The sequence below is a fragment of the Mangrovimonas sp. CR14 genome (assembly GCF_011764015.1).
In the GTDB taxonomy this organism is placed as follows: Bacteria; Bacteroidota; Bacteroidia; order Flavobacteriales; family Flavobacteriaceae; genus Mangrovimonas; species Mangrovimonas futianensis.
The window spans coordinates 57,672-115,342 of the sequence record NZ_JAAFZY010000004.1 but is presented as its reverse complement, the minus strand read 5'-3'; the positions used below and the strand labels follow the sequence as shown (position 1 = coordinate 115,342).

48 protein-coding genes, 2 tRNA genes and 1 other RNA gene (2 of these 51 cut by a window edge) are annotated in these 57,671 nt (G+C 36.8%); 18 read left to right on the top strand and 33 right to left on the bottom strand.

Annotated features, from left to right (window positions below; all coding sequences use genetic code 11):
* Together GZ212_RS09245 and GZ212_RS09240 are read left to right on the top strand one after the other, a co-directional pair.
* Window positions 1-519: the 3' portion of a DUF1361 domain-containing protein gene (locus GZ212_RS09245; RefSeq protein WP_166959275.1), read on the top strand. 141 nt of this gene lie to the left of the window's left edge; 519 of the gene's 660 nt are visible here — the last part of the coding sequence; its start codon lies off the left edge, out of view; its stop codon occupies window positions 517-519.
* Between the two features lie 83 nt (window positions 520-602).
* Window positions 603-2,495, top strand: a complete 1,893-nt coding sequence (locus tag GZ212_RS09240; protein WP_166959273.1) for a TlpA disulfide reductase family protein — start codon at window positions 603-605, stop codon at window positions 2,493-2,495.
* Between the two features lie 56 nt (window positions 2,496-2,551).
* Here the strand turns inward: GZ212_RS09240 and GZ212_RS09235 are convergent, their stop codons facing one another.
* Complete coding sequence (locus GZ212_RS09235; RefSeq protein ID WP_166959271.1) at window positions 2,552-3,754, bottom strand: NAD(P)-dependent oxidoreductase; 1,203 nt, start codon at window positions 3,752-3,754, stop codon at window positions 2,552-2,554.
* 134 nt (window positions 3,755-3,888) lie between these two features.
* Here GZ212_RS09235 and ssrA point away from each other — a divergent pair.
* Window positions 3,889-4,286: a transfer-messenger RNA gene (gene ssrA, locus GZ212_RS09230) on the top strand.
* A 67-nt stretch (window positions 4,287-4,353) separates the two neighbouring features.
* On the opposite strand, the gene GZ212_RS09225 is transcribed toward ssrA, so the two are convergent.
* The 5 genes from GZ212_RS09225 to GZ212_RS09205 all read right to left on the bottom strand — a co-directional run bounded on the left by GZ212_RS09225 (window position 4,354) and on the right by GZ212_RS09205 (window position 9,143).
* On the bottom strand, window positions 4,354-5,385 hold the full coding sequence (locus tag GZ212_RS09225; RefSeq protein WP_166959269.1) for an AI-2E family transporter: 1,032 nt from the start codon (window positions 5,383-5,385) through the stop codon (window positions 4,354-4,356).
* 22 nt (window positions 5,386-5,407) lie between these two features.
* Window positions 5,408-6,778 (bottom strand): efflux transporter outer membrane subunit, encoded by a 1,371-nt coding sequence (locus tag GZ212_RS09220; protein ID WP_166959267.1) that lies wholly within the window; start codon window positions 6,776-6,778, stop codon window positions 5,408-5,410.
* A complete protein-coding gene (locus GZ212_RS09215) occupies window positions 6,765-7,652 on the bottom strand; it encodes a hypothetical protein (protein ID WP_240923792.1) in 888 nt (295 codons plus the stop codon). Before GZ212_RS09215 ends, GZ212_RS09220 begins: the two co-directional genes overlap by 14 nt.
* 133 nt (window positions 7,653-7,785) lie before the next feature.
* Window positions 7,786-8,868 carry an HlyD family secretion protein gene (locus GZ212_RS09210; protein ID WP_166959263.1) on the bottom strand — a complete coding sequence of 361 codons (1,083 nt, stop codon included), beginning with the start codon at window positions 8,866-8,868 and terminating at the stop codon, window positions 7,786-7,788.
* Entirely contained in the window at window positions 8,865-9,143 is a 279-nt protein-coding gene (locus tag GZ212_RS09205; RefSeq protein WP_166959261.1) for a potassium channel family protein, read from the bottom strand. The genes GZ212_RS09210 and GZ212_RS09205 overlap by 4 nt, the downstream gene beginning before the upstream one ends.
* Before the next feature lie 588 nt (window positions 9,144-9,731).
* On the opposite strand from GZ212_RS09205, the gene GZ212_RS09200 reads away from it, so the two are divergent.
* Window positions 9,732-10,820 (top strand): two-component regulator propeller domain-containing protein, encoded by a 1,089-nt coding sequence (locus tag GZ212_RS09200; protein WP_166959259.1) that lies wholly within the window; start codon window positions 9,732-9,734, stop codon window positions 10,818-10,820.
* 115 nt (window positions 10,821-10,935) lie between these two features.
* On the opposite strand, the gene GZ212_RS09195 is transcribed toward GZ212_RS09200, so the two are convergent.
* The 6 genes from GZ212_RS09195 to GZ212_RS09170 form a co-directional block, all read right to left on the bottom strand.
* Window positions 10,936-11,274 carry a hypothetical protein gene (locus GZ212_RS09195; RefSeq protein ID WP_166959257.1) on the bottom strand — a complete coding sequence of 113 codons (339 nt, stop codon included), beginning with the start codon at window positions 11,272-11,274 and terminating at the stop codon, window positions 10,936-10,938.
* Between the two features lie 258 nt (window positions 11,275-11,532).
* Complete coding sequence (locus GZ212_RS09190; RefSeq protein WP_166959255.1) at window positions 11,533-13,782, bottom strand: transglycosylase domain-containing protein; 2,250 nt, start codon at window positions 13,780-13,782, stop codon at window positions 11,533-11,535.
* A 173-nt stretch (window positions 13,783-13,955) separates the two neighbouring features.
* On the bottom strand, window positions 13,956-14,354 hold the full coding sequence (locus tag GZ212_RS09185; RefSeq protein ID WP_166959252.1) for a rhodanese-like domain-containing protein: 399 nt from the start codon (window positions 14,352-14,354) through the stop codon (window positions 13,956-13,958).
* Window positions 14,355-14,360: 6 nt separating this feature from the next.
* The gene (locus tag GZ212_RS09180) at window positions 14,361-14,678 is read right to left on the bottom strand and encodes a rhodanese-like domain-containing protein (RefSeq protein ID WP_166959250.1); all 318 of its coding nucleotides are present in this window, start codon (window positions 14,676-14,678) and stop codon (window positions 14,361-14,363) included.
* A 116-nt stretch (window positions 14,679-14,794) separates the two neighbouring features.
* Entirely contained in the window at window positions 14,795-15,406 is a 612-nt protein-coding gene (locus GZ212_RS09175; RefSeq protein ID WP_166959248.1) for a thioredoxin family protein, read from the bottom strand.
* Window positions 15,407-15,413: 7 nt separating this feature from the next.
* Window positions 15,414-15,962 (bottom strand): TlpA disulfide reductase family protein, encoded by a 549-nt coding sequence (locus GZ212_RS09170; protein WP_166959246.1) that lies wholly within the window; start codon window positions 15,960-15,962, stop codon window positions 15,414-15,416.
* A gap of 310 nt (window positions 15,963-16,272) precedes the next feature.
* On the opposite strand from GZ212_RS09170, the gene GZ212_RS09165 reads away from it, so the two are divergent.
* The 9 genes from GZ212_RS09165 (at window position 16,273) to GZ212_RS09125 (ending at window position 23,814) form a co-directional block, all read left to right on the top strand.
* On the top strand, window positions 16,273-17,676 hold the full coding sequence (locus GZ212_RS09165) for an anthranilate synthase component I family protein (protein ID WP_166959244.1): 1,404 nt from the start codon (window positions 16,273-16,275) through the stop codon (window positions 17,674-17,676).
* 1 nt (window position 17,677) lies between these two features.
* Window positions 17,678-18,244 carry an aminodeoxychorismate/anthranilate synthase component II gene (locus GZ212_RS09160; protein ID WP_166959242.1) on the top strand — a complete coding sequence of 189 codons (567 nt, stop codon included), beginning with the start codon at window positions 17,678-17,680 and terminating at the stop codon, window positions 18,242-18,244.
* Window position 18,245: 1 nt separating this feature from the next.
* A complete protein-coding gene (trpD, locus tag GZ212_RS09155; protein WP_166959240.1) occupies window positions 18,246-19,238 on the top strand; it encodes an anthranilate phosphoribosyltransferase in 993 nt (330 codons plus the stop codon).
* On the top strand, window positions 19,235-20,020 hold the full coding sequence (gene trpC / locus GZ212_RS09150; protein ID WP_166959238.1) for an indole-3-glycerol phosphate synthase TrpC: 786 nt from the start codon (window positions 19,235-19,237) through the stop codon (window positions 20,018-20,020). The genes trpD and trpC overlap by 4 nt, the downstream gene beginning before the upstream one ends.
* The gene (locus GZ212_RS09145; protein WP_166959236.1) at window positions 20,017-20,637 is read left to right on the top strand and encodes a phosphoribosylanthranilate isomerase; all 621 of its coding nucleotides are present in this window, start codon (window positions 20,017-20,019) and stop codon (window positions 20,635-20,637) included. Before trpC ends, GZ212_RS09145 begins: the two co-directional genes overlap by 4 nt.
* The gene (gene trpB / locus GZ212_RS09140) at window positions 20,634-21,815 is read left to right on the top strand and encodes a tryptophan synthase subunit beta (protein ID WP_166959234.1); all 1,182 of its coding nucleotides are present in this window, start codon (window positions 20,634-20,636) and stop codon (window positions 21,813-21,815) included. The genes GZ212_RS09145 and trpB overlap by 4 nt, the downstream gene beginning before the upstream one ends.
* 1 nt (window position 21,816) lies before the next feature.
* Window positions 21,817-22,584 (top strand): tryptophan synthase subunit alpha, encoded by a 768-nt coding sequence (trpA, locus tag GZ212_RS09135; protein ID WP_166959232.1) that lies wholly within the window; start codon window positions 21,817-21,819, stop codon window positions 22,582-22,584.
* Window positions 22,585-22,726: 142 nt separating this feature from the next.
* A complete protein-coding gene (locus GZ212_RS09130) occupies window positions 22,727-23,266 on the top strand; it encodes a DUF6252 family protein (protein ID WP_166959230.1) in 540 nt (179 codons plus the stop codon).
* An 11-nt stretch (window positions 23,267-23,277) separates the two neighbouring features.
* On the top strand, window positions 23,278-23,814 hold the full coding sequence (locus tag GZ212_RS09125) for a hypothetical protein (protein WP_166959228.1): 537 nt from the start codon (window positions 23,278-23,280) through the stop codon (window positions 23,812-23,814).
* 61 nt (window positions 23,815-23,875) lie between these two features.
* Here the strand turns inward: GZ212_RS09125 and argS are convergent, their stop codons facing one another.
* Window positions 23,876-25,657, bottom strand: a complete 1,782-nt coding sequence (argS, locus tag GZ212_RS09120; RefSeq protein WP_166959226.1) for an arginine--tRNA ligase — start codon at window positions 25,655-25,657, stop codon at window positions 23,876-23,878.
* A 418-nt stretch (window positions 25,658-26,075) separates the two neighbouring features.
* Here argS and GZ212_RS09115 point away from each other — a divergent pair, with 418 nt between their 5' ends.
* Window positions 26,076-28,148, top strand: coding sequence for a tetratricopeptide repeat protein (locus GZ212_RS09115; RefSeq protein ID WP_166959224.1), 2,073 nt, complete (start codon window positions 26,076-26,078; stop codon window positions 28,146-28,148).
* Here GZ212_RS09115 and ctlX read toward each other — a convergent pair.
* The 9 genes from ctlX to porU form a co-directional block, all read right to left on the bottom strand.
* Window positions 28,145-29,080, bottom strand: a complete 936-nt coding sequence (gene ctlX / locus GZ212_RS09110) for a citrulline utilization hydrolase CtlX (RefSeq protein WP_166959222.1) — start codon at window positions 29,078-29,080, stop codon at window positions 28,145-28,147. The two genes, GZ212_RS09115 and ctlX, sit on opposite strands and share 4 nt — an antisense overlap.
* Before the next feature lie 72 nt (window positions 29,081-29,152).
* Entirely contained in the window at window positions 29,153-29,764 is a 612-nt protein-coding gene (locus GZ212_RS09105; protein ID WP_166959220.1) for a DUF6134 family protein, read from the bottom strand.
* Between the two features lie 5 nt (window positions 29,765-29,769).
* Entirely contained in the window at window positions 29,770-30,453 is a 684-nt protein-coding gene (locus tag GZ212_RS09100) for an SDR family oxidoreductase (RefSeq protein WP_166959218.1), read from the bottom strand.
* Window positions 30,454-30,582: 129 nt separating this feature from the next.
* On the bottom strand, window positions 30,583-34,608 hold the full coding sequence (locus GZ212_RS09095) for an FG-GAP-like repeat-containing protein (protein WP_166959216.1): 4,026 nt from the start codon (window positions 34,606-34,608) through the stop codon (window positions 30,583-30,585).
* Window positions 34,609-34,797: 189 nt separating this feature from the next.
* Window positions 34,798-36,444: a pyruvate dehydrogenase complex dihydrolipoamide acetyltransferase gene (locus GZ212_RS09090; RefSeq protein ID WP_166959214.1), complete on the bottom strand. Its 1,647-nt coding sequence runs from the start codon at window positions 36,442-36,444 to the stop codon at window positions 34,798-34,800.
* 2 nt (window positions 36,445-36,446) lie between these two features.
* Complete coding sequence (gene pdhA, locus GZ212_RS09085; RefSeq protein ID WP_166959212.1) at window positions 36,447-37,445, bottom strand: pyruvate dehydrogenase (acetyl-transferring) E1 component subunit alpha; 999 nt, start codon at window positions 37,443-37,445, stop codon at window positions 36,447-36,449.
* Window positions 37,446-37,536: 91 nt separating this feature from the next.
* Window positions 37,537-38,019: a cytidine deaminase gene (gene cdd, locus GZ212_RS09080; RefSeq protein ID WP_053972281.1), complete on the bottom strand. Its 483-nt coding sequence runs from the start codon at window positions 38,017-38,019 to the stop codon at window positions 37,537-37,539.
* Between the two features lie 89 nt (window positions 38,020-38,108).
* Window positions 38,109-39,353, bottom strand: coding sequence for a type IX secretion system outer membrane channel protein PorV (porV, locus tag GZ212_RS09075; protein WP_166959210.1), 1,245 nt, complete (start codon window positions 39,351-39,353; stop codon window positions 38,109-38,111).
* A gap of 34 nt (window positions 39,354-39,387) precedes the next feature.
* A complete protein-coding gene (gene porU, locus GZ212_RS09070; RefSeq protein WP_166959208.1) occupies window positions 39,388-43,263 on the bottom strand; it encodes a type IX secretion system sortase PorU in 3,876 nt (1,291 codons plus the stop codon).
* Window positions 43,264-43,528: 265 nt separating this feature from the next.
* On the opposite strand from porU, the gene gldJ reads away from it, so the two are divergent.
* Window positions 43,529-45,214, top strand: coding sequence for a gliding motility lipoprotein GldJ (gldJ, locus tag GZ212_RS09065; RefSeq protein WP_206080420.1), 1,686 nt, complete (start codon window positions 43,529-43,531; stop codon window positions 45,212-45,214).
* 67 nt (window positions 45,215-45,281) lie between these two features.
* The gene (gene murF, locus GZ212_RS09060) at window positions 45,282-46,568 is read left to right on the top strand and encodes a UDP-N-acetylmuramoyl-tripeptide--D-alanyl-D-alanine ligase (protein WP_166959204.1); all 1,287 of its coding nucleotides are present in this window, start codon (window positions 45,282-45,284) and stop codon (window positions 46,566-46,568) included.
* Window positions 46,569-46,693: 125 nt separating this feature from the next.
* Here the strand turns inward: murF and GZ212_RS09055 are convergent, their stop codons facing one another.
* The 10 genes from GZ212_RS09055 to GZ212_RS09010 form a co-directional block, all read right to left on the bottom strand.
* A complete protein-coding gene (locus GZ212_RS09055) occupies window positions 46,694-47,464 on the bottom strand; it encodes a response regulator transcription factor (protein ID WP_166959202.1) in 771 nt (256 codons plus the stop codon).
* A 58-nt stretch (window positions 47,465-47,522) separates the two neighbouring features.
* Window positions 47,523-47,597: transfer RNA gene (locus GZ212_RS09050), tRNA-Val, on the bottom strand.
* Window positions 47,598-47,657: 60 nt separating this feature from the next.
* Window positions 47,658-47,732: transfer RNA gene (locus tag GZ212_RS09045), tRNA-Val, on the bottom strand.
* A gap of 63 nt (window positions 47,733-47,795) precedes the next feature.
* Window positions 47,796-48,986, bottom strand: a complete 1,191-nt coding sequence (locus GZ212_RS09040; protein ID WP_240923791.1) for a folylpolyglutamate synthase/dihydrofolate synthase family protein — start codon at window positions 48,984-48,986, stop codon at window positions 47,796-47,798.
* Between the two features lie 31 nt (window positions 48,987-49,017).
* On the bottom strand, window positions 49,018-49,911 hold the full coding sequence (locus tag GZ212_RS09035; RefSeq protein WP_166959198.1) for an energy transducer TonB: 894 nt from the start codon (window positions 49,909-49,911) through the stop codon (window positions 49,018-49,020).
* Between the two features lies 1 nt (window position 49,912).
* Window positions 49,913-50,305 carry a biopolymer transporter ExbD gene (locus GZ212_RS09030; RefSeq protein WP_166959196.1) on the bottom strand — a complete coding sequence of 131 codons (393 nt, stop codon included), beginning with the start codon at window positions 50,303-50,305 and terminating at the stop codon, window positions 49,913-49,915.
* A gap of 1 nt (window position 50,306) precedes the next feature.
* Window positions 50,307-51,008, bottom strand: coding sequence for a MotA/TolQ/ExbB proton channel family protein (locus GZ212_RS09025; RefSeq protein WP_053972273.1), 702 nt, complete (start codon window positions 51,006-51,008; stop codon window positions 50,307-50,309).
* Window positions 51,009-51,058: 50 nt separating this feature from the next.
* Window positions 51,059-52,450, bottom strand: a complete 1,392-nt coding sequence (gene nhaD / locus GZ212_RS09020) for a sodium:proton antiporter NhaD (protein ID WP_166959194.1) — start codon at window positions 52,448-52,450, stop codon at window positions 51,059-51,061.
* A gap of 11 nt (window positions 52,451-52,461) precedes the next feature.
* Window positions 52,462-53,688: a Glu/Leu/Phe/Val dehydrogenase dimerization domain-containing protein gene (locus GZ212_RS09015; RefSeq protein WP_166959192.1), complete on the bottom strand. Its 1,227-nt coding sequence runs from the start codon at window positions 53,686-53,688 to the stop codon at window positions 52,462-52,464.
* A gap of 70 nt (window positions 53,689-53,758) precedes the next feature.
* On the bottom strand, window positions 53,759-54,820 hold the full coding sequence (locus tag GZ212_RS09010) for an anhydro-N-acetylmuramic acid kinase (protein ID WP_370520469.1): 1,062 nt from the start codon (window positions 54,818-54,820) through the stop codon (window positions 53,759-53,761).
* A 101-nt stretch (window positions 54,821-54,921) separates the two neighbouring features.
* Between GZ212_RS09010 and GZ212_RS09005 the strand changes: the two genes are divergently transcribed.
* Window positions 54,922-56,064, top strand: a complete 1,143-nt coding sequence (locus tag GZ212_RS09005; protein ID WP_053972269.1) for an acyl-CoA dehydrogenase — start codon at window positions 54,922-54,924, stop codon at window positions 56,062-56,064.
* Window positions 56,065-56,118: 54 nt separating this feature from the next.
* On the opposite strand, the gene GZ212_RS09000 is transcribed toward GZ212_RS09005, so the two are convergent.
* The gene (locus GZ212_RS09000; RefSeq protein ID WP_166959188.1) at window positions 56,119-56,259 is read right to left on the bottom strand and encodes a hypothetical protein; all 141 of its coding nucleotides are present in this window, start codon (window positions 56,257-56,259) and stop codon (window positions 56,119-56,121) included.
* Between the two features lie 300 nt (window positions 56,260-56,559).
* Here GZ212_RS09000 and GZ212_RS08995 point away from each other — a divergent pair, with 300 nt between their 5' ends.
* A protein-coding gene (locus GZ212_RS08995; RefSeq protein ID WP_166959186.1) for a GEVED domain-containing protein crosses the window boundary here: on the top strand, window positions 56,560-57,671 show its 5' portion. 646 nt of this gene lie beyond the right edge of the window; the window shows 1,112 of its 1,758 coding nt (coding positions 1-1,112); its start codon is at window positions 56,560-56,562; its stop codon lies beyond the right edge, outside the window.

The following is a 57,671-nucleotide window of genomic DNA, read 5'->3' as shown; positions in this document are numbered from 1 at the left end:
GCAATCATTCCTTATGCCATTTCCAGCTACCTACTTAGCAAAAAACAACCATCAAAATTAACCGTACTAACAGGATTGACTTTGTGGTTGCTGTTTTTACCCAATGCCCCCTACATGATTACTGATTTATTACATTTAAAACACAATGCCACTTCCCTAATTTGGTTAGATATTTTGGTAATTACATCTTTTGCCTTAAACGGACTCGCTCTCTTCTTTCTATCAATTTTTGATGTCAAAAAACTTCTTTCTTCCATTCTAAAACCTGTTTGGGTAAAGATATTAAGTATTACCATTTTAATTGCTACAGCTTTCGGCATTTATTTGGGAAGATTTTTAAGATACAACTCATGGGAAATACTCCATAAACCTGGAGAACTGTTACTTGACATCGGAAATATTCTTTTATTCCCCAAACAGCATACAACCGCCTGGTTGTTTACCTTTTGTTTCTCCACTTTTCTTTGGTTTGGGTATAAATTTGCTGGACATTTTCTTATAATTAACAGAAAATACTGACAAAAATAAATGATAGTTTTCTATATTTGACTGAATGTGAACCATTAGCACTTTTAATGTTTTAATCAAATCTCAATCTTTCCATGAAAAATCCAATTATTTATTTAGCCATTTTATGTACCATATTATCTTGTAAAAAGGACGAAAAAGAGGTGGTACTTAAAAAGCAAACATTAGGTCATTTCACCCTATCTAAGGACAAAATACAACCGGGTGACACCCTACAAATATCCTATAACGGCGAAGACCCAGACATGTCTGCCATCTACTATTATATGGTTAATAATACTTATTTCCCTGAAGATATCGAGTTTAAAGAAAAGGAATCTCAAATTATAGTTCCTGATTCGGCTACGGGATTGGCATTCAATTTTAAGGAAAATGGACAATATGATTCCAATAACAAGAAAGGTTATTTACTTCCATTATATACTGAAGATGGATCAATACTCCCAGCTAGTCAACCATCTTTATATTATTACACTTTAAACGAAGGGAAAAACTATGACATTGAATTTGAGAAGGAAAGCATCTTAGATTCCTTAAATAAAGCTGTTTCAACCAATTCTGAGTTAAAAGAATTGTGGGGAGATAACTACGTATACTTTATTTATAGACAGGACAAAGAAGTTGGTAAAACGCTTATGGAAGATGAAGTAGTAGCATTAAATGCTAACGAGGACCTCACCGAAGATGATGCCATTAAACTCTATGGTTTTAAGAATGCCTTAGGAGAAAAAGAATATGCAGATTCTCTAAAAACTGTGATTTTAGAAAAGTATCCCAATGGAAGTTTTGCCAACAGGCAAATCGTCATGGAGTTTAGTCGGGAAAAAGATTTCAACAAGAAATTAGAACTCTACAATTCATACCAAAGCCCAATTGAAGGAGAGGATAATATGAAAAATTACATGTTAAACCAAATTGCCCATTACTATGCTGGTCAAGGAGATTTTGAAAATTTTAAAAAATATGCTCAGCAAATGGATAACAATTCTTCTAAAGCCTCATTATTTAACAATATTGCTTGGGACAATGCTGAAAAGGACCAATATCTAGAAGAGATGTCAGTGATTTCAAAGCAATCCTTAGATCTAATTAAAGAATTGGAAAACGACCCAGACAACAAACCAAACTACCTTACCACATCTCAGCACAAAAAAATTCTTGAAAGAAACTATGGTCTATATGCAGACACTTATGCCTATATTCTCCATAAAACAGGCAACTTACAAGAAGCTCTTGAATACCAAAAAGTTGCTTATGAACAATACGAGGATGTGGAAATCGCCGAGAGATATCTAGAATACCTTGTAGAAGATAAGCAATATGAAAAAACGGAAAAAGAAGCTTCAAACATGATTGAAAATAGTATTTCTTCAGATAAGATTATCAATCTATATGAAACAGCTTACAAGGAGACCAAACCTAACGATACTAATTTTAGTGAAACCCTATCCAAACTTGAAAAAATAGCATTTGATAAAGAAACTGAAGACATCCGAAATAAGATGGTAGACAAATCTGCTTATGACTTTACACTTAAGGATATGTCGGGCAAAGAGGTTTCTTTAGCAAGTTTGAAAGGCAAAACTGTGGTTTTGGATTTCTGGGCCACTTGGTGCGGTCCCTGTAAAGCATCGTTCCCAGGAATGCAACAAGTCGTTGACAAGTATAAAGATGATGAAAACATAGAAATATTGTTTATTGATACTTTTGAAAATGGACCCAAGCGCGAACAGCAAGTAGCTGAGTTTATTAAAAACAATAAATATACCTTCCATGTTCTTTTTGATCAATCTGGGGAAAAATCAAATGGTTTTGAAGTAGCTGAAGCTTATGGGGTCAATAGCATTCCTACTAAAATTATCATAGGCCCTGATGGCAAAATAAAATATGAACAGGTTGGTTTCTCGGGAACTGAAAAGTTGGTTCAAGAATTGGAAATCCTTTTTGAAATCTTGAAGAATTCTTAGTTAGAAGATAAAATAAATAAGAAAGCCAAAGAAAATTCTTTGGCTTTTTTTATCGGTTATTTACCATCCACATAATCTTGTAAATATTTAAATCTAGGGGTCAAATGTCCGTTTTCGGTGATTTTGGCCCTTTCTAAAACACCATCCTGATCACCGTTAAAAAAGGCCGGAATGACATGCTCCAAAAACATTTCCCCAAAACCTTCACTGGCATCTTTAGGCAACTCACAAGGTAAATTATCTACAGCCATGACTACAATGGCTTTTTCATCCATAAAATCAATTTCGCTTTCAGTTTGTGGATCATATCCATAAACGGGTTCCGCAATAGTAGATGGTCTGATAGTAGAAGCTACTGGCCCATCTATATCGCAACTGATATCAGCCACCAGTTTAATATTAAAATCGTCTGACTTGGCATCTTCCCTAGTAAATAAATAGGGTGAGCCATCACCATAAAAATGGCCTGCTATAAACATATCAGACACTTTGGCAAAACGCATAAAGTTTGATTCATAAGCCTCTGGATGCTCATAAAAATCCTGATTATCCAAACTTCTTCCATCTTTCCTTTGGTTGTAATCCAACACATCAATCAAACAATATACAGGCTCATTGAAAGATTCCCTTAAATAAGCGTCAACAGAAACCTGTCTCATGTTCATGGCATCCAACATTTCTTTGGCCCCAAAGGCTACCTTTCCGCTTCCAGTTAATAGTACTTTAATTGGTGGCACTTCACATTGTATTAATTCTTTAATCAATGCTTGTTGATCCGCCAATGTTTCCGCCTTTGGTAATTCCCAAGATTGGTATTTTAAACCCCAAGCCCGGAAACCATTATAAGCACCTACAATACCAGCGTACCTTCCAAAACCAATCAATCGAGCGCCGTTTGCCTTAACAATGGTTTCATGATCATATAGCTCAATGTTCTTCTCTAAAATGGTTTTTAGCAATTCCCGATTATAGGGCTGTTTTTTAATAGTATGCGAAAAGAAAAAATATTTTTTATTCGGAATGAGTGCCTCTTTAGGCACCTCTTTCACTCCCAACATGACATCACATGAACTTACATCAACTGAAACATGAAACCCTTTTTCCTGATAACTAGCATCAGAAAACACTCTAATATCAGATGATTCCACCTCAAATTCAGCATCAGGAAATTGCTCCCTAGCTTTCACTAATTCGTCTGGAGAAAATACCACACGTCTATCAGGTGGATTCTTACGTTCTTTAATGATGGCAAACTTCATGTAAATATCATTTTTATTGAAACCTGACACCGCCAGGTTGGTATGGAATTTGCACGAAAATACATAGAATTGGAAGGTTGCACAACATTTTTTAGTAACTTCGCCATCCATTTAAAAATGGTCTTTGAATTATTGGGGTCGACTGGTTTTGACAGCGAGACTTATTGAACTGTAAGCATGCCGTGTAATGAAATTGAAACACGTTAAAGGCTATTTCAACAGTTAAACGGCGAGAATAACTACGCTTTAGCTGCTTAATAACTGAATTATAGTAAGTTATAGCCTTTGTCCCGCGAGGCGGGAAAGCTAAATGTTCCTGAAAAGCCTTGGTTAGCGGCGTTTCGTCAAGGAGCATCGTAAAAGTTAACATAGAACGGCTCTTGTTTCGATAACCGTTTGAAATTTAAGAAACTAAGCTGTAGGTGGGTTGTTTTTTGCCAGCCTATAGCCGACAATTAAGTTAAAACTAAGCATGTAGAAAGCACTTTGACGGCTTGTTTGGACGAGGGTTCGAACCCCTCCGACTCCACACGAAAAAACCTTGTAAACAAAAAGTTTACAAGGTTTTTTATTTAGAATGGAACTTTCAAATTTAATTCCTACACATCGTCTGAAGAATTTACCCAGCTTGTATAAATTTGGTGCATTATTGCCAAGACTACGGTCCCTACAAACAATCCAATAATACCATGAAGCATAACTCCTCCTATGGCTCCCAAAAATATTATAACCGTAGGCGTTTTTAAACCTTTAGACAACATAATAGGTTTTAAGAAGTTATCCAATAAAGAAACCATTACGATATAGATGGTGAAAATAATAGCATGTGTGGTATTCTCCATAAGAGAAAAAGCCAAGGCTATTGGAGGAATAACGGCCAAAGTTACAGGAACCTGAATAATAGCACAGAAAAGAACTAACAAAGTGAATAATCCAGCCAATGGAATACCAGCTATTTTAAGGCCAATAAAACTCAACAGGGCCTGTATAATGGCCACCAACAAAATACCTTTTACAACACTACGAATGGTATTCCTCGAAATTATAACAAAATCCTCGCCATCTTTACCAATGACTTTTTTTGCAAATTTTAGAGCCGTTCCATAAGAGGAATCAGCATTAGACATAAAAACAACGGCTATAATGAATGACACGATAAATAAGAGAAGGGTTCCCATAAGCCCTAGCAAGCTTCCAAAAATATTTTTCCCTTTTTCAAGTAGATATTGTCTATGGTCTACGGCATAATCTTTTGTGTCCTCCGAAAATTTAAACCATTCCTTATATAGATTGTTTCCAATCAATGGGAGTGATTTAACTTTTTCTGAAGGAGGAGCTATTTCAAAAGTCCCTGCTTTTAAGTCCTTTAAAACTTCGGTAGTACTTTCAATAGCAGAACTAAAAACCATATACGACGGCACAGCCATAATAGCTATTACCACAATTGAAAAAATGAAACTTTTCAACTTAGACCCTTCAATCCTTTTTTTATAAAAAGGATAAATCGAAACGGCTAAAATAACAGCCCAAGCAAGTACCCCAATGAATGGCGACAACAATTTAAAGGTCCAAATCAGCAATAGAGAAACAAGGGCAATCCTGATAAAAATGGTTAATGTAGACTTATTCATAAGATTACTTTTTAATTGATTATTATGATTGATTCAAACTCCAACCACCTCCTAAAGCCAGATATAACTTAACAATAGAATGTAATTGCAGTTTATAGCTTTCCGATGCATTTAACTGCGCTTCAAATAGCGAATTTTGAAGGTTTAAAAATTCTAAAAAAGACGAAACTCCTTCGTTATACCTTACCCAAGATAGATTTAAGGCTTCTTCAGACAGCAACAATTGTTCATTACGAATGTCCACCTCCATTTTATAGGTATTGATAGCAATTAAGGCATCCTCTATTTCTTGAAGAGCGACTAAATAGGCCTGTTTATATTCATTCTCCAATTGTTTATAAACTTCTTCCTGCAAAGCAATGGCATTTTTGATTTTATGGCTGTTAAAAATAGGGCCTACTAATTCACCAATTATTGAGGAAAAAAACATGGAAGGGTTTGTTAATTGACCTCCCAAATCAAATGAAAGGGTAATATTTGGATATTGTAACGCCTCCGTGGCTCCTACCGTTGCCAGTTGTGATTTCAATCGATGTTCTAATACCATTATGGAAGGGCGACGTTGTAATAATTGAGATGAGACACCAACCGGTAATTCTGAAGGAAAAACTTGTTCTTGCAACAACAATCCTCTTGGGATAGATTTTGGTTCACTACCCAAAGCAATGCTTATAGCGTTCTCTAATTGCTTTCTAGCCCGTAAAAGAGTTTGCAGTGCAATTTCAACATCCTTTATTTCAATGGTAATTTGATTTACATCTACCTTAGAAATAAACCCGCCATCATAACGAGCATCTATAATGTTTTTATAGTCATTCATGGAACTCACCATATTCTCTGCAACTATAATTTTGTTATCCACATCACGCAACGAAAAATAAAGCGTAGCAATTTGGGTTACTAAAGTTGCTTGCACCTGATAATATGCCATTTCAGTAGTAAGATAGGCTTCAAAAGCAGCAAGGTTTTCATTTTTTATCCTACCCCAAAGATCTATAGTATAGGAAACATTGGCGGCTATTAATGCTTGGTCATTGATGTCGGAGGTTATTGAATTGGTAGAAGCTTGGTAGGAGGCACCATAATTAATGGCTGGAAATAAATCGGCACGCGCGATGTTATATTGCAGCTGTGATTGCTTAAGAGCAATAATGGTATTTTGTAGCGATAGGTTATTTTCTAAGCCTTCTTCAATAAGTTCGGTTAATGTTGGGTCATTGAATATGTTCCACCATTTTGTATCTGCAAAACTGGTTGAATCAGTAGTTTTATCACCTATGACATACGAATCTGCCACTTCAGGTGATACATAGCTTTTTTGAACGGAACACGACATGAATGTTGTCATCCAACTAAAAACACCCAACAAATATGTAGCCCTAAGCAGTTTCATTTTCAAGAAAAGGATTATTTAATGTGTTAACTGTTTTGAAAGCCACTATGAGATATAAGATAGCAAGCCCCAACTGTAATAACCTGTCGGAAATAGTACTGGCTGCCGATGTATCTGAAACAGAAACAGAACCCATAACCACAAAAAAAGTTTTAAAGGCGAGGTCATAAATAGCAGCTGCTTGCTGGCCAGAAAATATTTTTTGCACAAAATAACCTCCTATGGAAATGATTAATAAAATATAAATCAAATAATTAGGTGCAATAACCAATATATTGTAGGCCAAAAGCCCTAAAGCTCCACCAAGCACATTACCTATAAGCATAACTTTTCCTTTGTTAGAGCGGTACATAAAAGGATCAAATCCCAATATAACTATAAATACCAGGGTTATTGGGAGAATGTTAAGGTTATAAATTAAGAAAATAGCCACTACAGGTAGCATGACCAACATACCATTGAGAGCAAGTTTGTCTAAATTAAGTTTTGGCTTTTCTAATGGCTTTTTCTGTTTTTCAGTTTGGATTGGAGTCGATACGGGAAAAAGCAGGAATGAAAACTGAATGACAGCCAACGCAATTGCTAAGTGCAGCAATAAAAGTTTCACAACAAATGTCCCTAAAAAATTTCCTTGAACATTTACAAATGTCAATAAAACAGCAAGCATTAAAAATAATAACCTAACGGCTGCAGGTATTTTGTTTAGGCGATAGCTCCAAAAAATAATAAGTCCAAGAATAGGAAGAACAACTAATGGCATATCAATTAGATACTTACCAATGGAATTGCCAATGATTCCTAGTAGACCAAACGCAATCAAAATTAAGATTGATTTCTTAATTGTTGGTCTTTCCCCTTCCTTTCCCAAAAACATGAGAGTTAGAATAGGAGTTATGTGGGGTGTGAATAAATTAATGGAAGTCGTCAAAATGAGGGATAAACTGACGCCGAATAGACACCTTAGTAATGCATTGTCCGTTTTTATTTGGAGTCTTATGTAATTTATCCTATCTAACATAAGAGAGTTTTGAAAGAAGCCATATTCTAAAGGCAGCTAAACCGTTAAGTACAAAGTTATTCCCAGTGTAAACAACAACCTCAGCTTGACTTCCTTGTCTTAGTTCTTTAATGATTTCACTATTTTCTATTTGAATAATTACTGGAAATCGCTGTGGATCTCGCAACCAACCCTGAGACGAGTTTACAGTCGGCAAATCACTGGAATTCGTTCTATCTGTACTGACACCATAAGCTACGCTACTAACAGCACCCTTGTATACCTTTCCAGGTCGTATATCAAATACAATTGAAACTTCATCCCCAATTTCTATATTCCCAAGATTATTCTCTTTGAGATTAGCTTGGATCCAAATATCCTGATTTGATACCAGAGTTACTAGTGAATTTCCAGCTCTTGCAAAATATCCCTTCTCTATATTAAAGCTTTCAATAATCCCATCAGATGGAGCAACTATGGCAGTATTGGATAAATCCCATTGTGCTTTCTCAATTTGATTCAAAACCGCTTTAATGTTTGGATTGTTTTCATCAGTTGGCCCCAAAGCAGCACGTTGTTGGTCCAAAGCTGCTTGAGCCGAAACCACTTGTTCTACAGCATTTAAATAAGAAGCTTCAGAACGATCTTTGTCTGCCTCAGACAAGGCACCAACATGTTTTGTAATCACTCGCTGGGTGCGTTCCCAGTTCTTGGATGCTCTATCTAAATTAACCTTAGCTCGATTTAAACGAGCCACAGCGGACTTGATTGCAGAGGTTCCCGCATCTACAGATTGGGTTGCGTTTTCTAAGTTACTTTCAGCAATCCTGAGGGCAATTTCAAAAGGTTCTTTATCTATAAGGAAAAGAGTATCTCCTTGCTTTACCTCACTGTGAAGCCCAACATTTACTTGGGTAACATAGCCGCTCACCATGGGCGCCATAGGTAAAATTAAACCTTTTACTCGAGCCTGATCTGTACTAGGAGTAAGTCTATCTGAGAATATATTCCAAATGAATATCAAAACCGTAAACAACAAAGTATAACGGGTAATAGCCTTGGTGGCACTTCCTTTTTTGGGAGATTTTGTCATCTTTCGGAGTATTTTTTTGTGAATTTTTGTAATAATGAATACATCATTGCTGTTGTCCAACCAATCAGCATAATACCATTAATAGCCTCAAAACCTGACAACAACCGCCAATTACTATTTAAAGTAATATCTCCATAACCTAAGGTTGTAAAAGTGACCATAGAAAAATAAAGTGCCTCAAAATAATCATTAAAACTGGAGGTCGTTAATGGATTATAGTAATAACCCAACGCCCAAATAGCCGTTTGAACAAAGTGCAAAAGAGAAAAAACCAAAAAAGAAAGAATTAAAAGTTTTAAAACCTTATGCGTATTTAATCTCCTTTCATTTAAATACTTAGAAACTTTTTTTAGCCAAAAAAGGGTACAATAAGCTTGTAACAAAACACTTATAGCGACCAGAATACATCCAATTAACAGCAGACTAATCATTTAAATTATGTTATTCATAGCAGAATTAAACTTACTTAAAATCGAAGATCGGAAGAAACGCATACAACAGTCTAAACTTCAATTCTATAACTAATGTAAGAAATAAAATACTTAATTCGCCTCTACTTAATAAAAGTTGTTCATTCCATAAGAATATCATAGTCTATAACCATTTAAATTTTTTCGTAATGGGGTCTTTCTTCCGAGCACAACTAAACTTATTTTTCAGGCAAAAGATTAAATTAACGGAATACATAGGATAAAAAACGAAAGCCATCGCCACTCTAATTATAATAAACCATTAAATCGCAAAATCTAAAGAAATGGAATTGATGCTCTTTTTGTTATCTTCAATCAATAATTCTTTAAAACACTTAAATGTTCACAACAGAAGTAAAAAATAATAAATCGTCTTCAACAAAATTTTTTTACTTGAAACTTCAAATTTTAGGGGTTGCTTTTTCACTCATTTTTACTACTTCTTGCAATCAAAAAGGATACAACAAAATCCCTCAAAAGTCCTCTGAAACTTCTCCCCAAGAAAACAACCAAGAATTCGCTCCCTTCCCAGACTATACAGAGAAAACAAAAAAGCATGCGACTTTCAATGGTAAAGTAAGTGAGTTTATTTGGCAAATTTACCAAGACAAAAACGCACATTATTGGTTTGGGACAAACCATGATGGCATCTTATCCTATGATAACAACTCACTAAAACACTACACGTCAAAAGATGGCATAGGTGGAAATGCCGTAAGAGCTATTTTAGAAGATCAAGAAGGCAACCTATGGTTTGGAACCTCTAATGGCCTGACCAATTACAACGGTAATATCTTTAAAAATTATACTGTAGCAGACGGCTTGATAGATAATGAAATTTGGTCCTTATCAATTGATAGAAATGGTTTGATTTGGATTGGAACAGTTGGCGGTGTCAGCACCTTTAATGGTAAAACCTTTAAAACATTTGAGGTGCCAAAGCCTCAAATATACAATGCAGAACCCATGCTATCACAAAATAGAGTTAGTGATATTTTAATTGATAAAGACAATGAGATATGGTTCGTAAATGATGGTTATGGGGTGACCAAATACGATGGGCATACTTTTGAATTTTACAGCAAAGAAAATGGACTAACAGACAATAGTGTAGCTGACCTATTTGAAGACAGTAATGGTACCATTTGGATTGGCACATATTATGGAGGGGTTAGCACTTATGACGGCAATGACTTTACCAACTTCACTGAAAAAGGTGTCATTAAAGGAATCGAAACCTATAATTTTTTTGAAGACAAAAAAGGCAACATTTGGTTTTCAGCTGAAAATCAAGGAGTCTATCGTTACAATGGTAAGGAATTCAAACTATATACCATGGCAGACGGATTGGCAACTAATGGCATACAAAGCATCTTCCAGGATCATAAGGGGCAAGTGTGGTTTAGCACCTGGGATGGTTTAAGCCTATTTGATGGCACCCAAATTGTTAATGCTTCTGAAAGAGAGCCTTGGACAGATTAATAAATCATTTGTTTTTGATTTTTCTATCAGAAGTGTGAAAGCATTTTAATAGTATCTACAAAAAACCCTGCAACATAGTTACAGGGTTTGAGTATCATAATTCCTTTCAGTTTTATTAATCATCATCAGTCATATATGTAACAGCTCCTTTGGGTTCCAAGATTCCGTCCACAACTAGCCAATATATAATCATTCTTCTTCCAACCATAATGCTTAAGGCATGTCTACCTATAGGCATTTTATCTATTGGTATATCAATTTTATTGGCATTGACTTGTACCTCATAATTAAATTCGTCACTAAAAATTTCTACATCCTTGATTTTGGAAAGACTTGTAATTTTCAAGGTATCGTTCATAACATCAGTCGTTATCCCCTTACCGTTTACATTCGGCATGACATAACTTTGTCCGCATACCCAAAAGGGTATTAACAAAAATAGTAGGTTCTTCATTTGGTAGTAGATTTGGGTTAATCTTCATTAAAAACGTCTCATTCTGGAATTTATTCTATTCCAGATTTTTTATCATCTAATAAACGTACTTTTCAATTCGGATTAACTTCTGGGTAAGGATAAATATAGGTTAAAATTTTTAATATGGAGCATTTTCAATTAATTTAACGACAAAACGATTATCTAAAAAATAAATATTATCATTTAAAAATCAATTATTTACAGCCGATATTTTGTCGCCACCTTTTTGAAATCGTTCTATTTTCCAAACTCTTTTTCTTTTTTCTTTTTCCCAAAAAGGCGTTTAAAAAACCCATCTCGTTTTTCGGGATTGCAGTCCAAAGATTCCAAGACTTCTTTTGAAGGAGCGTTAAATTGAGCTGAAGTATAAGTTCGATAATCTCGGTCGTTATTCAACTCAACTAAAAAATTAGCAACAATAGGCAAAGCCGAGTTGGCACCTTGTCCTATAGCTGTTGTTTTAAAACCTATTTGATGGTGGTCATTTCCTACCCAAGAAGCCATAATTAAATGGGGCGTAATCCCTACAAACCAACCATCCTTATTATCCTGTGTAGTTCCCGTTTTACCTGCGATATCATTCTTTAAACCATAGGTTGAGCGAAGACGTCTCGCGGTCCCTTCATTTACAGTAGACTTCATAAACTCTATCATGGTTTCTCTGGTTCTGTCTGAATAAGCCGGTTGCAATGAGGCATCAGGCCTATACTCATATAAAACAGTTCCTGATCTATCTTCTATTTTATTAATGAAATAAGGTTTCACAGAAACATTGGCATTGGCAAAGCCCGTATAGGCGGTTGACAGCTCAAGCAATGAAAGTTCTGCTGTTCCTAAGGCCAAGGAAGGGACTTCTGGCAATTTGGAGGTTATTCCCATATTTTCTGCAAGCTGCACTACGGGAAGTATGCCCACCTCATCCAAAACTTTAACGGCAATCGTATTAACCGAGTGACTTAAGGCCTTTTCTAAAGAATAATTCATATGAGGATCATTCTCATCTTTAGAGGCATTTGAAGGAGTCCATCCTTCTTGATCCGTATATGTTACTTCCTTAATAGAGAAATAAGTGCACGGATCCATTCCATTTTCTATGGCTGCCGTATAGACAATTGGTTTAAATGTAGAACCCACTTGTCGCTTTCCCATACTCACATGATCATATTTAAAATGCTCAAAGTTGATACCCCCCACATATGCCCTTACTGCTCCCGTATGTGGATCTAAGGCCACAAAACCAGCATTTAAAAACTTGAGGTAGTGCTTTAAACTATCAATGGTTGACACCTCCATAATGGTGTCCCCCTCAAGGGTGAAAAGAGATTTCTTTTCTTTTCTTTTAAGAGAATCTAAAATATGGGATTCAGACAATCCTTTTTTCTCAAGTTCCTTATACTTGGGAAGATTTTTCACCAATTGATTTAATAGCTTTTCATCCGTAATCCAAGGTGCTGCATTACCATAAGACGCTTCAAACTGTTGTTGCAATTTTCCCATGTGCTTTTCTGTAGCCCTTTCTGCATAGGATTGCATGCCATTATCCAAAGTGGTAGTAATTTTCAAACCATCGGTGTACAAATTGTAAGATGACCCATTTTCGTTTTTGATGGAATCCAAAATAGCTTCCGCTTCAAGCCTTACATGCTCTCTAAAATAAGAGCCTAAGCCTTCATTATATGAAAATTTATGATAATCAATTTCCAGCGGTTGGTTACTAACTTCCTGTCTTTTGATTTTATCGATGTAACCGTATTTTTCCATTTGTTGAAGAACAACATCCCTTCTCAGCTGACTTCTTTCTGGAAACAATCTAGGGTTGTAGCTGTGATTAGCTTTTAAAGTACCCACTAATGTAGCTGCCTCTGATAAGCTAAGGTTTTGGGTGTTGGTATTAAAAAATTTTTGGGAAGCACTCTCTATACCAAAGGTATTCTCACTAAATGGAACGGTATTCAGATAGAGTTCAATAATTTCTTCTTTACTGTAAACCTCTTCAATGCGAGAGGCAGTAATCATCTCCTTTATTTTATTAACTGGCATTGAAAATGGCCCATAGCTCTTGCGTCCAAATAAATTTTTTGCTAATTGCTGTGTGATGGTACTACCACCACCACTCGATGCATCTTGCATCAAAATACTTTTGAAGGCCACCCTAAAAAAACTGGTATAGTCAATACCATGATGATCGTAGAATCTAGCGTCCTCGGTCGCTACCAATCCATCCACTAGATATTTTGGCAAGTCCTCATATTTGACAATCTGCCTATCAAAAACAAAATATTTCCCAAGGATTTTTTGATTGTGATCAAATACAATACTAGCCTCTGCTTGTTTGAAATTCTTTAAATCCTTCTTTGAGGGTAAGCTACCCCATAATCCAATATAAATACTTAGAAAAAAAAGTAATGAAAACAGTGCCAAGGCACCAATTATCTTAAGAAGTTTGGAAAGCCATTTTTTTTTGTTAGCTCTAGTTTTTTTATTCACAAAATAGGATTTGAAATCTTTAGTTCCTGTTAACTAATAAGTTTATACGTCTAAAAGGTAAAAATAGATTTCAAAATAGGCATTAGAATTAAGAGTTTCTTATGAAATGTAGAATCCAAAAAACACATGTATGATTTACAAACTATTTTCCATTCTATAAATCAGGGAAAAAATTATTCTGGTAAAATGACTTTTAAGCCTTCGTGCTCCCATGCCGAAATACCGCCGTCCAAATCATAGACCTTTACAAATCCAGCTTCTATCATCTTTTTGGCGCATCTAGCGCTTCTGCCTCCGGTGCGGCAATAAAGAATTACAGGTTTTGTTTTGTCTAGTTTTTGAATATCCTCATTAAAGGTTTCCGATTCAAAATCAATATTTTGGGCACCAGCAATAAAGCCTTCGTCAAACTCCTCGGGTGTTCTGACATCCAATAGTTGTACATCATCCATTTCCAGTAAAGTTTGCATTTCTTCCGTGCTAATTTCCTCTATTCCATCATAATTTTCATTTACACAGCTTGACACTGCCAACAAAATTGACATCAGGAAAAGGAATACCCATTTTTTCATAACCAATTACTTTGTTACTACATCACCTTCCCATTCTATAAAACCACCCAAAAGGTTGTAGGCTTTATCAATACCTATTTGGTTTAAAATGGAACAAGCTTGCCCGCTTCTAACCCCAGAACGGCAATAGATATAGTAAGATTTATTTTTATCAAATTTTTGAATTTCATCCATGAATTCCTGTGACTCGTAAATATCCAAATGTAGAGCATTAGGAATCATACCCAACTCCTCTAATTCTTCTTCGGTTCTTACATCTAAGATCACTGCATTTTCATCATGCGATAATTGCTCCATCCACGCTTCTTGTGATAGATCTGCCATATGTTTGTTTAAAAAGGTTTGGAACAAAATTAATGTTTCTTCCGAAATATTAACGAAAAAATCCGAAGAGTTGGTACCCCTCGGATTTTTTAAAGCTCACTAAACATTCACTTTAGCTACACCTTAATGGTACAACCAATAGCTCTTGTGGTCTTTTCTTTAATTTCTTTTCCAGCTAAAAGAGCATCAACTGCATCTTCAACATACTTTTGGTTCACAGCGTTCGCATCTTGGAAATTATCATCGATAGCTCCAATATATTTAACTTCATTTCCTTTTGAAGTTTTTTGTAACACATAAACATGAGGTGTTTTGGTAGCGCCGTATTGTGGATAAATTTTTTGTCCTTTATCCATTAAGTAAGGAAAGGTATAGCCTTTGGCTTTGGCTCTTGCTTTCATTTCTTCCATACTATCTCCTGGTTTCACATCAGTATTGTTGGGCATAATAGCAATAACAGGATACCCTTTTGATGCATATTTCTTGTCTAAAGCGATAATTCGATCTTCATAAGCGATGGCATATGGGCAGGTATTACAAGTAAAAACAACAATAAATCCTTTGGCGTCTTTGTAATCAGATAAAGAGACCATAGTCCCATCAATATTCTCTAGTTCAAAATCGGTCGCCATATCGCCAATTTTATAACCATCGCTATCACTCTTTATAGTGAAAGCAGATAAGATGACGAAAGCCACCATTACTAATAAAGTTTGTAAAGTTTTCATAGGTATTTTAGTTTAAAAAAGGTTTTAGTTCATTCTCCAATTCTTCAAGCGTAAATGATTTCTCAAAGAATTTTCTGGCGTCCTTGTTATAGATAACAGTTGCAGGAATAGCACCAGACCAACTTTCATCTACTTTAGGAATCCAGGTGTTCATATCAGGGTCGTTCAAAGCAACCACTTGAGAGGTCAGCTTTTTCTCTTGGATAAACGGCTTCAATTTACTATCATATTGGTTTGGAAAATCCAAGCTCACCAAAAGCACCTCCACATTCTGACCTTTATATTTTTGATTTAATTCCTCGAAATGAGGAAGCTCTTTGACACAAGGCACACACCAAGTCGCCCAAAAATTTACCACATATGTCTTTTCATCCTTTTTATTCAAAAGACTCTCGAGACCATCAAAATCGTAGATTTCCAAAGCCACTTCTGGACTTTCAACTTTAGTTTCTTCAACCGCCGGAACCTCATCGACAGAAGATTCAGGATGAGACGATTGGTTCTCCTTGCAACTGAAGGCAAGCACCAACCCAATCAATAAGATCATTTTATTCATAAGTTAAAGTTAACAAGGGTATTTAAGGAGGCTTTGGTTTTTAACAAAAGATTATAAAATACGCATAATATATGAATTGTAAGATTCCATAACAAGTATTCCCCCCATCATAAAAAAATCAAAACTATTTGAAAATCAATTTAGGATTTCTATCTTTGAGCTCTATTTCAAACAGAATGAAACATTTATTAAATAACAATTGGTGGTGGAGCTTCCGAAAATCAAACTTCGTGAAGTAGATCTCCTATTGTATATTTATCTAAAAATATAAAGGCTTGTCTTCACGACAAGCCTTTTTTAATTGAAAAAAATGAAGAAATTCAGCCTTTACACCCATTACAAAAAAATCCTCGCAGACACCATTACCCCTGTGAGCATTTACTTAAAGCTTAGGGATAAATATCCTAAAAGCATTTTATTGGAAAGTAGTGATTACCATACCAATGACAACAGTTTCTCATACATCTGTTGCAACCCAATCGCCACCTTTAAAATTCAGAATCACGAAATCACAGAAACCTTCCCAGATGGTAGTCAAATGTCTTCTAAAATTGACAAAGAAACCCAAGTTTCTGAGAAGATCCACAAATTCACTAGACGTTTTCGAGTCAACTCTGATGCCCATTTTAAATTTATTAATAATGGCATTTTCGGATATATGGCTTATGATGCCGTCACTTATTTTGAAGACGTTGATATTTCAAAAAAAGAAGGGACGTTAGGTATTCCTGATGTTTTTTATGCTGTTTACCAAAATATCATTGCAATCAATCACTTTAAGAATGAGGCCTATATTTTTGCTCATTGTTTTAATTCAGAAAACAACATTGACGAAATCCATCATGCCATACAATCTAAAAACTTCACCTCTTTTTCATTCCAACCAGACGGTGAAACCCAATCCAATTTAACCGATGACGAATATAAAGGTCATGTGGAACTAGCAAAAAAACATTGTGCTCGAGGTGACGTCTTTCAGCTTGTGCTATCCAAAAAGTTCACTCAAAGGTTCAAAGGTGATGAATTCAATGTGTATCGGGCTTTAAGAAGTATCAATCCTTCCCCCTATCTCTTTTATTTTGACTATGGTGACTTTAAGATCTTTGGAAGTTCGCCAGAGGCGCAACTTATCGTCAAGGAAGGAAAAGCAGAAATTCATCCCATTGCGGGCACCTTTAGAAGAACCGGAAATGATGAACAAGATGCCGAGTTAGCCAAAAAACTTTCAGAAGACCAAAAAGAAAATAGCGAACACGTGATGTTGGTAGATTTGGCTAGAAATGACCTTAGCCGACATGGTCGTCAAGTGCAAGTTGAAACCTATCGGGAAGTTCAATTTTTCTCCCATGTGATTCATTTAGTAAGTAAAGTAACTAGCATGAAAGATACAGAATCAACCACGATGGAGGTAGTTGCCGATACTTTTCCTGCAGGCACCCTTAGTGGTGCTCCTAAACACCGCGCTATGCAATTAATAGAACAATATGAAAAAACAAGTAGGGAGTTTTATGGTGGTGCCATTGGTTTTATGGACTTCCAGGGTAATTTCAACCACGCCATCATGATCCGGACCTTTTTAAGCAAAAACCATGAATTACATTGGCAAGCTGGTGCTGGCCTGGTATCAAAATCCAATCCAGACCAAGAATTACAGGAAGTGTATAACAAACTAGGTGCTTTAACAAAAGCCATCGAACTAGCAGAAACCTTATAAAATGAACAAGATTTTAGTCATAGATAATTACGATAGTTTCACTTATAACTTGGTGCACTATTTAGAGGATTTGGATTGTGATGTGACAGTCAAAAGAAATGACCAATTAACATTAGAAGAAGTAGAACCCTTTGAAAAAATCCTATTATCCCCTGGCCCAGGTATTCCAGATGAAGCAGGCCTATTAAAGGATATTATAAAGACTTATGCCAACTCCAAAAGTATTTTCGGGGTTTGTTTGGGACAGCAAGCCATAGGCGAGGTTTTTGGTGGAAGTTTACAAAATTTGGACACCGTTTATCATGGTGTCGCTACGACTATTGATGTTTGTGTAGATGACGAACCTATGTTCAAGAATCTACCAAAGCAAATGGAAGTTGGCCGTTATCATTCGTGGGTGGTCATCAATGAGCTTCCAGATGAATTGGAAGCTACTTCATTTGACGAAAACGGACAAATCATGTCTCTTAGACACAAAACGCTAGATGTTAAAGGGGTCCAATTTCACCCCGAATCCGTATTAACACCAAACGGTAAAGACATGTTGAAAAACTGGATAAATAGTTAAGATGAAAAACATTTTAAATAGATTGATCAACCAAGAGAGCATCTCAACAGAAGAGGCCAAACAAGTCTTGGTGAACATTTCAAAAGGTGATTACAACCAAAGCCAAATTGCTTCCTTCTTGACCGTTTACATGATGCGCACCATCACAGTTGAGGAGCTGCAAGGGTTTAGAGACGCCTTATTAGAGTTGTGCATTCCAGTAGAATTGGAAGGATACAACACCATTGATTTATGTGGTACTGGTGGTGATGGAAAAAATACCTTCAATATCTCAACACTGGCGTCCTTTGTAACTGCTGGCGCTGGAATCCCTGTGACCAAACATGGTAACTATGGTGTATCATCTGTTTCAGGATCCAGTAATGTGATGGAATACTTCGGAATTAAATTCAGTAGTGATATTGATTTTTTAAAAACCTGTTTAGACAAAGCGAATATTTGTGTTTTGCATGCCCCACTTTTCCATCCCGCTATGAAACATGTAGCGCCCATCAGACGGGAATTAGGCGTCAAAACCTTTTTCAATTTGCTAGGTCCTATGGTGAATCCAGCCTTTCCAAAGAACCAATTAGTAGGAGTTTTTAGCTTGGAATTACTAAGGCTGTACAGTTACCTTTATGAAAATTCAGATAAAAACTACTGCATCGTTCATGCCATGGATGGCTATGATGAAATTTCACTGACCAGTGATGCCAAAATAGTCAAAAATCAAGAAGAACTGATTCTAACACCAGAGCATTTTTATTCTCCAAGATATGACCAATCCACAATTCATGGCGGAGAAACCATAGAAAGTTCGGCAAAAATCTTTGAACATATTATCATGGGACAAGGTACCGAAGCCCAAAATAATGTGGTCTGTGCTAACGCCGCTTTGGCTATTTCAACCGCCAAAGGATGCTCCATCCGAGATGGCTTTGGTGAAGCGGTTGACTCCTTATTAAGCGGCGCAGCTAGAGAACAATTTGAAACCCTAATTGAATTAAGCAAATGACCATTTTAGACCAAATCATTAACGATAAACGCCAAGAGGTCAGTCTTAAAAAAGGTTTGATTCCTTTATCCCAATTGGAATCCTCAGTTTTATTTTCAAAACCCACATTTTCCTTGTGTTCAGCCCTAAAAAAAAGTGCTTCAGGTATTATTGCCGAACACAAAAGACGTTCGCCCTCAAAAGCAGTTATAAATCAAAACTTAGACGTTGAAGCCGTAGCCAAGGGATATGAAAAAGCTGGCGCTTGTGGGATGTCTGTTTTAACGGATGGAAAATATTTTGGGGGTTCTTTAGATGATTTGTTACTTGCTAGAGCCTCATGCCAACTTCCTTTACTTCGGAAAGAATTCATCATCGATGAGTACCAAATCATCGAGGCTAAAGCTTATGGTGCGGATGTGATTCTACTTATTGCTGCTGTTTTAACACAACAAGAAATCAAGAAGTTTTCAGAACTGGCCAAATCCCTAAACCTAGAAGTCCTTTTGGAAGTTCACAATTTAACTGAATTGGAAAAATCCATCATGCCAAGTTTGGATATGATTGGCGTTAATAATCGCAACCTTAAAACCTTTGAGGTAAGTTTGGAGATCAGTAAAGATTTGGCATCGCAAATTCCAAATGATTTTGTTAAAGTGTCTGAAAGCGGCATCAGTTCGGTTGAGGCTATCAAGGCATTGCAGCCTTTTGGATATAAGGGATTTTTGATAGGCGAGAATTTCATGAAAACAGATGGGCCAGGTGAAAGTGCTCAGGAATTCATTAAACAACTTGAGTCATGAAATTGAAAGTGTGCGGCATGAAATATGGGGAAAACATCCAGGCAGTTAGTCAATTGCAACCTGACTATATGGGCTTTATTTTTTATGATCAATCTGCCCGTTATTTTTATGGTGACATCCCTGAGATATCGGAAAGCATCAAAAAAGTAGGCGTCCTTGTAAATGCCTCTATGGACGAAATCATTGCCAAGATAAACACATATCAATTACAGGCGGTCCAACTGCACGGGGATGAATCCCCTGACCTTTGTAAAGCGTTGAAGCAATTTTTTCCCCAATTGGAAATCATTAAAGTGTTCTCTATTTCAAATCATTTTGATTTTAAAAAATTGCTACCCTATGAAACATATGTTGATGCCTTCCTTTTTGACACTAAAGGAAAACTCCCTGGGGGAAACGGTTATACCTTTGATTGGAACGCTTTGGAAGGATATCCTTCCGAAAAGCCATTTATATTAAGTGGTGGTATTGGCTTGAATGAAGTACCCCAATTGAAAACCTTTTTAAAATCGCCCCTATCCAAACACTGTATGGCCGTGGATGTCAACAGTCAATTTGAAATCGAGCCCGGACTAAAAAACGTTCAAAAACTTAAAGAATTTAAATCTGAATTATGAGCTATCACATCGATAAAGACGGATATTATGGAATTTTTGGCGGCGCCTACATTCCCGAAATGCTCTATCCGAATGTGGAAGAGTTAAAACAAAACTATATCCAAATCATGGAAGACCCTTCGTTTCAAGAAGAATTCCATCAGCTATTGAGGGATTATGTTGGTCGACCCTCTCCATTATACTTTGCCAAACGTCTTTCAGAACATTACGGTACCAAAATCTATCTAAAACGTGAAGATCTCAATCACACAGGTGCCCATAAAATCAATAATACAATTGGACAAATATTGGTTGCCAAAAGATTGGGTAAAAAAAGGATCATTGCCGAAACAGGTGCCGGACAGCATGGAGTGGCTACTGCCACAGTTTGCGCCCTAATGGGTATTGAGTGTGTGGTTTATATGGGCGAAATTGATATTGCCAGACAAGCTCCCAATGTAGCCAGAATGAAGATGTTAGGAGCGACTGTGATTCCGGCTACTTCGGGAAGTAAAACGCTCAAAGACGCTACCAATGAAGCCATTAGGGACTGGATTAACAATCCTGTGGACACCCATTACATCATTGGCAGTGTGGTAGGCCCACATCCGTATCCCGATATGGTCGCCCGTTTTCAAAGTATCATTTCTAAAGAAACTAAAAAACAATTGTTAGAAAAGGAAGGCAGAGAAAACCCCAATTATGTCATGGCTTGTGTAGGTGGCGGCAGTAATGCAGCCGGTGCTTATTATCATTACTTAGAGGATGTCGATGTCAAGCTGATTGCTGTTGAAGCCGCAGGCCATGGTATTGATTCAGGTGAAAGTGCTGCTACGTCGGTATTGGGTCACGAGGGGATTATTCATGGTAGTAAAACCCTTTTGATGCAAACTCCAGACGGACAAATTACCGAGCCCTACTCCATTTCCGCAGGATTGGATTATCCTGGCGTGGGTCCGCTACATGCGCATTTGCACCAATCAGGACGTGCCGAGTTCATCTCAATTACTGATGAAGAAGCCATGAAAGCTGGTATGGAATTGTGTCAATTGGAAGGCATCATTCCCGCTATAGAAAGTGCGCATGCTTTGGCGGCCTTAAACAAAAAGACGTTTAATCCCGACGACATTGTGGCATTATGTCTCTCGGGACGCGGAGACAAAGACTTAGAAACGTATATCAACTATTTTAATCTATAAGATGGCAAACCGAATTCAAAACAAATTAATGGAAGATAAAAAACTCCTTTCCATTTACTTTACGGCAGGTTACCCCCATTTGAATGATACCGTCAATATCATAAAAGATTTGGAACAGGCTGGTGTAGATTTCATTGAAATCGGATTACCGTTTAGTGATCCTTTGGCTGATGGCCCCACCATTCAGGAAAGTTCTACGCAAGCGTTAAAAAATGGAATGACTACGGAAGTTCTTTTTGAACAACTCAAAGACATCAGAAAATCGGTTTCCATTCCGTTGATTTTAATGGGATATTTCAACCCGATGTTACAGTACGGCATTGAAAAATTCTGCCAAAAGTGTTCGGAAATAGGTATTGACGGACTCATCATCCCCGATTTACCTGTGGATGTTTACCACGAGCAATACCAAGCTATTTTTGAAGCTCACGGACTGACCAACATTTTCTTGATTACGCCGCAAACCTCAGAGGAACGTATCAGGTATATCGATTCCATTTCCAACGGATTTATCTATATGGTTAGTTCGGCGAGTACAACGGGTTCGCAATCTGGATTTGGAGAGGAGCAACAAGCCTATTTTAAGCGGATTGCAGATATGAACCTCAACAATCCACAAATAATTGGTTTTGGGATCAACAATAAAGAAACCTTTCAAACCGCAACCCAATTTGCTAAAGGCGCCATCATTGGAAGTGCGTTTATAAAGCATGTAACTGACAAAGGAACACAAAACATTTCTGAGTTTGTAAACAAGATCATTGACTGATTTTAGAATTGAAAAAACAGAAGGAATGAATTAAGCCTAAGTAGTTCTACGTAATTTTGGTGTTATTAACCATTTAATAACCTCCAGGACGGTTTTTATGTGAAAAGAATCAAAAGACTTCTTTATATTTAGGCAAAAAAGCATGAGAAAGACCTACTATGTTTTATTGCTTTTGTTCTCACTCTTAAGCTTAGGAGGCTGCAAAAACGATGACGATAACATCCCTGAAATAGACAAACTGCCACCCGATACACAAACGGGTGCAGGTACTTTTGGCTGTCTTGTTAATGGGGAAGCGTTTGTAGAGACTGGGACTTATTTTAATTGCTATTATCAAAATGTTGATGGCGAGTATTATTTTGCCTTAGGAGCTGAAAATGATTCTCACAATATCATTAGACAAATTATATTAGGATCTAACGCAGCCGAAATTGATAGTAACTATTCTTATGAATTAGGTTGTTTTGAAATACCTCATTCGCATTATGGTGAAGTTTCATTTACAAACATAATGGGAGATTATTTCACTTGTGAAACAGATTATGGCTATTTAGAAATAACACAATTAGATTTTACAAACCATATCGTTTCAGGTACTTTTGAGTTTGATATAGAACACCCAAGCACTGGTGAAATAATAAAGATAAGAGAAGGCCGTTTTGACACCCTCTTCACCCAATAAAACTTAAACCTATGAAAACCCAAGTCCTTTTTCTTTGTTCTTTTCTCTTTGTTCTACTAGGCTGTAACAACGATGACGATAACACCCCAGAAATAAACAAACTACCACCTGCTACACAAACGGGAGCAGGTACTTTTGGCTGTCTTGTTAATGGGGAAGCGTTTGTAGAGACTGGGACTTATTTTAATTGCTATTATCAATATGTGGATGGCGAATATTATTTCTCTATTAGCGCTGAAAGTGATACTCATGACATTTTAAGACAATTAAGGATTGCCACCAATCAAGCCGAAATTGAAGCCAACAACTTCTACACTTTAGATTGTAATGAACCGGGTTATCATTATAGTGAAATATCTGTTGCAAATGTCCAAATTGGAGACGAAAACACCACGTGTGAAACAGATTATGGCTATTTAGAAATAACCAAATTAGATTTTACAAACCACATTGTTTCAGGCACTTTTGAATTTGATATAGAACATCCAACCACTGGTGCAATTATAGAGATTAGAGAAGGCCGTTTTGACACCCTCTTCACCCAATAAAACTTAACCCCATGAAAACCAAAGTCTTTTTTCTTTGTTCTTTTCTCTTGGCTCTCACCTTCTACATTCTATCAGGCACCTGAATCCCCAACAAACTAAAACCGTTTTTAATAATCTGTCCTACCGAATGTGCTAACTGCACTCTAAATAATTTTTCGTTGGCATCATCAGCGCCTAAAATAGATACATTTTGATAAAACGAATTGAACTCCTTCACCAAGTCGTAAACATAATTAGCAATCAACGCCGGACTAAAATTTTCAGCAGCCTGTTGAATCACTTCTGGGAACAGTTGCATTTGCTTTAACAATTCCTGTTCCTTTTCGTGAAGTTCGATTTCTGTAATTTCAGCTGTTAAATCCAAACCATCAGCTTTTCTAAGAATGGATTGAATTCTCGCATAGGTATATTGAATAAAAGGCCCTGTATTTCCTTGGAAATCGATAGATTCCTTAGGATCAAAAAGAATACGCTTCTTAGGATCGACCTTTAAGATATAATATTTCAAAGCCCCCAAACCAATGGTTTGGTACAAGTCTTTTTTCTCTCCTTCAGAATAACCGTCCAGTTTGCCTAATTCCTCTGAAATCTCCTCGGCTGTATCGGCCATTTCTTGAATCAAATCATCGGCATCTACCACGGTTCCCTCTCTACTTTTCATTTTCCCACTAGGAAGATCGACCATTCCATAACTCAAATGGTACAGGTGTTGCGCCCAATCATATCCCAATTTCTGCAAAATCAAAAACAGCACCTTAAAGTGGTAATCCTGTTCGTTCCCTACGGTATAAACCAAGCCACCCACATCTGGATAATCCTTGATTCTTTGTATAGCCGTACCAATATCTTGAGTCATGTAAACGGCTGTTCCGTCTGCTCTCAACACCAACTTTTCATCCAAGCCTTCATCCGTCAAATCACACCATACTGAACCATCCTCCTTCTTGAAGAAGACCCCTTTTTCCAGTCCAATTGCGACAACTTCTTTTCCAAGCAAATAAGTATCGCTTTCATAATATAAACAATCAAAATTGACACCTAAATTCTCATAAGTAACATCAAACCCTTTATATACCCATCCGTTCATGGTTTTCCATAAAGTAACTACCTCTGGATCACCTGCTTCCCATTTTCTAAGCATCTCTTGGGCTTCCAATAAAATAGGTGCTGCAGCTTTAGCTTCTTCTTCGGTTTTTCCAGCAGCCATTAATTCTGAAATCTCCTTCTTGTACTCTTGGTCAAATTTTACGTAGTAATTCCCTACCAATTTGTCTCCCTTAATATCTGAAGACTCTGGAGTTTCACCATTTCCGAAGCGTTTCCAAGCCAACATACTCTTACAAATATGAATCCCTCGGTCGTTAATGATTTGTGTTTTGTAAACCTTTTTACCAGATGCTTTTAGAATTTCAGAAACACTATAACCCAACAAAATATTTCTAATGTGTCCCAAATGTAGGGGTTTGTTGGTGTTGGGAGAGGAATACTCTACCATCATGGACTTTTCACCTTCCTGAACCGGAACAAATCCGTAATTGGTTTGTCCTTTCATTCCATTAAAAAAGTCCAAGTAAAATTGTGGATCAATTTCTACATTCAAAAACCCTTTGACCACATTGTATCCCTTTACGGTCTCAACATGTTTCACCAAGTGTTCACCAATGGCCTCTCCTATCTGTACCGGATTTCCTTTTACCACTCGCAGCATGGGAAATACAACAACAGTAATATCGCCAGCAAATTCCTTTCTGGTGGCTTGAAATTCTACTGTTTCCAATTCTTGGCCGTAAATATTTTTTACTGCTTCCTTAACGTGTTGAGCGAGGGTGTCCTGAAGGTTCATTGTCTTAACTTTAAATGAATGTGCAAATTTAAAATTTTATGTAGGGAAATTCGATAAACTTTAGAAGAATTTATCTGTTTAAAAAATGACCAAAAGCGAATCCATTTTATGAAAAAAATCGACGAAATGCATCAGCGATATCCATTTTTAAAATTGTGCATTTCATCGACAAAAGTGCTGTTATTCCTATATATTTGCCTTTTGTCGAAGTTCAAAAATCAGACGAAAAAATAAGGCATCCTTTCGTCTAATTTTTTGGCAATAAAACGCATAAATTAGTTAAAGAATAGCCTTTTTACAAAATTTGTTTGTCAATGCTATTTAGACCCCAAATGAATTTTCTTAAACTAACTAAAGACTTTACACTTGTAATTAGAGTAAGCTAACTTAGCTTAAACATGTTGCGGTGACCGTTATAATGAAAAAGTTAACTTCTTTAATTGCCTTTCTATTGGTAAGTGCTTTTTGTTTCTCTCAAACAAGGGAACAAGATAGTCTTACTATTCAGTTAGCTTTTCAAAAACCAGATACGGCTAAGGTAAAAACGTCTTTAAGGCTAATTCAATCGCTATACGATTCCCAAGAATATACAAAGGCTCTACAATATATTTCCCAAAGTGAGAAGCTATCAAACGATTTAAACTTTGAAGTAGGTATTGCTGAAATCACTTATTTCAAAGCTCTAATATATGCCGAAAAAGGAGACTATATCAATGCTGTCAATAACTACCTAAAATCAAAAGAACTTTATTCCAAACTACAGGATACTTTAAGTTTAGCTAAGGTGAACAACCGTATCGGTTTGATTGAGATAGAAAGAGGCAATTATGAAAAAGGGTTGGAATTTTCACTGTCAGCCATTGATATTTTTGAAAAACGAGGACTCACAAAAGACCTGCTGTGTGCCTATAATAATTTGGCAAATGCCTACCACAGTATTCACAACTATGAAAAGGCCATTGAGTTTTATGAGAAAACTTTGGAGCTTGAAAAACAACTTAACAAACAAGGTTCCATCAACACCTTGCAGCGATTAGCTGAATTGTATTCTCAAAAACGTGAAAACCGTAAAGCTATAGACTATTACGAAAAAGCTTTGGTAGTTGCCGCTTCCAATGATTCTGTAAGAGGTGAAATTCTTCCCAAACTTGGTGGAGAATATTTACTTTTTAAGGACTATGAGAAATCGGCAGATTATTTGGTTGAAGGATTAAAACTGAACAGACGCACAAAGAATGAAAACGGTCTCCTTATCTCTTTAAATGCCTTAGGTGACCTAAACTTGCAAAGAAGTTATTTGAAGTATGCTGAAGATCAATTAATGGAAGCTTTAAGCATTGCAGAACAAGTTGACAATAAAAGTGAGCAATTAAAAAACTACAAACTTTTAAAGGCTTTAGATTCGACCAAAAAGAAATACGACCGTGCTTTTGTTTGGCAGAGAAAATACTATGACCTCAAAAGCGAAATAGAAGATGAAAACCGTCCTAATTTTGAGAGGTCATATACTAGCAATGTATTATTCACTCCAGACTTAACTACTAAAACAAAGGAGCCTACCCCTGAAACAGATTTAGTTACTGAGCAACAAGTTCTGGACAGTCAAAAAGAACTGAATAGATTAAAGCTTATATTCTATGCTTTGATAGGAGCACTTTTGGTAGTATCTACATTTTTGGTACTCATTTACATGAAACGAAACAATCGTATTAAATACATGCGAGAGTTAGAGGAGAAAAACAAAAAAATTGAACTTCAAAAGGAGGCGCTCTCAGAACAGGCGCAACACCTAGAAGAAATAAATAAAGTAAAGGACAAGTTATTTTCTATTGTTTCCCATGACCTAAAAGACTCTTTGACATCCATCAAAGGGTTTATTGATTTACTTAGGGATGGTTCTTTGACCAAGGAAGAATTCAACAACCTAATTCCTGAACTTAGTGAAAATGCAAACAATGCCTCCCTTCTACTTTTCAATCTATTGAATTGGTCCAAATCACAAATGCAATCTTTGGAGGCCAAACCTACCTTGTTTGATGTTCAGGAGGTGTTTGAGGAAAAAGTACAGTTATTGGAGCAAAAACTTCAGAATAAATCCATTAAACTGAGAGATAAAACCCTGAAGGACTTTATCTATGCCGACAAGAGCATGGTGGAAATCATTATCCAAAATTTAATGACTAATGCTATTAAATTTAGCCGCCCAGGTGACACCATCACCGTTTCAAATCATATTAGTGGTGGGAAAGCGATTATTAGCATTTCTGACACAGGCGTTGGTATTTCCAAAGAGAATATTGACAAACTCTTTAAAAATACTTCCTTCACAACAACCGGAACCAACAATGAAAAAGGAACTGGTCTTGGTTTGACCATTTGTAAAGAATTAGTCGAGCTAAACCATGGACAGATTTGGGTTGAGAGTGATTTGAATGTAGGAACTACCTTCTATGTGGAACTCCCTAAATCAAAACCACAGCACTTAGACTAGGCTTTTGGTAAAAACACCTCTGCCATCATACATCTGGCACTTCCTCCTCCGCATGCTTCTATAGTATCTAAAGAACTTGTAATGATTTCACAGTGCTTTTCTATGGCCTTTATTTGTTCTGATTTTAAGGAATTATAAGCCGCCTGACTCATCACCAAATATTTTTGGTTTTCTGTCCCAGACACTTGTAGCATGTTACCAGCAAAATTATTGACCTGTTCCTCTGAAATAGAAATAAGCTCCAAACCGTCTTCTTTCAAACTATTTGCTACAGCTTTTCGCTCCTTTTTATCGTCAATACAATCCAAACAAATAACAGCAAACGTTTCTGCAACACACATCATGACATTGGTATGGTAAATCAACTTTCGCTCATTATTAACCGTTTGGTATGCGTGAAATATAATGGGCGTATATTCAAAATCTTCACAAAATTCTATAAAAAGGTCTTCGTCAGCTCTTGGTGAAAGTGCGCAATAGGCTTTCTGATGTTTTCGATCTAAAACAATACTGCCCGTTCCTTCCAGAAATATCTCTTCTTCCTCTGCCGAAGTATAATCAAAAACTTGATCTATATGGAATCCATCATTCTCAATTTGTTCCAAAATATCCTCACGACGTTCCAACCTTCTGTTTTCAGCAAACATAGGATATAGTGCAATATTACCAGACTGATGGAATGAAATCCAATTATTAGGAAAAATGGAATCTGGGGTATCAAATTCGCTTGAGTCTTGAGCAACTATTACTTGAATTCCCTTAGCTCTCAATTTGTCTACATAGGTATCAAATTCTTGTTGTGCCTTGGCGTTCACCGTTTGTGGCATTAAATTATCCAGTACTTTTTGGTAATAATTGTTAACGGCCGTTTGTTCGTTCATCCTAAAATTAATAGGGCGAACCATTAGTATGGTATTAGTTGTTTGTTGCATCCTGAGTTGTTTTCCAGGCACAAAATTAATCCAAATATTAGGAAAGATATGTTAAAAGAAAAAAATCTGTAGTTACTCTTTGGCGACCAGCATAAATTCTATAGGACCGCCATCTATCATAGCACACTTCAACATGCCGTTGTCATAAACATATTTATTGCCACGTTTTCGAAGATCCATTTTCACATAAGTATGCTCCCCTACCTGTTTAATTTGATTAAACTCACCTAATTGTTCTGAGTAACAAATATCTTGATCTTTCGGCTCAAAAAAATAGAGCATGATTGCGGTAAAAGGAATATCAGTTTCAACCCTTATGCGATCCTCATCTTTATGAATAATGTAACCATCATGCTTTTTAACCGTGACAGTCTCTGTATGAGATTTCCCATCAAGATCTACCTGCACCTCTGATCTCTCTAATACACCATCTTTGTAGACAACCTCATAGTGGTAATCTATTTGCAACTTTTTAAAAAACACATCAACCAATACTGAAGTCTCACATGAATAATGGATTTCATTTTGATTTTCGGTCATGGTAATACCCAAAGTGCCATAAACCTTATTCTCATAAACAATGTCAAAATCAACAATTTTCTCTTGGGACAAAAGCCCGATTGGAACCACAATACTTATCAATAAAAGCATATATGGTCGTGTAAATAGGGCTACAATTCTCATAAGCTTTAAGGTGTTGAATTAGATACCTGTAATAATTTTCCGTTATAAAATTTATTGCTATTGAGGGAGAATTCAACTATATAATCGGCCATTTCCATAGCCGTAATTGGAGCTTGATAACCTGGAAAGGCCTCCTGCAGCATTTCTGTTTGGACCGCTCCAAGAGCTAAAACATTAAAAGAAATTCCAGAGTCCTTATATTCTTCGGCAAGTAATTCAATTAGGGTTATAACAGCTCCTTTGCTTGAACTATAGGCTGATAAGCCTGCAAATTTCATGCTACCTTGAACCCCACCCATTGAACTTATAGTAACGATATGGGCCTTAGGTTTCATAAAAGGAATTACTGTTTGAATCATTTTTGCAACACCAAACACATTTGTAGCATAAACCCTTTCAAAATCTTTCATAGACGTTTCGGAAAAGGGTTTATTTACCAAAGCACCTGCGTTGTTTATTAAAACATCAACATGAGACCAATTTTCACTTACAAAGTGATTGACTTTCTCAAAATCATCCTCTTTTGAAAGATCAAAAGAAAAGCTAGTTACACCTTTTAGCTCTAGTATATCAACGGGGTTTGAATTTCTTGACAAAGCAAGAACGTTATGTCCCATCCCTGAAAAAATTTTAACCATTTCAAAACCAATGCCTCTACTTGTACCTGTAATGATGATGTTTTTTGACAAATCTTAAATTTTAAAGCTTATTAAATATAAAAAAATCCTGCTTGTTGCAGGATTTTAATATTTGTTTTTAAAGAATTCTTGCGAATTCATATTTAAAATTTTTATTCTTTTAATTAATTAAGCCTCTATTTAATTTTTAACAATAACTTTCTCTGAATGATTATTCCAATTCAGAATATAAACACCAGCAGAGACAAATGAAGGAATCGTAATTCGTGCAATTCCATTACCTAAATCATAGCTGACTTTTTGAATTTGAATATCCCGACCACTTAAATCATATAATTTAAACTGGGTTTCACTATTTATATGGGTTACTAAAATGTCATGACCAGATTGTACAGGGTTTGGATATAATTTAGAATAAACCATAAAATCAGGCACACTTAAAGTACCATAGAAATATGGTACGGCAAAATCATAAGCTTCCACTCCTATATCAGCCCCCATCAACCTACCCGGAACATCATCTGATGGTGGGTGAATACCACCCCAAATACGAGACAAACTACATTGATCTGAAGCATCTCTATAAGTCGCCCATTGCAAAATAACATCCACAGATGGTCCTTCTTCAAATACTAAAAATTCATTTTGTCTGGCCACAAACTCACCCATTCCTCCAGGAAAATATTCATCCCCAGTAATTAAGGTCATCACTTCAGCTGCCGCCCTCGAGAATGTAGAATGCCCCGAAACATATCCCGCAAATGGTGGAGTCACGAAAGATGGTCTTTGGTAAGGCCACCAATTTTCTGAAAGAATCCAACCTACTCCGGCCGTATCTGTATTTGGATCGTAGACAGCGCTATGTCCCAACCAAGAATACAACTTTATTTTTCCTGCAAATTGGTTTTCTGCTCCTGCTAGAGGGTCTCCTTCTTGAACCAATTCTACATAACCTGGAATTAATGGAATCCCTTGAGGATTATAACTAGGAAGGTTCTCATCGCTACTTTGTCCCATGCTGGCCATATAGCGTATGGCGGATATGGGTCTGATGTAATCATACCACCCTTTTACACTCCAAGCACTGATGGCTGAATCATGCATTGCGCCCCCCAAAATAAAATATGTTTTTACATCCCATTCTAAACTTGGAAGTACGTCTCCCTGTCCATTTAACTTCTTTTCCAATAAAGGATGATCGGACACATAGTTTAAGATAGTAAACCAATGCCCGGGAGGTGTTTCAGAATGAGGTCCATCTGCCCAAAATTCGGCCAGTACTCTTGTATAATCACCTCGAGGCACCAATTGTTGGTCATACGGCATTCCTGTAGATGGATTGATGTCATGGCCTGTTCCAGGGTCACCACCATCAAAAAAATCATAAAAATTAGGATGCTCTAAATAACTTGTAGGCAACGACTCCAAAGTCAGTCCACCGATGCTATTTGGTGAAACATCCCACATAACCCCATCTGTTGGATCTAAATGAGAACCCCAAACCGACACCATTTCAAATGCCCACTTGTAAGCCTCACTAGAAGTACCTATACCATCTTCAGATAAATACGGAGGATCTGAAGGATCGTGATATACATAATAAATATCTCCATCCCGTTGGTAAGTAGATTGATCTTCATCTGAAAGTGAAAAACCATGAACATTACCCCATTCTGGGCCTAAAAAATCGATCATATCTCCCTCTATCAAATTACCACTCTGATCTATATAAACATCCAAACTTAATGGCTGCCAACGATTGGGATTCAGTACCGTGCTGTTTTCATACTGTGGTGAAAGTGGGGGGTTTACTGATTCATAATACTCATTGGCATAACCTCCAGATTCATTAGATCCATCTCCTAACCCATAATTAATAATCGTTTCAGCTATATAATTTCCTAAAGCCGCCGGATCTCCGTTAATATAATCAGTGGCTGTATTGTTTATATCATAATTTAGTTGATCCATGAGATAATCAAACCGAGCCTGTGTTTGGGCATGATTAGGTGACTCCTGGAATCTATGAGTTAAAAGTCGATACATAGCAAAACTAATAGCCTTATTTCTGGATTCCGGAATGTCTTCATTGGACACAAAATCCTCAAGACCACTACTAAAACCATGAACCGTCTTACCCACCAAATAAGTTGTAGCTTCTTCATCATAAGCAGCCCATGCATCATACATGGCTACGCTGGAATGAAATAAGTTCCTAGCATGAACAGTAGGTCTTGCATAATCTTTTCTTATTGCCGCCAATAAAGCTTCATTCCATAATCGCGCTACAGATACATCTTCAGGAACACCTTCGTTACCTAAAACAATTGACAAAGATGTTGATTGACTTACACAATCTCCATTATTTTCAATGACTGAAATTTCCCCAGCTTGATTCAATCCCCATTTCACCAAAATACTTCCAGTTCCCTGTCCTTCCAGCAATTCTCCTCCGGTCACTTGCCATTGTGCGGAAGACCCAACCGATATAGGATAAACATAGGTCTCTTCAGACAAAAAGCCTACTGCACTAGGGCCTGAAATTTCTTGAGGTGTTAAATAAATACAGCTATCATCACTCAAAGTGGCTTCTGGATTATAATTACAAGAACTAGGATCTGTACATCCGTAAATTTTAGGACTTGGAGCAATGTTCAAATTAACTATTCCCTCTCCTTCTGTGGCCTTAAAGAATGAATTAATTTGTAATTCTTCCGAATAAATTTCTTCAAGTCCAGAAGGCCACTTAATAATTAACTCCTGAATAGTTTCGTCGGCTTGAAGCCCAAAATGTAAAGGTTTGATACTTTGGCCTAAAAAACCAACTCCTGAAAAATACCGGTGAATGGTTCTATTTTCAGTGATAAGAATAGCAATCGTTCCTATAGCATTCCTGTTTGATTCGGTTCCTTCCAACGAAAGTTGAAACCAGTTAGCATTGCTTACTTCAGAATCAAAATTCAATAATTTATTTTCATAGAAAAAAGAAAAGGTATCAGAATTAGATAGAAACAAATCCAAATCACCATCATTGTCATAATCAAAATCAACAGTACTGATACTTACAGTTGATTCTGAAATCCCAACCTCATTTGCTTGGTTAGTAAAAACATTTTGTGGTGCATTTGGATCATTCACATAATAGAAGTTATTATATGAACCAGAATTATAATAGCCATTGGCAACAAACAAGTCCTCATCACCATCACAATCAAAATCGGCAAAAATAGGAGCCCATGCCCAACTATTATTAAAAACTCCCTCATCAGAAGCCACATTAACATAAGATCCTTGATCTGATTTCAAAAGAGCTGACTCTCCAATACCAGTGACAAAAAAATCAAAATTCCCATCTAAATTAAAATCCCCCACAGCTACTCCCATATCATCAATCATACTGTTTACACCATAACTTGAAGCTCCTTCTGCAAATGATCCATTTCCTTGGTTCATGTACAAATAGTTAGGGGCATCAAAATCATTGGTAACATATAAATCCATCCATCCATCAGCATTAAAATCAAATGGCACCGCCACAAAACTGTATCTAGAATTGGTTTCTAAAATGTTAGATTCTTCTGTTACATTGGAGAAAGTACCATTGGCATTATTTTTAAACAAGAGGTTTGAATCACAATTACCCCACTCACTGATATAGATATCCAAAAATCCATCGCTATTATAATCAAACCAAGTGGCACCTGTGTATTGGCAATCAGTGGCTAGAGAAAAACCAGCGGATTCCGTCACATCAATAAATGTTCCATCACCTTGGTTTTTAAATAGTAAAACATTGTATGTGTTTGTTAAAAAAAGGTCTAGATGACCATCATTATCGTAATCGCCCCAAGAAGCACCAACTTTAGGTCCATCAAAAACATAAAAGGTATTGTCCTGACTGTAATCTTGATCCAGCATATTGCTTAATCCAGCCTCCTCTGTCACATCTGTAAAAGCTCCATTATTCTCATTTCTAAAAAGTCGACTACGAGACCATTCCAAACCATTTTGATCTAGGGCTTTTGCAACAACAAAAAGATCTAAATCGTTATCCCCATCATAGTCAGCGACAGAAACGCCATGGTTTTCTTTGAGAATCCCTAAGCCAACTACATTATCGACCCTTTCAAAAGTTTGAGACCATGAATTAAAAACAGAAAAAGTAAAGGAAATGAATAAAAAACAGGGAAGTAATTTTTTTACCATAAGCTATTGTTATTGGAAAAATGCTATTAGTTAATTAGAGCGGTAATTTAACATAATTTTAGCAATTCACTAACATTTTAACAACAATCCTTTCAATCCAATGGATTGAAAGAAAAAACCTTCATAAAACAAAAAATCCCACCTTTTAAAGGTGGGATTCATATTATAGAAAATATTTTGACAATATTCTTAAACAAGCATAGTTACAGGGTTTTCTATGTACCCTTTTAATGTTTGTAAAAACTGTGCTCCTGTAGCCCCATCAACAGTTCTATGATCACAAGCCAAACATAATTTCATTGTGTTTCCTGGTACCACTTGACCATTCTTAACAACAGGCTTTTGTACAATAGCTCCCACAGAAAGAATCGCAGAATTCGGTTGGTTGATGATTGAAGTGAAACTTTCAATTCCAAACATTCCTAAATTAGATACAGTGAAAGTACTTCCTTCCATTTCCTGCGGTGTTAATTTTTTATTTCTTGCTTTAACTGCAAAATCCTTAACTGCAGCTCCTATTTGAGGTAAGCTCATTTCGTTAGCAAACTTAACTACAGGAACAACCAAGCCATCAGGAACAGCAACAGCCACACCCACATGCACATGATTATTCATTCGCATTTTATCTGCAAACCACTGAGAATTTACCTGAGGGTGTTGCTTTAATGCCAAAGCGCAAGCCTTAACAACGATATCATTAAATGAAATTTTGATATCTGGTAATGAGTTATACTGCTCACGGAATGCAATTGCATTATCCATATCAAATTCAACATTCAGGTAATAATGCGGAGCTGTAAACTTAGACTCCGCCAAACGCTTAGCAATTGTCTTACGCATTTGAGAATTTGCTACTTCATCAAAATCTTCTTGTCCAGCAGGAACAAATTTACCTACCGAAGCAGCAGAAGCAGCTGGTGTATAATTTTCAATATCACGTCTAATGATACGACCGTTTTCACCACTTCCTTTAACTTGTGATAAGTTAATATTTTTCTCTTCAGCCATTTTTTTGGCTAATGGTGAAACAAATATACGTTCTCCACTACTTGCAGTGGTGGCTGTTTCTTGAGCTTGAGGCTTAGCTACCTCTTGTTTAGGTGCTTCTTTTGGCGCCTCCGCTTTAGGAGCAGCAGCTTTCTCAGCTTTGGGCTCATCTGCTTTTTGAGAAGCCCCTCCTACTTTAAAGTTTTTGGCAACATCAGAAACATCAGTTCCTTCTGGGCCAATGATAGCTAATAAAGAATCTACTTTTGCAGATTGTCCCTCTTCAAGTCCGATAAATAGTAAGGTACCCGATTGAAAAGATTCAAATTCCATAGTAGCTTTATCTGTTTCAATTTCAGCTAAAATATCTCCTTCCTCAACAGCATCACCTACTTTCTTTAACCAAGTGGCAACAGTTCCTTCTTCCATGGTGTCACTTAAACGTGGCATGGTTACAACAGTTACGCCATCAGGTAATTCGGCAGTCTCATTAGAAGTTTCTTCCTCGGAATTTGATTCAGCTTTTTCTTCCTTTTCTTCTGAAGTTTCTGGCGATGCTTCTTTTTTAGTTTCTACAGGCGAACCATTTACTAAATCAGAAACATCTTCACCTTCTTCTCCTATAATAGCTAATAACTCATCTACTTTAGTTGTCTCTCCCTCCTGTACCCCTATGTACAATAATGTCCCTTCATGAAAGGACTCAAACTCCATAGTTGCTTTATCTGTTTCTATTTCAGCTAATATATCTCCTTCTTCAACCTTGTCACCTACTTTCTTTAACCAAGTAGCAACAGTTCCTTCCTCCATGGTGTCACTCAAACGAGGCATGTTAATTACTTCTGCCATAACTATAGTTTATGTTGTAAAAATGGATAATCTTCTTGCTCGTAAACTGAATCATACATCACATTTAGCTCTGGGAATGGAGATTCTTCTGCAAATTTCTCGCATTCGCTTACCAAATCTTTCACACGCTTATCAATCTTTTTGATTTCAGCTTCAGTAGCATATTTATTTTCAAGAATAACGTCTTTCACCTGGGTAATAGGATCAATCTTTTTATATTCTTCAACTTCTTCTTTGGTTCTATAATGTTGGGCATCACTCATAGAATGACCTCTGTATCGGTAGGTTTTCAATTCCAAGAAAGTTGGTCCATCACCCCTTCTTGCCCTTTGAATGGCTTCATCAAACGCCTCTGCGACTTTCACAGGGTTCATTCCGTCTACTGGTCCACAAGGCATTTCATAACCCAAACCTAATTTCCAAACATCTGTATGGTTTGCAGTACGTTCTACTGAGGTACCCATAGCATAACCATTGTTTTCACATACGTATACTACAGGAAGTTTCCATAACATTGCCAAGTTAAAAGACTCATGTAACGACCCTTGTCTAGCGGCACCATCACCAAAACAGCAAATGGTTACGGCTTCTTTTCCTCCAAACTTATCTCCAAAAGCCATTCCGGTCCCTAGAGGAATTTGACCTCCAACAATACCATGACCGCCATAAAAACCGTGCTCTTTAGAAAAGATATGCATAGAACCTCCTAAACCTTGTGAAGTCCCTGTGGCTTTACCATAAAGCTCAGCCATAACCCTTTTGGGATCAACTCCCATACCAATAGGTTGCACGTGGTTACGATAGGCCGTAATCATTTTATCCTTACTTAAATCCATAGCGTGTAAGGCACCAGCCAACACCGCTTCCTGACCATTATAAAGGTGAAGAAATCCTCTAACCTTTTGTTGAATATAAACTGCAGCTAGTTTGTCTTCAAACTTTCTCCAGAATAACATGTCCTCGTACCATTTCAGGTATACTTCTTTCGTTATTTTTTGCATCGATTACATTATAAATTATGAACGGGATAACAAAAATACTACTTTGTTTACTAATGAAAAAACTGTAAATAGTAAAAAATTACCGAAATCGTTATAGAACGGAGCGATCGAAAATAAGTGGAAGCAAATTTGCCAAAGATTTTGATTTCACCACCTTACCAGTCTCACCCATAAAATAAATTTCTATAGATTCTTTTTGATTTACCTCATACTCTGCAATGGCTTGTCGGCAAGCCCCACAAGGTGGAATGGGCTCTGTGGTGGGATGCAAATTGGACCCTGCAATTATGGCCATCATTTTCATTTTTGAATGGGGAAACTTGGCTCCAGCATAATAAATTGCAGTTCTTTCTGCACATAAGCCCGAAGGATAGGATGCATTTTCTTGATTGCTACCAGTGACTATCTCTCCATTTTCCAATAGCAAAGCGGCTCCCACACTAAAATTGGAATAGGGGGAATAGGAATCCAAACGAGCTTCTTTGGCTCGATTCATAAGCTCTTGAACAGGCTTGGGAAGCTCATCCAGTTGCTCGTAAACCTCTAGTACGGTCTCAATTTTAATTTCTTTCATAGACAAATATTATATTAAATGTAACCATTTTAAACAAAAAAGCCATCGTTTCTTCAACAATGGCTTCTTTAATTTTTATATAGACAGTTTTAATATTCGCGGTACGCTTCCCTATCGATATTAAATGACAAGGAAAACCTAAGGGTATTTTCTAAAGGACTAGGAACCTTTGAAGCCGAAAATAAATAAGAAATATCCAAGCCTACAATATTGTAATTAAAACCGGCGCCTAAAGCAAAGAATTTCCTTGCTCCCTTATCATCACTTTCGTTAAAATAACCTGCTCTGAAAGCAAACGAATCCTGATAAGAATACTCTGCTCCCAATGCCCAAGTAATTTCTTTCATTTCTTCACTGAATCCTCCCGGGGCATCACCAAAAGACTGAAACATCCCTTTTACAAATCCCACATCATCATCTTTTCCTTCTACAATATAATTGGGATCATAGGCCAATAAATTATCTTCATCGGGATCAAACTCACCATTTCCATTTATATCTTCATATTGCCTGTAGGTTCCTCTAATTGGTGGTGTAGGCACTAAAAGTTTAGTAACCTCTGCAGTCACTCCTAATTTATTATAATTATCAAAGATGAAATCAAATCCACCTCCCAATCTTAAGGTTGTTGGTTGAAAATTTTCACGACCCTGTTCGTCATATTTAAATTTAGGTCCTACATTTTGAATAGCGAATCCCAGTCGGGTTCTTCCGTTAAAGCTATTGAAGGCCTCCTCTTCACTTTGATAATATCCCGATATATCCACTCCAAACGTACCTGCTGCCTTAGTATCTGTAAATTCAGAAGGAATTCTTAAATCGGAATTCAGATACCTCATGGTCACTGCCATGGAGAATTGTTGACTTAATTTTAAGGCATAAGAAACGTCAACTGTAAACTCATTAGGTCTTTGTACTAGAGGAATTGAAAATTCATCTTGCACAAACTCAATATCCCCCAATGAAAAATATCTAAAACTAGCTGCAAAAGCACTCTTTTCATCAATTCGATTAAAATAAGTAATGCTCCCCAAGAAAATATCTTTCACCAACTTGGTTAAATAAGGTGTATAACTTACACCCACCCCCTGTTTAGTTTCTGAAAACGCATATTTTGAAGCATTCCATTGTTGAGAAAAGGCATCAACTGATGTAGCTACCCCCATATCTCCCAAGGAACCTGCACGGGCATCAGCAGCAATCAAAAGAAACGGCACTCCAGTTGTTATCACCCTTGTATCAAAGGGGTTTGGAGTAATTTCGGTGATGACTTCCTGGGCCTTTATGTTTAAAGTTAAAAGAAATAATCCAAGAATTAAAATCTGGTGTCTCATGTGTTATTTTTAGTTCGACAAATATAATGCTTTATTAAAGTATCACAAGCTTTTCAATCTTCTCAACCGTTTTATTCAGGCTAGGAGAATGTACTTTAAGCTTATAAATATAGACTCCCTTCCCTATACGGTCTCCGAAATCATCTCGTCCATCCCAAATCATATCTCTTGAAAGGGATGAATTCCCATTATTACAGCAATTTGAGGTGTTGGTTTGTCCGTTAATCGTTTTAACCAATTTACCTGAAACAGTAAATATTTGTACTGAAACGTCTAAAGGCTGTGAACTATTGTGGTTAAACCAAAATTCTGTGTAGTTTACAAAAGGATTTGGATAATTAAGAACTTTATCGATAATGAGTTCTTGATTTTCGTTCTGCACCATGAATTGTATTTCTGCGGTGGCCGAATTGTTATAAACATCCCATGCTTTTACGGTTAACGTATGCAAACCATTTTCTAGATCTCTAAATGGATAGTTTACAGTACCTCTTTGGTAATCATCAAGCTCTGTCTCATAATAATCATTAAGTACATATGGAGAAGTTTCATCACCATCCAAAATAGCTACAATATCATGTCCAATACCACTTGCCGTATTTATACCATTGTCATCTTGCAGCTTCAGCAAAAGGGCCGGAGAATTATTGGTAAGGCCTCCAGACACAAAACTTTCATCATTCATGAAAACTTTGATCAAAGGTCCCTGTTCATCCGTTTCAGCGTTTGGATTCAACCCACCTATTTTTACAGTTTCTACACTGGCGCCTGATCGATCAAAAAGGACTCCATCTTGTTTGGCATAAAAACTTACCTTGCCATAACCTTCGGGGATAGCAATATCCCTAGGAACAACAAACTCCATTTCAAACTGTCCTCCTGTTATGGTAGATTGTCCTTTAAATATAGTGGGACCCAAAGTTTCAAAATCCATAATAATCAAACCATTTGAGCCAGTGACACCATTGTTCCCAAGAGTTTGCCTCTCTATGTTTTTATCAAATACTGTAGTAGATAAAACACCATTAAAATTGGTAAGTAAATTTCCTGAACCATCGGTTACTTCACCCGCCAATTTAACTTTACTGAGAGCTTGTAATACGTCTGTATTTCCACTAATTGGCTCATCATTAATAGTTGTCAATTGAATATTGGGTTTACCAAAGGTTAGCTTCATTGCTGGGTCACCTATAAAAAACACCAATCTTCTTTGATCATAACCAGAAATTTCGGGATCAATTTTGGTTAACCTAAGTGCTTCGGCCATAGATGGATATTCGCCTTCTGCAAAACTATCATCATAACCAAAAAGGAACTTCTCCAAGTGGACATTAAAGTCGATACCCACGTTAACAATTACCTGTCTTGTGGTGGTTATCAAACCAATTGCCCCTCCTTGCGTATTCCAGAAAGTATACTCTCCTGCTGTTGGCCTTAATGGATTATCAAACCGAGTGAATTCACAAGTTACGGTAACAAAGCAATTCAACTGACAAATATTATTTAAACTCTGAGCATCTGACCTTTCAAAAATCCGTTCTCGGGCCAATCCATCCTCTCCTCCATGTCCAAAATAATTAACAACCAAAGCTCCTTTTTCCAAGGCATTAACTATTGCAGTATTTACTGTAGGATAACGATCTCCTCCAGAAGAGGATTCCTGCTCAAAGGCATCGGAATGAATTTTAACGACATTGATAAATGGTTTTTCCTCAGATATTTCATCTGATATATTATCAGTGGTTTGCTGCAATTGAGCCTCCCAGGCCTCATCCACATCATCAGAAATGAAAACAGCTGTATTTCTCCAATTTCCAAAAGATGCTTCAGAATGATAGTTCTGAATTTTATCCACCATTTCTTTAGCTTGTTGTGGTGAATCAGCCAATACTCTACCAACAGCAACATCCAACAAATTACTAATTGACATATCTCCTTCGTTTTCATCCATCATTCCAAAAAAATCATCGGACACATAAGAACTAGTTAAATTAAAACTTTCATACGCATGCCAACTTGGAACAAAATTGGTATTGTTTGGAAGTCTGTTTTTATAATCAAATGAGGCATCTCCAAACAGACATAAATATTTCAAACGTTGACTTGGACTACTGGCATTATCATATATATATTTCACAAAATTCCTAATGGCTCCAATATCTGGATTTCCAGTACTAAACTCATTATAAATCAAACCCAATGGAACCACTTTGACATTCAATCCGTATTGGTCTCTATTGATTTGAGCCAATCTATTAGCTTGTCCCAAAAATACTTGAGGTGTTAAGATTAAATAATCAATATCTTGAAAATTACCTAGGTCATCATTAAAAATAGTCCCTTTTAAATTTTGGTTAAAAACTTGTGAGTTGGACTCCCTAAGGGGCGTGTAAAAATCAGAAGAAGTCACCAAAGTATAAGATTTCTCAGAGCCCATTTGAGATTTAAAGCTCAAAGTTGAATTACCGTCACCATTTACAAGGGTTGTAACGTTATACAAATCGCTTACATCCCAAATTTCAGAAACTTGGGAAGTATTTGTCACGGTATATTGAGCGATACCTGTCTCGTTGGTAGTTTCCAAATTTCTAAATGTATATTGGTTACCCGAAAAATTTAAATTCCTTTTCGCTCTTACAGCTACGTAATCCACGTAGGCCAATGCTGAGGGACTGCCATTATTATTGTATTGCAGAGTTACATTGATATTAGATGATGAAATTGGTACATAATTAGCAAAAGTAGCACCTACAGCAAGATTATAATTTGAAGTTGCAGGGAGGTTAAGCGTCGTTACATTAGTTCCATTTACTGTCAAGCCCATGGTGCTCGTAGCTGGAGATGTAGAAGCAACAATTACATTTAAATAAATAGGTTCTGATTCTATCCTATCTGGAAACGAAAATTCAAAAGATTTTGTATCCTCGATATCAAAGCGATCTCCAAACCACCTTCTTCCTACGTTTACGAGATTATACTCATCCAGTTCATGAAATTTATAGTCATCAAATGTACTTATCTCCATATCTACGGATCCAGAAGGCTGAATAAAAGGCTGAACACGCTTACCATTACCCGGACTTATATTGATATAATAATAAGTCTTATCTGTGTAACTATTAATATGTGTACGCTTTTCAGAATCCCATCCTCTCGGTCCTTGGGCATAGAATAAGATATAATCGGAATCATTAAATTGCGCATCGCTCTCACCAACCACCCTAATAGCATTTTCAACCACATCAAAAGGATAGTCTTGGTCATTTCCGAAAGGAATCATCTTACCGCCATTACCATAAAGTTTAATGGTACGGGGATCAACTTGATTGACATTAACTCCCAGATCAGCCAAAAACGATTTGGATATTCTATGCACTCCTGATCTTTCTACATAAAACTTATACCAACTTCCACTACTTAATGCAGAATTGGTGATTTGCTGCATTTGAAATGAGTTGGATGTTCTAGCAGCAGGATTACTATTATATATTAAGGTAAAAGAGATCAATTTTTTGTATCCATTATTCTCCTTTATAATAGGTGTAACCTCCAAAAGGGCAAACTGCTCATTTCTGGCCCTAGAATTTTTTAAGGATACTTTGAGCTGGTTTGGAATAAGCTGAGTATCTAAATCCTTTAAATCAGAAATAGAAATGGGTTCAAAAACTTGGTTTTGAATGACAACTGATTGTTCATTTATTGGATTGGAAACCGACCATCTAGAAACAAAAGTCATTCCATCAGTTGGATTATAATTTAATATCCCTCCTGAAAATGAAGGTATTTCTCTTTTTACAAAATTTGTAGAAACATCCTTGACCCCATCCCAATTAAGATTAAACGTTTTTTGTTGGGAAAAGATACTGAAGGAGGTAATTAAGATGGTAAGTAAGATAATTTTCTTTTTCATTGATAAAATAACGGCAATAAAAAGGTGTTATTATTGATAATCCAACAATTTTTAAAAAACGTTTCAAAATTACAATAATATTTTATAATTATGCGCGTTCTAAGAAACACTATTAACCGGTAAAAAACGCAAAAATCATCGGTGTAACGTTCAATAAATAGGACGAAATGCATATTTTTTCATCAAAATTTGTTCTTTTCTCTTGTTTTGTAACCGATAATTACTATATTGCGTCACCAAAAATATTATAAGCTTACTTAAACGTATGGATATGAAAAAAGTAACAGCACTAAAGTTCTTGATGATTTTCGCCGTCGGATTGACGTTCGTCGGTTGTAAAAGGTCATCAAACGCTAACAGCTCCAGAGCTACTGGATGGGATATCAATTCCAAGGACGGTGGTTTTCAATACAACACCGACTTTAAAGAGCAAGAAACTGCTCCAGGATTGGTATTTGTAGAAGGAGGAACTTTTACCATGGGTAGAGTTCAAGATGATGTCATGCACGATTGGAACAATACTCCTAACCAACAGCACGTGCAATCCTTCTATATGGACGAGACCGAGGTTACCAATAAAATGTATTTAGAATACCTAGATTGGATCAAGCGTGTTTATCCTCCAACAGAAGAAAATTATAGAGGCATTTATGATGGTGCCCTTCCTGACACTTTGGTTTGGAGAAACCGATTAGGATTTAATGAAGTTATGACCGAAAACTATTTACGTCACCCTGCATATGGAGAATATCCTGTGGTTGGTGTAAGTTGGATTCAGGCGGTAGAATTTGCCAACTGGAGAACTGATCGTGTCAATGAGTTATACTTAGAAGAATCTGGATATATTGTTCGCGATGCCAAAATTGCTGTTGAGGCAGGTGAAACGTTTAGTACTGATACTTATATCAATGCACCTACACTAACCTATGGTGGAAATGATAGTATCACTAACCCAGAAAATTCAAGAAGAAGAGTTCAAACTACTGCCTCAGGAGACACTATTAACGTTTACGCAGGAAGAGAAACTGGGGTTCTTACACCAGATTATAGACTTCCTACCGAGGCAGAATGGGAATATGCTGCTTTAGGATTGACTGAGTTAAGATCTTATAATATCTACAGAGGAAGAAAAAAATATCCTTGGGATGGTCAATATACACGTTCAGGTAAACGTAAAACAAGAGGTGACCATTTAGCAAACTTTAAGCAAGGTAAAGGAGATTACGGCGGAATCGCTGGTTGGTCTGATGATAACGCTGATATCACAAACAAAGTAAAATCTTATGAGCCAAACGACTTTGGATTATATGATATGGCTGGTAACGTGGCCGAATGGGTAGCTGACGTTTACAGACCTATAGTTGATGATGAATTCAATGACTTCAACTACTATCGTGGTAACGTTTATACCAAAAATCAAATTAATGATGATGGTACAGTTAAAATCGTAACTCCAGAAGAAGTTGTATTTGATACTTTACCTAATGGTAAATTAATCGCAAGAGATTTACCAGGAGAAATTGCTCAAGTACCAATCGACGAAAATGAAACTTATCTAAGAATCAATTTCGACGGAAGTGATAACAGAAACTTTAGAGATGGTGATAAGAGCTCCTCTAGAATGTATAGAGAAAGCTTTGATGAATTTAGTGATGAGCCTGCAGATAACGCCCACACCAGCAAAATGTACAACTCTCCAAAACATCATATTTCTGTAGATTCTACAGGAGAAATGATCAGAGAGTATGATAAATCTGATAAGAGAACTTCTTTAATCAATGATGAAGTAAGAGTTTATAAAGGAGGTTCTTGGAAAGACAGATCTTACTGGTTGGATCCAGCACAAAGACGCTACTATCCACAAAATATGGCAACAGACTATATTGGATTTAGATGTGCTATGTCTAGAGTTGGTTCTAAATCAAAATCTCAAAACAAAACTAAGCACTAAAAGAATTCTAGTGATTATACCTTAAAGTCCTGATGAAAATCAGGACTTTTTTTATACATTTAATTTTATGGAAATAGCTAAAATACATGAACTGTTTCTGGAATGTCATGCCGTTTGCACAGACACCAGAAAACTAGAATCTCAAGATTTGTTTTTCGCCTTAAAAGGAGACAATTTTGACGGACATAAATTTGCCGAAATGGCATTGGAGTTGGGCGCGAACTATGTCATCATAGACGATCCCGCTTATCAGGTTTCAGAAGCGTATATTTTAGTTACAGATGTTCTTAAATGCTTGCAGGACTTGGCAGCTTTCCATAGAAGATATCTTGAAATACCTATTCTTTCATTAACAGGAAGCAACGGTAAAACAACCACCAAAGAACTTATAAACGCTGTTTTATCAAAAAAATTCAAAACAACCGCCACACAAGGTAATTTAAACAATCATATTGGCGTTCCGTTGACCTTGCTTTCCATGAACAAAGAAACAGAACTCGGTATTGTTGAAATGGGCGCCAACCACCATCATGAAATTGACTTTTTATGCCAAATTGCACAACCTGACTTTGGTCTGATAACCAACTTTGGGAAAGCCCATTTAGAAGGATTCGGTAGCTTGGAAGGAGTTGTAAAAGCTAAATCAGAACTCTACGATTACTTAAAATTTCATCACAAAACTATTTTTGTAAATACAGATGACCCAAAACAATTAGAACAAGTTGGGAGCTACGAAAAAATAGTCTCCTTTGGAAAACACGACAAGCATACCAAAATAGAGCTGTTTGATGCGCAACCGTATGTTTCAGTATCCTTTGACACCTTGCAAATTACTAGCGCCCTTACGGGCATCTATAATTTCAACAACATTGCAGCATCTATTGCTATTGGTTCTTATTTTGGTGTTCCACATCACGAAATAAAAGAAGCTATTGAAACTTACGTCCCGACTAATAATAGATCGCAAATTATTTTAAAAGGTTCTAATAAAATATTAATGGATGCCTATAATGCCAATCCTACTAGCATGATGGCTGCTTTAAATAATTTCAATAGTTATGAGGACGTTAATAAGATGGTCATTTTGGGTGATATGTTTGAATTAGGTGATGATGCCCTACAAGAACACCAAACCATTGTAAATTTCCTTGAAAACACTAGTATTCCACACATCTTTTTGTTAGGCAATACTTTTTCACATACCCGTTTTAATTCGGAAGCAATTAAAGCATTTAGCAGCTTTGAAGATTTTGAAATCTTTGTGAAAGATGAGAATTCAATGCTAAAAAATCAATTTATTTTAATTAAAGGGTCCAGAGGAATGAAATTGGAACGCGTTTTAGACCTAATATAAAAAAGTGTTTACAAATTTTACATTTTCATGTAAAACCGTAAACACTTAACATCCCTTTGATTAATAATAGCTAATACAAATGTGCTTAAAACATCACTTTCTTACAATACTCAAATTGAGTATTTTTAAAAGAGTCCCTTGTTTGATTGATAGAGCCCTATAAGCTCACCTGTTGAATTGATTTTCAATTTTCTTAGAATATTGCGCCTATGGGTATCTACGGTGTTTGGACTAATATTCAACTTTAAAGCAATTTCTTTACTACTCTTTTTGAGTACCAACAACCTAATGATATCTCGCTCTCTATTACTAATGTTAGATTCTAACAACTTTTGTGAAAAGGTATTGAAATACTTGGTTTCATAAGTATTGGAATCATTCAAATACTTGGCAGTAGCAGTCACTTCAAACTTTAATCCGGGCTCTACTATGGTATAGTGCGCCAATCCAATAATAGGTTTCTTAAAGGCATCAAATGCAAGCGGTGTGGTATTTTGTATAACATTGACATATTCGTCCTGCCCATTCTTAAAACGATAGTTCCAAGTATAACTCATTCTGTGCCTTTCTTCTTCTGAAATCTCATTCATGGTAAACTCCATTAGAGAATTTAACGCTTCCAGCCATTGCTCCACATCATCTGGATGAATTCTACTCCAAAAATATTTCATGGCTTGGGTTTTAAACAAATGAGGCTCTATTCCAATGCAGGAATACATATTTTTACTCACATACTCAAAACCTAATTCCTGGGTATTCGTAATACAAAAAAATGTCGAGTTATGCGGAAGAAAGGCATCCAGTTCGATAATCTTTTTTATATGCTCTTCAATGGAAGGTGTTTTATAGGACTGAAAGATATCCTCATATAGCTTTTTGATATTTTTTAAAATCATGTAGTTAAAGTAGTGTGGAATAAATCTACTAAAAAAGCTATAAATATCAGAAAAATTGTGGGTCATACTGGATTCGAACCAGTGACTTCTACCCTGTCAAGGTAACACTCTGAACCAACTGAGTTAATGACCCTTTTTAAGTTACAAGGTAAAAAAAATCTCAACACTTCAGTATTGAGATTTTTTACTCTTGTGGGCGCTGAGGGATTCGAACCCCCGACCCCCTCGGTGTAAACGAGGTGCTCTGAACCAACTGAGCTAAGCGCCCTTGCTAACGGAATGCAAATATAAGGCAGTTTTTGATATGGCAAAACTTTTTTTGCAAAAAAAATTAAATTATTTCTGCCACCACAAAAGTACTCCCACCCACAAAAATAAGGTCCTTTGAATTCGCCTGATTTTTAGCTTCTGTTAAAGCTTGATTTACACTATTATATGCACTTCCTCTATAACCTTTTGCATGGAATTGCTTCATTAAAAGATCAGCATCCAATCCTCTAGGAACATCCGGTTTACAAAAATAATAAGTGGCTTTTTGGGGAAGCAATGTCCAAACATCTGTCAAATCTTTATCATTTACCACTCCAAACACTATATGAAGATGCTCAAATTCCAGATTATTAATTTGACTCATAGAATAAGTCAACCCCTCTTTATTATGACCTGTGTCACAAATCACCAACGGATCGTTGCCAATTATTTCCCATCGCCCTCTTAATCCAGTATTTTTAACCACGTTTAAAAGACCTGCCTGCACATGCGCTTCGGAAATAGCATACCCCTTAGATCGAAGAACTTTTACAGTAGCAACAACCGTTTGAATGTTCTTTTTTTGATATTCGCCTTTCAAATCACTCTCATATAAGTGACTATCTGTTTGATCAGCAAAATAAATATCCGATTCACAATTTTCAGCCATTTCAATGAACACCTGTTCTGTTTCTGATTGGGTTTCACCAATGATCACCGGAATATGAGCCTTAATAATCCCTGCCTTTTCCGCCGCTATCTTTTCCAAGGTATTCCCCAAGAACTGTACATGATCCTTTCCTATATTTGTTATCACAGAGGTCACTGGCTTAATAATATTAGTGGAGTCCAATCGCCCACCCAGACCAACTTCAATTACAGCGATATCGACTTTCTTTCGGTAGAAATACTCAAATGCCATTCCTGTTGTCATTTCAAAAAAAGACAAATTTTCTTGTTCAAAAAACGAACGGAATCTTTGAATAAAGCCAATCACAAATGCCTTTGACACAACTTGTCCATTGATGCGTATACGTTCCCTAAAATCCTTCAAATGAGGTGATGTAAATAAGCCTGTTGTATACCCTGCTTCCTGAAGTATGGAAGCTAACATATGACTGGTAGACCCTTTCCCATTGGTCCCCGCCACATGAATCGTTTTGATTTTTTGTTCGGGGTGTTTTAAATGTTTGGCTAGTTTTTGAATGTTGGCTAAATCTGCGCGAAATGCAGACTGACCTTGACGCTGGTACATAGGTAGTCTACCAAACATCCATTTTAAGGTTTCTTGATAGGTCACAACTTTATTGTCCTAAAGTAAAATTAACTCTTACAAATCCTATTTGCTTTGCTGGAGCCTTACTATCTGGGCGCCATTTATGGGATAAAGCAATTTTCCTTGCTGGATCCAGTAAACAAGAAGCTGTATTAGTGGTTCCTTTAACCCCTGGAGTTGCTTCTATCACATCCCCATTACGATTAACTACAATTTTGACAATGACCATTCCGGCCTCATTACAATCTTGTCTTAATGTTTGGTAGGTTGCTTTTCCCCTTCCATTCAACCCATATCCTACACCACCACTGCCGCTACCTGGGCCACCGAAATAGCTTGGCGCATAGGGATCACCATCCAATTGACCTTTATCTCCTGCCCGATTATCATCCCCTTCACTACCTGAAGACGTCCCATCAGATTTACTGACACCTCCAATCAAGGCATCCAATTTTTTCTTTTTGGCCTCCTGTTCTGCTTTTTCTTTGGCTACCCTTTCTGCTTCGGCTTTTGCTTTAGCGTCAGCCTCTGCTTGAGCTTTTGCCTTGGCTTCGGCTTCTGCCCTTGCTTTCGCGTCAGCCTCCTTTTGTTTCTTTATAGCAATCGCATCTTCTGTGTTTTGCGTTACAACTTCTTCTGCTTTAACCTGTTCAGCAGCGGCAGGTTGGGATTCAACTTGCTCGGGCTGTGCTGCTTCCTCGGGTTGTCTATTAACCTCTCGAGGTTCGGATTTAACAGGTTCCTTTGGCTGAATATTACCCGAACCAAAATCTGTATTACCAAAGTTGACAGCAACTCCATATTCCTCAGGAGGATCCATATAAGGTGGACCAACAACAAACAACAACAGCAAGATAATCACCACAATCAATGTGGTAATCTTAGCTGAATCCTTCTCATGTTTGGTCTCTAAATATTTCATCTTAGTTAGGGCGAACTGCCAAAATAACTTTATACTTATTTCTGTTGGCTATATCCATAACCTTCACAACATTATCTATCGGCACCGACTTTTCAGCACGTAAAACAATAACAGGATTGTCTTGGCTAGAAAGTGCTTTCTTTAATTCACCCTCAAGCATACTTTCTCCCACAACGCGTTGGTCTATGTAATAGGTCAAATCTTTTTTAATACTAACAGCTACGGTTCTTTTATTCTCAGTTTTACCACTCGCTTTAGGCAACAAAATATCTATAGCATTAGTAGTAACCAAGGTAGAAGCCAACATAAAAAAGATGAGCAACAGAAAAACAATATCCGTCATGGACGACATATTGAATTCTGGTGTTACTTTATTTCTTCCTCTAATATTCATATTAGATAGGCTCGTTTAAGTGATCTAAAAACTCCAAGGAATTTGCTTCCATTTGATAAACAACCTTGTCTGTTTTAACCACTAAATGGTTATAAGCCATATAGGCTACAATACCAACAATTAAGCCTCCAACTGTCGTGGTCATTGCAGTGTAAAGACCATCAGCCAAAAGTTTAATATCAATATTCCCTCCAGAATTGGCGATTTCGAAAATAGATAAAATCATACCGATTACCGTTCCCAAAAACCCAATCATAGGAGCCGCACCCGAAATGGTTGCCAGTACACTCACATTTTTCTCTAGGTTATAGATTTCCAAGCGGCCTGCATTTTCCAGTGCCGTGTTTATGTCGGCAAGCGGTTTTCCAATTCTTGTAATTCCTTTAGAAATCAATCGGGAAACTGGGGTATTCACCTGAGCACATAACATTTGTGCTGAATCAATTTTGCCATGAGATACATGGTCTTTTATTTGATTCATAAAATTGGCATCAATTTTTGAGGCAGCTTTGATGGCCAAAATACGTTCAAAGTAGATATAGATAGCACCAACCAGTAAAATAAAAAGTACCAAAATGATAAAGATACCAGCGCTTCCACCACTGGAAATCAATTCGATAATTGATAGTGTTTTTTCAACAGACTCCTGATCGGTTAGTACTTCAGCGCCTTCCTGAACGTCTTGTAAAAGTAGGTTTAACATATAAATTGGTTTTGGATAGCTTAAACGCTAATTATATAACAAAATTGTATTTAAAAAATTGTTCTTGTAAACATAAAGGCAATGGCTCCTGCTAAAAAGCCCACTAGAGCCAACCATGAAATCTTTTTTAGATACCAAAAGAAATCAATCTTCTCCATACCCATAGCTACCACTCCAGCAGCCGATCCTATAATTAGCATACTTCCTCCAGTACCCGCCGAATAAGCTATAAAATGCCAAAGTTCATTATCCATCGGTTCAGAGAACATTCCCAAACTGGCGGCTACCAATGGAACATTATCAATAACTGCCGATCCAACACCTAGTAATAAAACTACCAAATCGGATACTCCTGCATGGTGTAATTCTGTTCCCAACATAGGGGTATTAGCCTGTAGCGACTGAGCAAACTCAAATAAAATCCCTAAAGATTCTAAAGCAGCTACAGCCATCAAAATACCCAAGAAAAACAAGATACTTGGCATTTCAATTCGTGACAAGGAATGATGCACGGGACTATGATGTCCTTCATAATCGTTTCCTTCTCCTTCTGCTTGCGTGATGCTAAATCTGGTACTACTGTAAATCTCGGCAAAAATCGCTACAACACCCAACGCCAACATCATTCCGACATAAGGAGGTAAATGAGTAATAGTTTTAAAAATTGGAACAGATACAATCCCACCCAATCCTAAATACAACATGGTAGAACTGAATCTATTTTTTGGTTTATCTTCAGTTTCTTCTTCCTCAATTTCACCTTTAAAAATAGGCAAGAATGAAGCTATAAAAGTTGGCACTACCATACAAATAAGAGAAGGCAAGAACAAATAAACAAACAAATGCCCTGAAGATACTTTTTTACCAATCCAAAGCATGGTTGTTGTTACATCTCCAATTGGTGACCAAGCCCCACCAGCGTTAGCTCCAATGATTATTAAACCTGCAAACCAGATTCTTAATTCTCGGTCTTTAATTATTTTTTGAAGAATCGATATTAATACAATCGTAGCGGTTAAATTATCGATGATAGCTGAAAGACCAAAAGCTAAAAAGCCAAACATCCATAGAATACGCCTTTTGCTTTTGGTTTTAACATATCCCTTTATGGTAGAAAAACCATCAAAATAGTCTATAATTTCAACTATAGTCATCGCTCCCAATAAGAAGACAACAATCTCTGCAGTTTTACCCAAATGATGGAGCAAGGTTTCCTCCATCAGTTCGATTTTTGCTTCATGACCCAAAGTCCCAAAGGCTTCCATCAAATGATGCTCTGCAGAATCAAACCAATGCGGAAAAGCATCTATCCCCAATGCGATAATAGCCCAACAAATGGCCATCATAAGCAATGCAGGAATTAATTTGTCAATTTTTAAATTGTGCTCCAAGGTTATGGCCAAATAGCCAAGAACGAATGTGAGAACGATAATAGTTTCCATAAATATGTTTATTAAATAAGCTGGCTTAAGGCAATCTCAAAAGCGGTCTCGCTTATACCAGTCTTGTTTTGATTTTTCTCATGAACTTTTTCCAAAGCTCTTCTAATTGTGTCAGAGGTATCAGAAAAAATGGATTCGTCAGTCATTTGTACACGACGTTCCATAAAATAAGCAAATACTCGAGCCATACCACAATTGGAAATGAAATCTGGGATTAAACTTACTCGGTTATCTGTATGCTCCATTATAGGACCAAAGAAAATTTCTTTATCGGCAAATGGTACATTCGCTCCACATGAAATTACTTCAAGTCCCGTATCGATCATTTCATCTATTTGTCCTTTAGTAATCAATCTAGAAGCGGCACATGGTGCAAAAATCTCGGTTCTTAATGACCATACCCTCTGATTCATTTCTTCAAAAGGTATTAAATTTTCAGCGATTAACTTATTACCCTGTTTAGCCAAAAACAAATCGGTGATTTCTTCAAAGGTAAATCCTTCCTCTTTAATTAATCCACCTGCGATATCGATAATTCCAACAATTTTGGCTCCCATCTGAGACAGATAAAAAGCTGCTGCTGATCCTACATTCCCAAATCCTTGTACAATGGCACGTTTGCCTTCTACTGTACCTCCGTATATGTGATAATATTGCTTGACTGCTTCGGCGACACCAAACCCAGTTATCATATCAGCAATAGTATACTTTCTTTGCACACTTGGCGAAAAATAAGGATTTTCAATTACCTTAATAACTCCTTGACGCAATTGTCCTATCCTATTAATCTTATCGGCTTCAGTTGGCTTAAAATGTCCACTAAAAACCCCTTCTTGAGGATGCCATACGCCACTCTCTTCAGTAATAGGAATCACTTCATGAATTTCATCAACGTTCAAGTCTCCTCCAGTACCATAATAACTTTTCAACAAAGGAGATACTGCTTGATACCAACGTTCTAACACGCCTTTTTTTCGAGGATCATTTGGATCGAAATTAATACCTGATTTTGCACCTCCGATAGGTGGTCCAGACACGGTAAATTTCACTTCCATGGTTTTGGCCAAAGACAACACTTCATTCATATCCAATCCCTTTCTCATTCGGGTTCCACCTCCGGCAGCACCACCTCTTAAGGAGTTAATAACGGTCCATCCTTCTGCCTCAGTTTCTGGATCTTTCCAATTAAAAATAATTTCTGGTTCTTTAGCTTCGTACTTTTGAAGTAATTCTTTCATTCTAGGTTAGTAATTGAAGTTAACAAATATAAAAAACTTGCTATCCTTAAAAGTTAATTTTGCAATAATTTTAAGGATAATATATCATTCCGGAACTATGGTCTTTCCTAGCTCCCGTAACACTTTTTAAACAATTGATTTCATTATGAAATTTTAATACACCCAAAAAGCCGAATACAATAGCTTCTTTAAAATCAACGATTAATGTTTCTGGTATAATAACGGATGGTTTTGCATGGGATTTGATGCGCTCCATTAAGAATTGGTTATGCGCTCCTCCCCCAGTAACCAAAATATTTTGAGAAGATACTCCTTGAAGATTTTGTCCAATTTGAAAAGCGATATGCTCTACAAAAGTCCTTAATATAATTGGTAGTTCTAAACTGCAACTATCTATTCTAGGAAAAACCTCTGTATTTACCCATTCCAATCCCAAGGATTTTGGATAGGATTCGCCATAGAATGGTATTGCATTTAATTCTTTCAACAAACCTTCATCCACTCCCCCAGACTTGGCTAATACACCGCCTGCATCAAATTCCTTCCCAACTTTACTCACGTAATGGTTCAATACAATATTTACCGGACATATATCATATGCAACTCGGTTACCATCAACTCGCATAGATACATTAGCAAACCCTCCTAAATTGAGACAATAATCATAAGATCCAAATAACAATTGGTCGCCAATGGGTACCAGCGGAGCTCCTTGCCCACCCAGAGCCACATCCTCGATCCTAAAATCACATACCACGGGCAACCCTATCTTCTTGGATATTTCTGGCAAATTTCCAATTTGATAAGTCAAGCCCCTTTCAGGTTGATGTAAGGCGGTATGACCATGGGAACAAACCATATCAACTGTCCCTTTGGGAAACCGTTCAACAAAATCTACAATAATATGGGCTAAAAAATCGGTGTATTCAACATCCAAATCCAATAACTCATCCTTAGAAAACCCGACTAACCCCTGAAGTTTACGCTTCCAATTTTGGGGGTAAGAAACAGTCACTGCATCATGACAATCAAATTGCCAAGTTCCGTTTAATTTAGTGAAGGTAACATAGGCCAAGTCTATTCCATCTAAAGAAGTTCCAGACATCACCCCTACAACATTAAATGTTTCCATTATCATATGGCGTAAAAATATAAATCATTATTGAAAAAATGATACTAAAAGGTTATATTTGGCAACAATTTTTATCAAATCATTAATAAACAATCGTTTCTATGGATTTTTCATTAACTGAAGAACATATCATGATTCGTGATGCCGCTCGCGATTTTGCGAATACCGAACTTTTACCTGGCGTCATTGAAAGAGATGAAAAACAACAATTCCCGAAGGAATTGGTCAAAAAAATGGCCGACCTTGGTTTTATGGGAATTATGGTCGATCCCAAATACGGAGGAAGTGGCATGGATACCATTTCATATGTATTGATCATGGAAGAATTATCTAAAATTGATGCCTCGGCATCTGTAATGGTTTCTGTTAACAATTCCCTAGTTTGCTACGGTCTTGAAAAATATGGAAGCGAAGAACAAAAACAAAAGTATCTGACCAAATTGGCCTCAGGTGAGTTTATAGGAGCGTTTTGTCTTAGTGAACCAGAAGCAGGAAGCGATGCCACTTCACAAAAAACAACAGCCATTGACATGGGAGATCATTACCTTTTAAATGGTACCAAAAATTGGATCACCAGTGGAGGACGTGCCGATGTTTACCTAGTCATTGCTCAAACAGACAGAGACAAGGGACACCATGGAATCAATGCCCTAATTGTAGAAAAAGGAATGCCTGGATTTGATGTTGGCCCTAAAGAAGACAAATTAGGAATCAGAGGTAGTGACACGCACACGCTTCAGTTTAATGATGTAAAAGTCCCTAAAGAAAATAGAATAGGAGAAGACGGTTTTGGATTTAAGTTTGCCATGAAAACCCTTTCTGGAGGTCGTATCGGTATTGCTTCTCAAGCATTGGGAATCGCCTCTGGAGCTTACGAACTGGCAAAAAAATATTCTAAAGAAAGAAAAGCCTTTGGAACAGAAATCTGCAACCATCAGGCCATTGCCTTTAAATTGGCAGATATGGCAACAGAGATTGAAGCTGCCAGACATTTGGTTATGAAAGCTGCTTGGGATAAAGACCAAGGAAACAACTATGATACATCCAGTGCTATGGCCAAAGTGTATGCAAGTAAAGTTGCCATGGACACAACTGTTGAAGCGGTACAAGTTCACGGTGGTAATGGTTTTGTAAAAGAATACCACGTAGAAAGATTAATGCGTGACGCCAAAATCACCCAAATCTATGAAGGGACTTCAGAAATTCAAAAAATAGTTATTTCAAGAAGTATTTTAAGAGATTAAAAAAATCATTTAAATATGAAAAGGCCCAAACTATGTTAGTTGGGCCTTTTTCATTTATTGCTTATTGTGTTTTAAATTGACAGTAAGAATATACCCTTCTGCCAAAAAATACTTCTCTGATTTAATAACGTTAAGTAACCAATCCAAATGGTTTTTTGTACGTCTTTTAAAAGTGTAGTTGAGTGTGGGTTTCATAGGTTGTTGGTTTTAAAGTTCAACAATTATTTCACCGGCTAGTATTTAAATTTAACACCCAAGCATCTAAAAAACAGATTCTTACATGAAATTTTAGTTGAAATGAAGAAATAATCCCTTCTACCGTTAGATTTTGCTATTTTCTTCGATTAAAAACATAATGAAAATCACATTTCGGGGATCTTTCACCAAACAAAAGACATATCTTATCTTTAGTTTTATGCTTAAATAAAAGAAAACAAATAAATTAGCAAATGAATTATACCTAAAGGTCGATTCGAAAAATATCATTCTATTTCAATGAAAGTTAAAAGCCTTTTCTTATGCCTTATGTTTTCAAACCTTTGGATGTTTGCCCAAAACTGGTGCCTCACAACACAGTTTGAAAATCAGCTTAAAGAAATAGATTCCTCATATTTAAAATCCCTTCAAGAACAAAATCTAAGATGGGCTCTTTATAACAGTAAAAAGCTTTATGAAAAAGAGTCTTCAACCAATGAAATTTACCAAATCCCCATTGTCATTCATGTCATTCATACAGGTGAAACCATTGGCACACCTAAAAACCCAAGTGATGCCACCTTATTTGCATTGGTTGATGAATTAAACCAAGAATATGCCGCCACTTGGCTTGAAAACCCCAATCAAGATGAAGGAGGAACACCGGTTCCATTTGAATTCATTCTAGCACAAAGAACACCTGATTGTGAAGAAACAAATGGCATTGTTAGAATAGATGGCAGTTCTTTGGATGGCTATTCGGAATATGGTGTAGCATACCCGGGAGAAACCACTGGCGCCCTCGACTCAGATTTAAAAGCTTTGAGCATCTGGCCTAATACGGATTATTTAAACATTTGGATTGTTTCAAATATTCAAGGCGGCTTGGAAGGCAGTGGTGTAGCGGGATACGCCTATTATCCAGGGGTGGACCCGGGTATTGACGGCGTGGTACTTCACCACAGTTATACCAATTGGGCCATTACTCATGAAGTAGGTCACTCTTTCGGACTTCGACATACTTTTGAAGGTGCAGAAGGTGACATTTGCCCAATTAATGAAGACTGTACTACCCAAGGTGATTTGGTATGCGATACTGACCCCCACCTCTTGGTAAGTGGATGTCCTACCAATATAAATACATGTACTGGAACCTCCTTTGATCCCGTCAATCACAATTTCATGAACTATTCTTGGTGTCCCGACAGGTTTTCTGAAGGGCAAAAAGAGCGACTGATATTTATACTTGAAAACTATCGTCCTGGTTTAATTACTTCCTTAGGCACTACCTTACCAGAAGAGAATCCAAATGTTCCTCCAGAACCCATAGCCGCCAATTGTGAACCTTCTAGCATTTTGGTTCCCAATAACGAATTCAACGTTGGGATATTCAATGTCAATTTATCCGATTT

What these genes read in the sequence shown, in the direction of transcription:
- GZ212_RS09240 (WP_166959273.1), top strand. Translation starts at nt 603, where the DNA reads ATGAAAAATCCAATTATTTATTTAGCCATTTTATGTACCATATTATCT.
- GZ212_RS09235 (WP_166959271.1), bottom strand. Translation starts at nt 3,754, where the DNA reads ATGAAGTTTGCCATCATTAAAGAACGTAAGAATCCACCTGATAGACGT.
- GZ212_RS09225 (WP_166959269.1), bottom strand. Translation starts at nt 5,385, where the DNA reads ATGAATAAGTCTACATTAACCATTTTTATCAGGATTGCCCTTGTTTCT.
- GZ212_RS09220 (WP_166959267.1), bottom strand. Translation starts at nt 6,778, where the DNA reads ATGAAACTGCTTAGGGCTACATATTTGTTGGGTGTTTTTAGTTGGATG.
- GZ212_RS09215 (WP_240923792.1), bottom strand. Translation starts at nt 7,652, where the DNA reads ATGTTTTTGGGAAAGGAAGGGGAAAGACCAACAATTAAGAAATCAATC.
- GZ212_RS09210 (WP_166959263.1), bottom strand. Translation starts at nt 8,868, where the DNA reads ATGACAAAATCTCCCAAAAAAGGAAGTGCCACCAAGGCTATTACCCGT.
- GZ212_RS09195 (WP_166959257.1), bottom strand. Translation starts at nt 11,274, where the DNA reads ATGAAGAACCTACTATTTTTGTTAATACCCTTTTGGGTATGCGGACAA.
- GZ212_RS09185 (WP_166959252.1), bottom strand. Translation starts at nt 14,354, where the DNA reads ATGAAAAAATGGGTATTCCTTTTCCTGATGTCAATTTTGTTGGCAGTG.
- GZ212_RS09180 (WP_166959250.1), bottom strand. Translation starts at nt 14,678, where the DNA reads ATGGCAGATCTATCACAAGAAGCGTGGATGGAGCAATTATCGCATGAT.
- GZ212_RS09175 (WP_166959248.1), bottom strand. Translation starts at nt 15,406, where the DNA reads ATGAAAACTTTACAAACTTTATTAGTAATGGTGGCTTTCGTCATCTTA.
- GZ212_RS09170 (WP_166959246.1), bottom strand. Translation starts at nt 15,962, where the DNA reads ATGAATAAAATGATCTTATTGATTGGGTTGGTGCTTGCCTTCAGTTGC.
- GZ212_RS09165 (WP_166959244.1), top strand. Translation starts at nt 16,273, where the DNA reads ATGAAGAAATTCAGCCTTTACACCCATTACAAAAAAATCCTCGCAGAC.
- GZ212_RS09160 (WP_166959242.1), top strand. Translation starts at nt 17,678, where the DNA reads ATGAACAAGATTTTAGTCATAGATAATTACGATAGTTTCACTTATAAC.
- trpD (WP_166959240.1), top strand. Translation starts at nt 18,246, where the DNA reads ATGAAAAACATTTTAAATAGATTGATCAACCAAGAGAGCATCTCAACA.
- trpC (WP_166959238.1), top strand. Translation starts at nt 19,235, where the DNA reads ATGACCATTTTAGACCAAATCATTAACGATAAACGCCAAGAGGTCAGT.
- GZ212_RS09145 (WP_166959236.1), top strand. Translation starts at nt 20,017, where the DNA reads ATGAAATTGAAAGTGTGCGGCATGAAATATGGGGAAAACATCCAGGCA.
- trpB (WP_166959234.1), top strand. Translation starts at nt 20,634, where the DNA reads ATGAGCTATCACATCGATAAAGACGGATATTATGGAATTTTTGGCGGC.
- trpA (WP_166959232.1), top strand. Translation starts at nt 21,817, where the DNA reads ATGGCAAACCGAATTCAAAACAAATTAATGGAAGATAAAAAACTCCTT.
- GZ212_RS09130 (WP_166959230.1), top strand. Translation starts at nt 22,727, where the DNA reads ATGAGAAAGACCTACTATGTTTTATTGCTTTTGTTCTCACTCTTAAGC.
- GZ212_RS09125 (WP_166959228.1), top strand. Translation starts at nt 23,278, where the DNA reads ATGAAAACCCAAGTCCTTTTTCTTTGTTCTTTTCTCTTTGTTCTACTA.
- argS (WP_166959226.1), bottom strand. Translation starts at nt 25,657, where the DNA reads ATGAACCTTCAGGACACCCTCGCTCAACACGTTAAGGAAGCAGTAAAA.
- GZ212_RS09115 (WP_166959224.1), top strand. Translation starts at nt 26,076, where the DNA reads ATGAAAAAGTTAACTTCTTTAATTGCCTTTCTATTGGTAAGTGCTTTT.
- ctlX (WP_166959222.1), bottom strand. Translation starts at nt 29,080, where the DNA reads ATGCAACAAACAACTAATACCATACTAATGGTTCGCCCTATTAATTTT.
- GZ212_RS09105 (WP_166959220.1), bottom strand. Translation starts at nt 29,764, where the DNA reads ATGAGAATTGTAGCCCTATTTACACGACCATATATGCTTTTATTGATA.
- GZ212_RS09095 (WP_166959216.1), bottom strand. Translation starts at nt 34,608, where the DNA reads ATGGTAAAAAAATTACTTCCCTGTTTTTTATTCATTTCCTTTACTTTT.
- GZ212_RS09090 (WP_166959214.1), bottom strand. Translation starts at nt 36,444, where the DNA reads ATGGCAGAAGTAATTAACATGCCTCGTTTGAGTGACACCATGGAGGAA.
- pdhA (WP_166959212.1), bottom strand. Translation starts at nt 37,445, where the DNA reads ATGCAAAAAATAACGAAAGAAGTATACCTGAAATGGTACGAGGACATG.
- cdd (WP_053972281.1), bottom strand. Translation starts at nt 38,019, where the DNA reads ATGAAAGAAATTAAAATTGAGACCGTACTAGAGGTTTACGAGCAACTG.
- porV (WP_166959210.1), bottom strand. Translation starts at nt 39,353, where the DNA reads ATGAGACACCAGATTTTAATTCTTGGATTATTTCTTTTAACTTTAAAC.
- porU (WP_166959208.1), bottom strand. Translation starts at nt 43,263, where the DNA reads ATGAAAAAGAAAATTATCTTACTTACCATCTTAATTACCTCCTTCAGT.
- gldJ (WP_206080420.1), top strand. Translation starts at nt 43,529, where the DNA reads ATGGATATGAAAAAAGTAACAGCACTAAAGTTCTTGATGATTTTCGCC.
- murF (WP_166959204.1), top strand. Translation starts at nt 45,282, where the DNA reads ATGGAAATAGCTAAAATACATGAACTGTTTCTGGAATGTCATGCCGTT.
- GZ212_RS09055 (WP_166959202.1), bottom strand. Translation starts at nt 47,464, where the DNA reads ATGATTTTAAAAAATATCAAAAAGCTATATGAGGATATCTTTCAGTCC.
- GZ212_RS09040 (WP_240923791.1), bottom strand. Translation starts at nt 48,986, where the DNA reads ATGTTTGGTAGACTACCTATGTACCAGCGTCAAGGTCAGTCTGCATTT.
- GZ212_RS09035 (WP_166959198.1), bottom strand. Translation starts at nt 49,911, where the DNA reads ATGAAATATTTAGAGACCAAACATGAGAAGGATTCAGCTAAGATTACC.
- GZ212_RS09030 (WP_166959196.1), bottom strand. Translation starts at nt 50,305, where the DNA reads ATGAATATTAGAGGAAGAAATAAAGTAACACCAGAATTCAATATGTCG.
- GZ212_RS09025 (WP_053972273.1), bottom strand. Translation starts at nt 51,008, where the DNA reads ATGTTAAACCTACTTTTACAAGACGTTCAGGAAGGCGCTGAAGTACTA.
- nhaD (WP_166959194.1), bottom strand. Translation starts at nt 52,450, where the DNA reads ATGGAAACTATTATCGTTCTCACATTCGTTCTTGGCTATTTGGCCATA.
- GZ212_RS09015 (WP_166959192.1), bottom strand. Translation starts at nt 53,688, where the DNA reads ATGAAAGAATTACTTCAAAAGTACGAAGCTAAAGAACCAGAAATTATT.
- GZ212_RS09010 (WP_370520469.1), bottom strand. Translation starts at nt 54,820, where the DNA reads ATGGAAACATTTAATGTTGTAGGGGTGATGTCTGGAACTTCTTTAGAT.
- GZ212_RS09005 (WP_053972269.1), top strand. Translation starts at nt 54,922, where the DNA reads ATGGATTTTTCATTAACTGAAGAACATATCATGATTCGTGATGCCGCT.
- GZ212_RS09000 (WP_166959188.1), bottom strand. Translation starts at nt 56,259, where the DNA reads ATGAAACCCACACTCAACTACACTTTTAAAAGACGTACAAAAAACCAT.